This window comes from Sphingomonas sp. PP-CE-1A-559 (assembly GCF_004340965.1).
In the GTDB taxonomy this organism is placed as follows: Bacteria; Pseudomonadota; Alphaproteobacteria; order Sphingomonadales; family Sphingomonadaceae; genus Sphingomonas.
In genome coordinates, this window is the sequence record NZ_SLYA01000011.1 from 1 (window position 1) to 53639 (window position 53639).

Genomic DNA, 53639 nt, shown 5'->3' on the forward strand with positions numbered 1-53639 from the left:
CTCCGGCTCCGCTTCGCTCCACCTACGCCCGGCAATGGCGGCGGAGGCGACGATGCACTAACTATCTACCCGGACCACCCGGTGGGGGCTGCTCACCAGCGAGTCCTCCGATCGCTTACAGAGCGACCGCGAACTGGCGGGGGGGGCGTGAGAGTGCTTAGCCCCGCAGCCGTACGAACCGAGGGGTAGCCGTTGCCAACTCGCTATCCCGCTCTGCCTCAGGCCCCGACCTCTTGCCCGTCTTCGTCCGGATGAAGCACGTGAGCCAAGCTACGACTGAGCTAGCGCACAAAAAAGGGCGGCCGAAGCCGCCCGAAGGTGCGCTGTCGAAAGTGGGCTAACGACATGCAGATAATAGGTTAGGTTTGCTGTCCAATCAAGGCCCCATCGCTAGGTCTCAAACCCGGATTTCTTCGTCTGGGTAAAAGGCGTGCAGGTCGTAGTCGATGTGCCGCCCGCATCTGTCGGGGAGGGGCCGCTTTGGACCATCAGAAATCGGGTTAGTGTCGGTAACCCGCTCCAAACCGGATCGGGATACAGGCCCCGTTCTCGTTCATCATCTGCAGGACCGCGATCGATCGACGCTGGGTTAATCGTGACCCATGAACCAAATGCGTATCCGGCGACTGGTCTTCACCCCAAGAAACGAGATGGCGAAAATCAGGAGGGACGCCGCCCAACACGCAAGGCCGCCGAAGATTACCATGTGCACACAAAACGCCTTAGCCGCTCGACCTCAGCGGCGGTGAAGCCGATTTGGTGTTCGCCTGACAAGTGGCAATGTCAGCCCAACGGCTGGAGAGCGGGCAAACCAGGCGATCAGCGCTATAGCTGATCAGCCGGGGTTTTTGGTCACGCAGCGAACGGGCGGGTCGATTCAACGATAGTGGTGACGCACTTTATGGTCGCGACCTTCAGATGATCCGCATCCTCAATAAGCACCGAGAGGTGGATCGTGTTGTTCTCGCTTTGTAGTTCTTCGGCCATGATTTAGCTGATTACCTTTCGTGCGTGCTGAGACGCTGCCTGAAGGTTCGAGAGATCACGCCCTTCCTTGTCCGTAGTCGTGCTAACGTCATTCAAGACGTTAAAAAAGAATTTGGCCATCCGGCATACTGGCAAAAATGTCGTTCTCGCTCGACAACATCCATCAAGAATCGATCGGGTCATGCACGTCGATAGATTTCACGGCACCTGTGGGACCTACCGCGGACGGGGTCCAAGCGGTCCACTGGTTCGCGCGACAGGGTGTGATATCCTGTCACTCCCCTGCCCCATTGCCTAATCTTCAGGCTATCCCGGAGAAAGTGCTCGAAAGCGGTTGGTTTAGAACTGCCGATCGTAGCCGCGCTTGTGGCTGATGCTCCAGCTGCGATGCCCGATGATGATCTGTAGGTCGCAGCGGGCTTTCGTCCCCTCCGCGGCGTCCGAATGCCTGCGTTACGTCAAGTCTTCTTATGGGACAGATGTAAGGAAGCAATCCTCGCCGGACGTGATGTGAAGCCTATACGCGGTACGGAATCTGCTGATTTGGGGCGTTGCATGTTTGAGTTCCTGGCGATCGTTCCTGCGGTGGCGGCAATGTCGATCGGCACACGGTCAATTCTAAAATCGCGCACACGTCGACAAAGGTCCGAACGTCGCCAGCAGCGCCACAAGCGAGAAGCAGGGATTTGGTGGGCAACGATGTGGCTGTCCAGGGACAAGCGGCAGAAAAAGCTCACATATCGGCAGGACTGAAGACTGGGGTGGCAACGCGATGAAAATATTGTGTGCGCTTATTGGCCATCGCCGGCGGAAGGCCAAAATCTGGCACGACACAGCGGATTGGCGAGCTGAGTGCTCAAGGTGCGGCATCGCAATGATACGGGATCGCCGCACTAGAAAATGGCGTTCGTTTCGGCCGAGCGATGCGTCTCCCAACCGCAAGGGTGCTCCTCTCTCGGGCACCGGGCGTAACGGGCATCGACCCAAATAGTGCGGGCGATATGAACCGGGCGACATTATTGACGGATGCGTGTACCTGACCTTCTATCGGTATTGATTAGCCGATTTACAGGCGCATAGGCGCCGCTTTCAAGGGTCGAGAAACATGTTCAAAAAGATCATTCTTGGAGCGGCGATCGCTAGCCAGGCGTTTATCGGTGCAGCCTATGCAGCTCCAGCACGTCCACAAGCCGTCAGCTTTGACAGCGTAAAGATGGTTGGTGCTGCGGGATCGCCGGCGCGCATTGGGGCTTCGGTGAAACGGAAGAACGACATTGCCGGTGCGCCATTCCTTCTGCCGCTGCTTGGCGTTGTTGCCCTGGTGGCAGTGGTTGCGGTCGTTGCTAGCGGTGGCGACGACGACTCCAGCCCTAACTGATTGGCTGACCCGTCCTCGTTTCGTGCGAGGCTGGCAAATTGAAAGGCGAGACATTCGAACGAGTGCTTCGCCTTTGTCGTATGCTATCGGCGATCGACCTCGGCAGTTGCTACGATGGCGCCCGTTTCGGCAGAGTGATGCGTCGTCATCCGCACAGGTGCATCGCTCTCAGGCGCAGGGCGAACGGGATACCGCTCTGGTTCGTGACTGTGACAGGTTCAGCAGTCGGGTAGCTGCAATGTTGTCCAAGCGTCTATCCACAGCTACGTGACGTGGCGTCGGCTATCATGTCACAACCGGTGCAAGAAGCTTCGTAGGGTGCGCGTCAGGTCGCCGCGCGTCCTTCAGTAACTCAACGAGCCCTTGGCCCTCGAAGGTGAACGGTGGAACGTGCCGATCCGGCATAAAGACCCGCACCCCATTCAACGCACTGGCCCGGAGCGTTTGCAGTCCAGCGACCAGCGCTGCCAGCGTCCCCTCACCGATGATGACGGACTCGCCGTCGCGGCGTTCAACGGCGACCGCGTTCTCGTTCCACAACGGCATGATGTCGCCTCCCCGCCCTGATTCTTTGGCCTTGCTCAAGGGGTAATCGAAACGGGGCCGGTATGGTTTTAATTCGTATTGATCTGCCGCACGATGACCTGTCGCTCAGCGATCCCTCGTCGTGCATCAAACGGGTCGCACCATGTTGAGGTGGCGTCGTGCCGGTTACACCGCTTCTATGTCGCGGTACCCGGGTCGGGCTTGTGGGGTCAGGGACAGAAGGGCTAGCCGCATGGCTTTCACGGCGTCCCGCTTGCCCGCGCTGGTTGATCGGGCCTCGTTGACCTTGCCCAACTCGCCTGCCGTTAGTGGACGCCCAAGCTGCCGTTCGTAATGCGAGATGAACCTGCCGGGTTTCATGTCGCGATCATAGGTGAGGTCACCGGCATCACCTAATGTTAGAACCTGCCGTCTTACGTTCCACAGAAAAGGGCTACTGCTGCGTTTCGTCTGACGCGACCGCACCCATCGTCATTGCCAGCAGCGATGCGCCACGTTGTTCGTGATCGAGTTTCAGCAGGCGAACCCAGTGCGCGATGTGTTTGCCCGCCGCCTCGACGCCTTTGCGCTGTAGCAGCGGGGTGGTCAGGTTCGTATCGTTCTGGATTACCGATGCGATCGACAGGGCAAAAAAGTCGATGATGTCGTCGGCGATCAACGCTTGATCGGCGGAGTTTGCCGCGAGGTACTGCATGACGATCGGCATGACCTCCTGAAACAGGTCAATCTTGGCCTGGTCGTCTACCTTCATGATGTCTGCGGGCATACTGGCGTCCTCCGTTCCTGGCATGTATTGCGGGAGGCTACGAAGCGGAAGGCAGTGCCGACCATTCTCGCAGTATCGGAGCCATCATGAATCATCCGCGTGAATGGTTTCAGCCCAAGGTCGTAGGGATTGGCTGGTCCCCTCGAACCTGGGAAGGCTGGGCGATCATTGGCTCGGTCATCGCGATCGGCGCGCTTGTCGGTCGGGTGAACCTCTAATGTGTAATCGAGCAAGGTTCGACGGCGAGCCCGAGACCATCACTGAACGATTTGGTGCGCAATGGCTTGCCGACAAGCCGATGGATAACCGGTTCGATCCAAAGGAACTGCGCCCGTTCGGTCGAGCCTATGTCGTGCGGAACGAACGTGGGCGCCGCGGGCTCGACGTGATGGAATGGGACGTCTTGGCAGGGCAGGCGAAGCAGGCGGGACGTAAGGTCGCGCAGACGAACGTGCGCACCCTACACCTACCCCAATGGCGATCTCTCGTCAGCGATCCGGTCAATCGGTGCCTGATCCCGCTAACAGAGTTTTGCGAATGGGCCCGCGAACCAACCGACCTCGGCGACGGCAAGAAGCCTATCAAGGGGGAGATGTGGTTTGGCGTGATCGATCAGCCCGTGTTCGCGATCGCCGGCTTCTGGCGACAAGTCGGCGACCAGCGCTACTTCGCGATGGTCACGTGTGACGCGAACACACTGGTCGCGCCGATACACCCGAAGGCAATGATCACGATCCTGCGACCGGACGATCACGAGCGGTGGTTGACCGGCAGCTATGACGACGTGCTGGCGCTACAGCGTCCATATCCGGCGGACCAGATGACCCTGAGGGGGCCAGTATTCCCGACGCGAAATATATCTTTGGTTGACGGGATGGGTCTCCACCAGCTTGCGTAGTCGCTTTTCGTCCACACCCGACGTTCGGACTGGCGAGCCGGTCTCCCAATAATGGCCCTTCGTTCACTGCAATCTTTCCCGGCTTCGGACTCTTACTTATGCCCATGACGGTCGGCTAACCGATTGTCTTCTATGGATTCCCTTCAAATATTACCGGTAGCTCTGATCGTCGACGTGTCGACGTGTCAGCTGGCGAGATGACGTTTATCACTCGAAGCGTCAGCCTGCGGACCGCAATATTGTTCGTCGGCAGCCACAGGTAGCGCCGACATGGTCGGCTCGACCGATCACAAACGGCTAGCGGTTTGTGAGGCTGACGGGGTTTTCCGTGTAATAGCACGAACTCTCGTGTGGTGATTGTCTGGCTCATGACACAGCTCAGCGTTTTCCCGGTCAAAGCACGATGATTCCGTCCTGATCTCTACGGTATTGCACCAGAATCACGGTGCCGCCCCAGGATCGGCTGTCCAAACGCGGCAGGCCTCGGACTAGCCAGCTAATGTTCGTGCTATCACACGGAAAACCCCCTTTCCGTTGGACAAGGATGAGGCAGCGACACAGATTGATCGCTGATAAAGGCGAGTTTGGGATCATGGGTGACGTTTCGGTTTTTCAGGGTGACCTGTTTTCGGTGCACAGCCCGCTATACGGCGATGTCCAGGGCGAGCGGACCGTGGCTGAGTTTCCGTTTTTCGCCCTGTCGAAAAAGGCCCATATGACCCCGATGGTCTTTGAATCGGGAGAAGCCCGGATCGAGATCAATCCGAGCAAGACCGGTGTCGCGACGATCTATGACAAGGAAATCCTGCTTTATATCGCCAGTCTGATGGCGGAGCGGGCCGAAAAAGGCGAAAAAGCCGACCGGATCATGACGTTTACCGCCAATGATCTCTTCCGCGTTACCGGTACGAACTCGTCCGCGCGGTCTTACACGTCGCTCAAGGCTTCCTTGAACAGGCTGCAGGGCACGCAGATCGTCACAAATATTGAGACTGGTGGCGAAGGATCAGACAGCTCGTTCTCCTGGCTGCTCAAAGCTGATATCAAGTACATCAAGACGTCGACGGGTGAGCGCCGTGTAAAATGGGTCGAAGTCATGGTGTGTGACTGGTTGTATCGCGCGATCCTGACGGATCAGCGGATCGCTGCATACCATCATGACTTCTTTAAGCTTGGCCCCATCGAACGGCGTCTCTACGAACTTGCCAAATTCAACTGCAAGGACGACGGTTTTACACTTGATATTGGTGAACTGGCGGCGCGCGTCGGCTGCGCTTCGGACCGACGTGGCCTCGAATATTTTAAGAAGCAGCTCCGCGACGTATCTGAACAGGATAGTCTGCCTGAGTATACGCTCGACGTGGTCGAAACAAAAATCCCGTCGGGACGCGGTGGTCGGCCGCGGTTGCATACGACCATCAGCTTTCGACCCAAAAGAGATCTCGAAATCCTTGAAGACGGCACCGACGCGTAATCGGCTTGCAGGCTCGCACGGGGTTTTCCGTGTAATAGCACGAACTCAGATTCGGTACTCTTGGTCCTGACCGGCTAAGCGACCGGGCCCCGGCAAGGGGTTTTCCGTGTGATAGCACGAACATTTCCCGAGTTTTCCGTGCGAAAGCACGAACCTTGGCGCTTTGCCCTGCCCCGATAAACCGCAAGGATGATGGAACGGCGGTCGTCGTTCGTCGAATTCGGTTTTTTCCAAATCCGACGAGCGAGGGCGTGGTCGTAACGATCATCGGCAAGGGGGGGTAAGTGTCGGGTTTCTGAGCCGCATCGTGCGCAGCGTTTACGCCAGCGCAGGATGCATACGCTGCTCAGGTCGCCACCTGCCCCATCAAGCCCATGACATCGATAACAAAGGAATGGCTGTGAGCGGATAAAAGGAAACCCGGCACGAAGGCCGGGCATCCAAAAGCACATACTAGGTTCGTGCCGGCAAGCACAAACGATCGTCTCACAACGATCCCTAAATATGCGCTTTTCAGATTGAATTCAAGGATGCGCGTTTCGCGCCACGGCTGACTTTTGCCTGTTTCCGCCACCCTCAGGAGGGAACGGATGATGGGGACTATTACGATAGGCGATGCCGCGCTGAAGGCGTTCGGCTTGCTGACGCGCGAGCGTGCGCCCGCGCGATCGGGCGCGCTGCACCGGACAGGCGCACCTGTGCTACGCGACAGCCTGGAGGCTGGTACCTTCGAAGAAGTCTTCTGGACGCCACCCGGCAAGGGCGAAACCGACCGTTTGCTGCATGTTGCGCGCAAAACCCTCGATGCTGCACGGCGGTTGCGGCGCGATGCGCGCTCGGGAGAACGGACGCTGACGGTCGTCGAGCGAGGTATCGCTCAGCTTACCGGCAGCGCCGTGCGGGTCTTCGAAGAGCTTCTCACGCTTGCTCGGTTAAACCGTGGCCGTGTGTACCCCTCCTACGACTATCTGGCAGAGGCGACCGGGCTTGGTCGTGCAACCGTCGGTCGGGCGCTCCGCATTCTCGAGGCGATCGGGTTCCTCGTGCGCCAGCGACGCTTCAACCGTGTGAAGAGTGACGGCCCCGGGCCGCGGTACGTACAGACATCCAACGCTTACCGACCTTTGCTGCCTGGCAGCGTGCGGTCCTATCTTCCGCGCTGGATGCGTCCTGCGCCGTTGCCCGACGACGTTGCTCAGCATCACGCCGACCATGCGCTGGAAACCAATGCGATGCTGAAGACGCTGTCCTGCCGGGAACTCGCACAGATTACCGTCGGTGGTCCGCTCGGCAAGATTCTTGCTAAGCTCGGCGAGACGATCGATCGCACGGAGCGCGAGGCTCAAATCGATCCACAACCGCTAACTGATTCTATAAATATGGGAAATGCAGTGTTGGCCTAGACGGCCAACGCGATGCGTGAGTGGGGAAAACCGAAAGGTCCTGACCCGAAATACCGGAATAATACACGGAAAACCCTGGACGCAGCGACGATGTCGCCGCGAATGCTCCCTAGTGGGATCAAGCGGTTTCTGAAGCGTTCGATTATCGGACCGCATTCGAAGTAGACACGTCGTACCATGCGTTATGGAAATCATGTTTGTTATCAGCATGTTGGGCTATGGCGCGCGTTAGAAAGCGTCCGCATTCAAGAAAGCGAACGGCAATCAAGATTCCCGCGATGCAGGACCGGCAACCCGGCATTTTGTCCCTACCGCGTCATGACGCTTGCGTATTGGCGCTGGTATGCCTAACCGCTGCGCCGTCGGGGAGTGGCGCAGGCTGGTAGCGCACCTGGTTTGGGACCAGGGGGTCGCAGGTTCGAATCCTGTCTCCCCGACCATAGACCGTAAGGTTTATTCTCGCATCCTCGATGCTGGCGGGTGCCTTCGTCATTGTATCCCGCCTCAAGGCAGCGATCGAACGTAAAACCGACGGACTCTGCTCCAGGATAACCAGTTGCGGAAGTCTTGCGATTTATGGGTCGGTTCGAGCAATTTGCGGGATCTGGCCAAATCCGCAAAGGCTGTGGGAAACCAGGACGCTGCAATACCGCGGCGTCGCCCATATCATTGAGGGTATTGCGTGACACCGACCGTCATTACTCCAAGCGGCCCAGGTGCGATGGAAGCAGGCCTTGTGCTCGACGAAGAGGGCCAGCGCTTTGTCGTGCTGACGTTCAAGGAACCGGCGGGCGAGCCCCTATTGGTCACATTTACGGTTCCCATCTTCCAGAACTATGTCGAGCACCTTGTCCGTACGGCAAAGGCAGCCAACGAAGAAGCCAACTGGGGCATTCCCGGCTGACCAGGATAGCTCGTCTTGACGGTGAATTTTTCCGCCTCGAGCGATGGCCTTGCGCTGAGCAGAAAATGGCAATGGGCCTGAGTATCCCTGAACCAGCCGATGTTCGACAAGCGGCTGGACCAAAAATGCAGCGTCATCGCCCGATATGCGTTGCGCGCTGATCCAGAACGATATTGAGAGCCCCTTTGGGGGTCAGGCCAGCTACGGTTGCCCGACCAGTAAAGCCCGTCGCATCGTACGTCCCCGTGCGACTGATACGTATCCAGTCGCCCTTCTTTTGCGGGCAGCTCAGGTTCTGCGCATATCTGCCGTCGGCGACGCGCTGGCTGTCGATCCGGCATCGTGCTTTCGGGTCAGGCGTCAGGAGCGTCTCGATCCCCTGCCCGCTCGACAGATGCTTGCGTTCGGCCTTTGATTTGCCTTTCATCATTCGGAGAAGGAACCCGGGAACACCCGGTACGGTCAGGTCTACGACCTTCGAGGTGATGTCCCAATCTCCTGGCTGCATGACCTGCGCGGTAGCGGTAGTCGAAAGGCCAACTAGCATAAGCATGAGGTATTTCATCATACCTCAATCACTTACCGGATTGCGCGTCGTACACAACTGACTGCCCTCCCGCAGCAGACGGTCCTGCTCCCTAGAGCGACGGGACCTAACAATTTACCCCAGCTTGCGCGATGACCGGTTACATCACGGTATGGGCGCCCTCCCCAGCGCGTCCATCCTGCGCGTTCTGCGCGTGTGCATTGCGCGACCAGCGGGACCATGATGAGAACGGTAAAGATGCGGAACCGCTCGAGTACACTGGTGTGCGCCACGTTATTGCCCGTGCCGGTCTTGCTAACCTCTCAGATAAGACGGGCTGACAATGTGCGTTGCCAGATCGGCACATGCTTCTGCCCATGCTGGCCGGGAAAACGAGCGATCCCGAAGGCGTGCGCCAGGAATCTCATTGCAATTCAAGGGCAGGGTTGGCCGTCACAGTCGAATTGCTTATCGACTCTAGCTGCCCGGCTGTGACGCGTCCGCACTACGCTTGGGCGCAGGCCGGCAAGGCCAATCGGAACGTGATGCCGCGATCAGTCCCCGATCGGGCTTTCGCCATGCTTGCGCAGCACGTCGTTGAATGCCTCGGCCATCAGCGCCTGAAGGCTTCTGCCTTGGCGACGTGCCAACGTGTGCATGGCGAACGACATCTCGGGTGTGAAAAAACCTGCGATCTGTTTGCGACCCTGCCGGCTGGCAGGACCCGATGTAGCCCCCTGCCCGCCCGCCAGGTTTTGCGTCTGTGCAACAGGCTGTGAAGCCACTGGTGTTGCGACGACGGATTCCGGCAAGGTGCGATCACGCAGGTTTGCGAAGGACGGCTTGCGGCTCATGCTACAGTTTTTCCGTTTTCTTTTAAGAGTTTGGATGATGGCTTCTTTGGCGCCTTGATCGGTATACCAAGCTGTAGACATGTCCACTTGTAGATGTGTCGAATATCTTCTGCCGCTTTGCCGTTGGGTTCGTATTCCATGACGGTGCGGCCTTCCGCGCTCGCGTGACGAAAGGCGGCGCGGTCGGCGATCTGGATCGGACAGGCTGGCGTACCAAAGCCTTCAACGAGTTCGCCAGCCTCCTGATACATGCGTGGCGCATTGGGGGATCCTGCGGCGAACACCACAAAGGCTGGCTTACGGAGCAACTGCACGAGTTTGACCGTCGTCTGGATCGCCGCCAGGTCGAAGGCGCTGGGACGGCATGGGATCAGGACGAGATCGGCAACCTCGACTGCGGCACGCGCGGCGCTGTCGGCATGAGGCGGAGTATCGATGACGATGAAATCGGCCCCCTGCCCTCTCGCCTGCGCGATCTTGGCAGAGAGTCGTGGCGGTGGGCTGTCGATCACTTCAGGCGGTGCGTCTTGGCGCCAGGCTGCCCATTGGCTGGCAGTCGCTTGGGGGTCTGTATCTATGACGAGCGCAACGCGCCCCGCGTCATGGGCCGCAGCGGCAAGGTGAAGCGCCAGCGTCGTCTTGCCCGCGCCTCCCTTCTGGCTGATTATTGCAATAGTAGGCATGTCTGCTCCCCTACATGTCTACATCGCGACAATGCAACTGCTGACGGGGATCAGTGTATTGGCTGCAATGCCTGCACCTCGCGCCCCTACAGCCACGTACGGGCAACTATCTGGCACCGCGGTGCCGGATAGCTGCCCGTTCGCAATGGCCGCTCGCCAGTCAGCGCGATGCTACAAACCCTGTCGCTTTGTCTCAGTAGGTGAAAACCAGATTTTTGAAGGTTTTCCGTCATTGCCGAGCGTTAGCGCTTAATTGGGTCCATTCTATGTACCGCCCCTTCCAAACGGTCGGCGAAAGCACGAAGCCGAACCTGCCAATCTCGAAACGGACGGCGAAAGCACGAACTTTCGCACTCGATTACCGCAGTGCTCAAGCCTATCATCGTCCTCAACGCCCAATCTTCGTGCTTTCGCCGACCGATTGCCCGGTGTCAGGGAGCGAGGCATGAGCCTAGCAAGACCACAAGGCGACCTGTTCTCGCTCGATAGCCCTCTCCTCACCGAGGTCCGGGGCGAACAATCCCTAATGGCATTTCCGTTCTTTGCCCTCAGCAAGGGCAAGTGGACGAAGCCACTCGCCTATCGGAATGAATCCGTCTCGATCGAAATCGTTGCCACCTCAAAAGGCGTTGCCACGATCTACGACAAGGAAGTGCTTCTCTACATCGCCAGTCTGATGGTGGCGAAGCTCGAGGCTGGCGTGGACGTGTCGCAAGAATTCTATTTCACCGCCCATGACCTCTTTCGGATCACCGGTATCAGTGGCTCCGCCCGGTCCTATTCGCGACTGTCAGACGCGTTGGAGCGCCTACAGGGGACGCAGATCAAGACAAACATCGAAGCTGGCGGTGAAGGCCAGGCCGGTTTCTTCTCGTGGTTGTCTGAAGCCCAGCTTCATTATTCCAAGACAAAGACCGGTGTTAAACGGCTGAAGGCTGTCAAAGTGCGGCTTTGCGACTGGCTCTACCGCGCCATTCTTCGTGATCGTCGTGTCCTCGACTACGCGCCCAGCTATTTTCAGCTCGGGCCGGTCGAACGACGCCTGTATGAAGTGGCGCGTTCCGCCTGTATCACAGGTCCGATCGACGTCGACCTCGATGAGCTTCGCTTGCAGCTCGGCTACCAAAGCTCCCTCAAGCATTTTCGCTTCGAGTTGAAACGTATCGCCGACGAAGATGTCATTCCCGGCTACGCATTTAACCTCGTCGACGCACCGCTAATATCGGCCAGCGGCCGTGCACGACGCAATGCTGGTGCTGCTCGCGTCAAGATCACCCCACGCGCACTGCTCACAGCCGCTTAACACCCTTTTCATAGCTGCTGCGAATCGAGTTCCGAGTCCATTTCGATCGGGCGGCGACAGCACGAACTTGGGTCGGCGAAAGCACGAATCTCGGTCGCCGAAAACACGAACCTCTCCAATAACGGTCGGCGAAAGCACGAACTTTTTCGCACCTCGGTCGGCAAAAGCACGAACTCTAGCTGTTTCGCAGACGCGTCGTTTTCGCCACAATCAAACTTTTCGCCACAATCAAACTTGGACTGGTTGCACGACGTGACCGGCAAAAAGGGTGCGGCTGTGACCACATAAAGGAAAGCCCGGCGCAAAGGCCGGGCATCCCAAAAGTCTAAATGTGAGAGCCTTGCAGGGCTTCCACGGGTCAATATAACGATCCTCACATAGCGACTTTCGAGCTTCGGTTCAAGGATGCGCGCTTTGCGCCACGGGATCTCTTTGCCCCGGTCCCAGCCCCAAAAGGGGATGGAAGATGCCAGCCGTATCAGTCGCACGCGCGAGATTCATGGCGCTCGAGCGCATAACGATAACCCAGACCGACGCGCGATCAGGCGGGCCTAACCGCACATGCGCCAAGGTCCACCCGAACAGCCGGCTCGCCGGCACGTTCGAAGACGATTTCTTCTACAGCTACGCAAAGGGCGAGACCGATCGGATCTACGCACGCGCGGCAGAGCTCGAGGACCAGAAGAACGCAATCCGACGAAGCGCCAAGGCAGAAGGGCGCGCCCTCACCCCGGACGAGCGACGCATAATGCTGCTAACCCCAGGGGCGCTGAAGATCCTAAAGGTGCTACTCGAACTGGCCCGGACCTGTGCCGGCAAGGTGTTCCCGACGTGGGAGTGGATCGAGAAGAAAAGCGGGCGATCGCGTGCAACAGTCCACCGAGCCCTTAGGAGCCTCGCCGCGGTCGGCTTGCTGGATAAGCAGCGCCGGTGTGTCCCGATCGAGCCAGCAGCCGACCGGCCGAAGGCCAAGAACGAGCAGACGTCGAACGTCTACCGTATGCGGTTTCCGAATTGTCTCGTCAGGTTTCTGCCGCACAGGATGCGACCTATTCCGCTCCCCGACGACGTCGTTCAAGGCGAGGTCGACCGGATTGAGGCAATCGCCGCCATGCGGCTTTGGCGATCCCCGCGGCAAGTCGCGGCCGAGGATTTCGCAGACGACGGCCTACGCCGCATCATGCTCAGTCTTGCGACGGCTGTAGAGAAACAAGAGTCTCAAAAAAATGGTCAACCGCTAACAGATTCATCTATTCTACCGCTAAACGGAGTTGGCCTGGACGGCCAACGCTTCAACGCCTGACGGCGTCGGTGTGGATAATCAGACCGAACCATTCCCCAGAAAGCCACCCACCTAGAATAACATCCAGACGCTGCGCTTCGCTTCGCGGTGCACCCGACGGGCGCATGCGTTTTCCGTTGGGTTCAAATACCCATCGTCGCGCGTGCTGACCTGCTTTTGGTCTGCTCTTTTCCCAAAAGTCGGCTTCAAATCAGGCGGCGAAAAGTTCGATAAAATAGGGCTGTCATTTTTGACCGATATCGCAATAATGACGAAATGCCGGCCCGATCTCAAAATCTGGACGATCTTGTAGCGCCTAAAAAGCGCCGGTGCTTTGCGCCAGGCAGAACGGCACCGCTCCGGTGAGAGCGCGCGCGATCCTGGGCGGTGCTGCGATCCTCGGAGGGATCGTCCTGTGGCAACGCCCCTCGCTTGACCACGACATTGCAGGCTCAAATCCGTTCGGCTGCGCCTCGACGAACGACGGCTCGGTGTGCGATGCCGTCGCCGGTATCTCAAAGGTGATCCACTCGCCCCTGATCCCTGCGAGCCTAGCCGCGCTTCTTCCACCGCCCGAAACACTGGGGGCGGTCGACCCCGCCATCACCCTGGCCAACATCGACGAGACGATCTGTCGCCCGGGCTACGCCCGGTCGGCACGACCCGCCTATTCGATCACCGGGCTGCTGAAACGCCGCATGATGGATGCGCAGCATCCCGGCGAGCGCATGGTCGATTACGAGCTGGACCATCTGATCCCGATTTCGATTGGAGGCGCGCCGCTCGATATGCACGACCTCTGGCTTCAACCGCGCCAGGGCCAGGCTCATGCCGGCGACAAGAACGTCCTGGCCTATGTCCTGTGGCGGCTCGTCTGCACCCATCATGTGCCACTGCAAACCGCACAGCGCGACATCAGTCACGACTGGACGCAAGCGTACCAACTTTACGCGACGCCCGAGAACATCGCGAAATACCATTTCCGACATCCCGAGCAGAAGCGTGAATAGCGTTTATCAACCGGGCGGTTTCAGCATTCCACTTCAGCCAAGGAGAGTATGATGCCTCAGAATATCGCAGAGTTTCGGATCATCGGTCGGATTGGCAAGATTACGTCGCGTGAGAAAGTGAAGTACGTCAGCGTTGCGGCCAATTATAACCGGCGCGACGGCGAGGAGTGGAAGACGGATACGCATTGGAACAGCGTGGTGTGCTTCTCGAATGTCGCTTCCCAGGTCGACAATGCTGGTAAGGGCGACCTTGTTCACATCACCGGCCGCGTGCGTGAAAGCCAGCATGGCGAAGCGAACGACACGACCTACCGGACCGAGTTGATCGCAGATACATTTTCGGTCCTGACTAAGGCTGATACCGAGGACTTGGATAGCTGATGGGACGCGGGGGCGCCTTTGGCACAGCTCTATCGGCGCTGCGCCCCGACCGAGCCCGCACACGGTGTCGGCCCTGTCGGGTAACGATCCTCGCCTGGCCGGGAGGGCGCGCTTTGCGCGCCCTCCCGGCCCTCGCACCAAATTCAACCGCACGATGACGCACTACACGCGACCTGAATTGCTCCTCGCGGCACTGCTCGTCGTCATCGTCCTGGCCGCGATCGCCGAGGTAATCCCGCGCACGCCGCAAGTACGCGCCAAGGCGATGCTCACCGAACGCGAGCGCGCCGCCCGAGGCATCATCAAGCGCATCCTTTCCCATGCCCGCGTGCACGTGCAGGTCTCGATGGGCGCGCTCCTACAGCCTAAGGCCGGCTTCGGTCGCAAAGAGGCGATGCGTACCCGCACTAGGTTTTTCCAGAAGATCGTCGACGTCGTACTCGGAGATCGCGCATTCGGTGCATCTTCGCGTTGGTCGAGCTGGACGATCGCAGCCATGATGCCTTGCGCGATCGGAAGCGTGACGCGATGACCGCTTCGGCCGGCTACCGCACCATCCGCCTTCCTGCGGGAAGACTCTCCATGACCGATATCGCAACGCAGCTTCTGCCCCTCCAATCAAACAACGCCGGTACGTTCGTCAGTGCGACGCGGAGCGGCGCATGACCGATCAAATGAACAGGACAAGGTCCGCGCTGGACGGCGATTTTCTCCTTTCGTTCTCGTGGCGCATGATTCAGAATCGGTGCCATGCCGATCCGTCCGGAACATCGCTGGCTCTACCCGATCGACTGGCCGGAGATCAGTCGGATCGTGCGCTTCACGCGCGCAAACGGGCGCTGCGAGCATTGCCAGCGCCCCCACGGACGCCGCGCCACGCTGCTGCGGGGCACCGATGGCGTCTGGTGGGATACCGAGATCCACGCCTGGCGCGATGGTCGCGGCCGCCAGCTTCGCCGCCAGCCCGGCTTCGTGCCGCTCGAGGCGATCGGGATGACGCGCACGCCGGTCTACCTCGCGACCGCCCATCTCAACCACGACCCGACCTTCAGCGGCCCGCGCTGGCGCAACCTCGCAGCGCTCTGCCAGCGCTGCCACATGATCCACGACGCGGCCGAACATCGTCGGCGCCGCTGGTGGAACGCCTTTCGCCGACGCGCGATCGGCGACCTGTTCTCGGGTCGTTACAGCTAAACCCCTTTCGCGACCATGCGGACGCGGGCGGCCATCGCCGCCTCAGAGGGGAGGATGCCGGTTGCTCTTCGGTTCAATGTCTCCGGAGGCACCCATGACCGAAATCCATCAAACCCACAGGACGATCGCCATGGCCCGTCTCCCGCTAGACGCTGAGGTCCGCGCCAAGGATATCGTCGAGAAGCTCGGCGGAATCTGGCGCGGCACGCGCGGCGAATGCCGTTGTCCAGCGCATGACGACGGCTCTCCGAGCCTGTCTGTCCGCCTGGGGGACACGGCAATCCTGTTCCACTGCTTCGCCGGTTGCACGACGATCGAAGTCCTGAAAGCTCTGCAGCGCCGCAAGCTCCACGATCGCGCAGCCGTGTCGATGCCCGAAGCGAGCCCCAAGCGCGACATGAGCGCGCTCGCGCGCCGGCTCTGGAAAGCCAGTCAGCCGATCGCCGGCACGCTCGCCGAGGAGTATCTCCTCGCACGCGGCCTCTCCGGCCCGTTCCCCAAGTCGCTGCGGTTCAACCCCGCGACCATCCACGGCTCCGGGCCGTCCAAGCGGACGATGCCCGCCATGATCGCGGCCGTCGAAAACGATATGGGCGTCGTCGCGGTGCAACGCACGTTCCTCGATCCCGACAACGTGCTGCACAAGCCGATGCCCAAGCCCAAGGTCTCGCTGGGCCTGCTCGGCACCGCGGCGATCCGGCTGGCGCCGGCGACGGACGAACTGGGCTTCGCCGAAGGCATCGAGGACGCCCTGTCGGCGATGGAATGGTTCGGTACGCCAACCTGGGCCCTGGGCGGCGTCGAGCGCCTCGCCTTCGTCGCCATACCTGCGAGCGTGCGCCGCATCATCGTCTATGGCGATCGCGGACGGGCGGCCGATCGACTGCTCGGCAAGGCTCGCAACTATCTCACCGCGAACGGCCGCGAGCTGGTCAGCCGCGTGCCTGCGCATCACGACGATTGGAACGACGCCTGGAAGGCGTATCAAGCATCGGCCAAAGTGGACCCACGGTCATAACCGGCACGACCCTGCTTCAAGCCCCATTAATGGGTGCACAATAAATCTGTGTCGCCTATTTTATGGGTGTACGAAATCACGATGGAAATCGGGTTCGATCCCGCCAAGGAAGGCTGGGAATATCGCCGAGCACGGCGTGTCCTTGCAAGCTACGGAAGGATTTGATTGGGACACGGCATTCGAGCGCGAGGACGATCGCTTCGATTACGGAGAGGTCCGCTTTGTCGCCTTGGGGATGATCGGTGGTCGCCTGCATGTGCTGGCTTTTACCGAAGGCTCCCATGACGACGCGGTTCGCGCCATTAGCCTGCGCCCGGCAGAAAAACACGAAGTGAGATTCTATCATGGCCAAGTTTGACCCGGAGATTCACGGCGACAATCCGCCGATGGACACAGCGTTCATGGCCGGAATGAAGCCGTCCTCGCGCGGGCGACCGAAACTGGAAAACCCCAAGGTGGAAGTCAAAATCCGTCTCGATGCCAAGACGGTCGCGTATTTGCGGGGTAGCGGCCCCGGGTGGCAGACCCGTGTGAATGCCTTGTTGGAAAAAATGGTGACGGCCGGACAAATTTGAGGGCGTGGTCGCCGCGCCCTCTGGCCCGGTACGGTACGGAGTTTATCGTCCATGACAGGGCGAACCTGCGCATGAGCGCAGGCAGAGGAGAGGGAGCCTTCGGCTTGTTGATCCGGTGATGAGCACCGGGCGATAAAACCGGAGGCCCTCGATGCACACTTCAGCCGCAGTTCTCGAACTCGATTTCACCGAACCGTCGATCACGGCCGCCAAGGTGGTCGCCGACACCATCGCTGGACAAGGATCGCTGCAACGCGACACGCTGCTGTGGGTCATGGAGCAAGCCTATGGCGGATCTTCGGCCGACGGTCGCTGGTCGCTTCGCGACGCTTACGACATGCTCGAACTCGCCGAGGTCATGTACCTGGCGAAGGCCGACCTGCCATCCACTCCGGGCGATTGCCTTGCCGCACTGACCGCGCTGGTCGCCGGCCTGCCTACGCATACCGCCCGCAGCCAGGAGCAAATCGAGCTTCAGCAATTCTCGACCCCCGCCCCGATCGCCTACCTCGCTGCGCTCGCTGGCAGAATCGCCACCACGGATCTGGTTTTGGAACCGTCTGCCGGCACCGGCCTGCTCGCCGCCTTCGCGCACCGCGCCGGTGCCCGCCTGGTTCTTAATGAGATCGATCCGGCCCGCGCCGAAATGCTTGCGGCCGCCTTCCCGGGCGTCGCTGTCACGCGCCACGACGGCGAGCTGATCCACGATCTACTCGAACCAACGATCCGGCCCACGGCCGTCCTCATCAATCCTCCCTTCTCGCGCAGCATCGGTCGCCACGCCGGGATCGCCGCGCTGGAGCTGATCGCGCGCGACCTGAAGATGCAGGGGCTCTACGTCTCGCGCGCGCTGAGCTTCGTCGGCGTCGAATACGATATCCTCGAACACAAGCTGACCGCCGACCAGATCGAGGTCTATGACGCCTATGCCGATGCGTGGGCGATCATCCACAGCAACCTGCGCGCGGCGCTGGACGCGACCCGCGTGACGGACAGCTTCTCGAACGACACCTATAACAGCGGCGCCAAGGCGGCCGCACTGTCGATCTTCGAATCCACCAAACAGCGGTTCTTCTGCCAACTCCTGATCGGCATGAAGCTGCCCTCGCTGGTGCCTGCTATCCGCGCCGATCTCGCGCGTGGCGAGAGCGTCGTGATCCAACTCATCTCGACGTCCGAGGCGATGCTCAACCGGGCACTCGCCGCGCTGACGGTCGAGGAGCGCGCCAATCTCGACATCGAACTTTCGCCGAGGGAGTTTCTCATGTCGTACCTCACGGCCGCCTTCCCGGTCCGGCAGATGAAAACCTTTGTCGACGAGACCGGCAAGACCCGCTCCGAACCGATGTCCGACGAGGACGGCCGCCCCGTCTTCGCCCGAGAGGCGCTGGAGATGCGCGACAATCTCCTCGAGCAGCTCTGCGCGCTGCCCGTCGTCGGATCCGCGCTCGATCATATCATCGGGCATTTCGGCACCGACGCGGTTGCCGAGGTGACGGGGCGAAGCCGGCGCGTCATCATGGACGTGGCAGGCCGCCAGCGCGTCGAAAGCCGCTCGCCCCGCACCAACTTGGCAGAGACCGACGCCTTCATGCGGGGGCAGAAGAAGATCCTGATCTTCTCCGACGCTGGCGGCACCGGCCGCAGCTATCATGCGAGCCTGACGTGCGAAAACCAGTCGCGCCGCAATCATTACCTCCTCGAGCCGGGCTGGCGAGCTGACGCCGCCATCCAGGGGCTCGGACGCACGCACCGCACGCATCAGGCGACCGCCCCGCTGTTCCGGCCGGTGTCGACCGACTGCCGGGGCGAACGCCGCTTCATCTCGACGATCGCACGCCGGCTCGACAGTCTGGGCGCGCTTACCCGAGGCCAGCGCCAAACCGGCGGTCAGGGCCTGTTCGACCCGCGCGACAATCTCGAAAGCGACTATGCTAAGGAATCGCTCGAACAGTGGTTTCGCCTGCTCGCCAATGGCAAGCTGCGCTCGACCACGCTGGACGAGTTCCAGAAGCTGACCGGCCTCGAGCTGGAGGGCGAAGGTGGCGGGCTCAAGGAGGAGATGCCCCCGATCCAGCGCTGGCTCAATCGCATCCTCGCGCTGCGCATCGCCATGCAGAACGCGATCTTCGACGAGTATCTCGGCTTGATCGAAGCGCGCATCGAAGCAGCGAAGGAAGCCGGCACGCTCGATCTTGGGGTCGAGAGCATCAACGCCGAGCGTATCACGATCCTCGATCGCACGGTGATCCGGCGCGACCAGACCAGCGGCGCCGAGACCGAGATCCTCCGATTAGAGACCGAAGAACGCTACAAGCCGCTCGCGCTGGATCGCGCTTTGCGGACCCTCGGCGACGACGCCCGCCCGATCGTCAACCGCAAGTCGGGCAAGGCGGCTATCCGGTGCAGCACCTACTCGCTCACCGACGACGACGGCGAGATCGTGCGCCGTTACGAGCTTGTCCGCCCCACACGCACCGAGCGGATGCGGCAGGATCTTCTCCTCGAGACGATGTGGGAAGATGCGAGCGAGGCAGAGTTTTCCGCGCTCTGGCAGGCCGAGGTCGAGGAGATGTCGGGCAAGACCCGCACCAACACGCTCTACCTCGTCACCGGCCTGCTCCTGCCGGTCTGGGACCGCCTGCCCGACGATCACGTCCAGGTCTGGCGTCTGAATACCGATGACGGCCAGTCCTTCCTTGGCCGCATCGTCCCCGCCCCGCTCGTGACCAAGCTCGCGGACGCCTTCGGCATCGCGGCCACCATCACCGTGTCGGGTGCCGAGACCGCCAAGCACGTCATGGGGACGGCTGAGATCACCGCGCTCGGTGCGTACCGGCTGAAGCGCAGCCTGGTCGCAGGCCAACAGCGCCTCGAATTGCTCGACTGGCCGCACACGCGGTTGGCCGAGCTGAAGGCGGCCGGATGCTTCACCGAGATCATCCAGCACAAGACGCGGATGTTCATTCCCGTCGCGACGGCCGCGACCGTAATCGACCGCATCACTGCCTGACCCGAACAGAACTCTCTCTCCACTCACCAAAGGGAGGGGAGGGAGCCTTCGGCTTTGTGAGCTTGGAGGACCAGGCTCGCGTGACCGCGCGACGCGGCGCGCTATTTGCAAACGGAGACGACCGATGATCCAGTCCGTGAAGGTCAAGAACCTGTCGCTGTCGAAGGACAATGTCCGCAAATCCAATCGTGACGCAGGGATCGACATCCTCGCCGCCAACATCGCTGCCCAGGGGCTGTTGCAGAACCTGATCGTCACTCCGCTCAAGAAGGCGGGTACGTTTACCGTGAAGGCGGGCGGTCGCCGCTTGCGCGCTCTCCAGCTCCTCATCGAGCAGGGCATCGCCATCAACACACAATACGCCGTCATCACCGCCGAAGATCACGACAGCTCGGTCGTCGTCGTGAATGAATACGACCCATTCGCCTGACCAGATGGGGGCCGAAAGGCCCCCACGCCTTCGACAGGCGCAAAGTCTCAGGGGCAAGGACGGGCATCGAGCCCGTCATGACCCCCGCGCTGGTCGCGCGGCCGCGGCACCGTTCAGAGAATTGCTCATTTGTCCTTTGACACCAAACCCCACCGCTAGCAGCCGGGGCACCCCGTGGCGGGTCATCATTGTGTGACAGGATTTTTCACCATAACGCCGCATTTTGACACTGCTTGGTCTTTGCCCCTCGCGCGCTGCGCCTGCTTTCTCGAAAAGGATGCGGTTTTAGGAAAATAGCGAGGCGCTGGTCGTTGTCGTTACGGACCTGTAGACGGGGGGTCCCGATGCATTCGCCATATCGCCCGATACAACGACACAAGCCCGAACCATCGACGCCTCTCGAATCCGTGTTGCGAAGGTCTGCCGATCTAAACGCATGGACAGCGGCCGCTTGGATCACTGCTGTATGGGCATGTCTAATCGTCTTGGACGGCGTGACGGGGCCACATTTTTCGCTGAATCCGCTCTACCTCTTGCCGTTATGCCTAACAACCTGGTGCTTCGGCAGGGTGGCAGGGTTGACCGAGGGCTTGATCACCGTTGTCATTACTCTGTACTTAAACGGCTTCGGTGATGGCCTTTCGGCTCAAGCTTCGTCCGTTCCGACCACGACCGCTGCGTGGAATGCCGGAATGAGAACGTTCAGCGTTGTTTTCATCATTTTGCTTGTCAGCGCCTTCCGTCGTACGTTCGACCGAGAGCGCGCGAACGCGCTGGTCGACCCCCTTACGGGATTGGGTAATCGCAGGTCGTTTCAGCGCGAGTGCAAACGCCTCGAATTGTCAGCCCTACGTGATAATCGCATACTATTGTGCGGCATAATCGACCTCGACGACTTCAAAGCGGTGAATGATCAACACGGGCATGCTGCAGGCGACGAGGTGCTTCGCGTCGTAGCTCAGGCGCTCATCTCGGCTGTTCGACCTTATGACGTCACCGCTCGCTTGGGCGGCGATGAATTCGCATTCTGCATGGCGGTACGTGACGAAGCATCGGCGGAACGGAAAGCGGGTAGCATCCACCGATCGCTAATTGCTGCGATGAACGCCTCCGAATGGAGAGCAACATGTAGTTTAGGTGCCGCAACAGGAATTAGCGTCGAACACATCTTAGACTTCGCCGACAAAACTATGTATATGGCAAAGAGTACGGGAAAGAGCTCCTGGAAATTCTTAACGACGTAAACCTGTTTTACGGAAAATCAATTTTCATGCGCTAGCACTGACGGCACGGGGGCTTCGCCCCTGTTTGCTCATCGCCTGCAAGTGACGACGATCAACTCCACGCTGTCCTGACGGGCGGCAGCTCTTCGAACGCTTCGAGCAGCCTGTGCTCACGCAGCATTGTGGTCCACTGTCCGCCATAGGTTCGTGACGCCAGATAGAAGGTCGAGCCGTAGCACTCGACCATCCGGCAGCGCTCCAGCTTGTCGACCAGCGAGTAGTTCGCGCCGTGGCGAGCAACGACATCTTCCATCTCGACGCGCATCAACGTCCCGCATTGGCAGCAGCGCGAGCGAACCAGCGCCTTCATCCGCAACATCGTGCCGACGTTCTCCATCCAGCGAGGCCAGAGAGCGACGATGTCGGCAGACGTTTCCATGGCTGCGACGATAATCCCCCGGCCCGGCATCGTCCACCGGTTTGGGATCGGCCGGTCTCTCACTCGCCGCCACCCGAGGGGCCTTTCGGGCTCCCACGTCCTCGCCGAGGCGCTTTCACGCGCAAGTCCGCAAGCGGACTTCTCCACGGCGTTTCGACCCTGCGGGTGCGCGAGCCAGCTATGCCTCGGCGGTCCTGTCGCCTGTCGAAGGCCCCGATTGGCGGGTCAGACAAGGAGACCGACATGGCCGACCAGACCTCCAATTCCGAACGGCCCAAGGGTGGGCCTACCGAGATCGCGCGGCTCAACGACTGGCTTCGCCAACATATCACGGCCCCAGGCAACAACCGCGTGGTGATGACCTGCGGTATCGCCGACCTGATCGGCGACGTCAGCCTCTTGCGTGGTTTCCGCAGACGTGCCGAGTTGACCCGCGCCGTGCGCGACTACGACAGGTTCGATGACGCGATCGACCCGCACGGCGAGCGCGACATGGGCCGGTTCGAGTTCGAGGGGACCGCCTGCTACTGGAAGATCGATTACTACGATCTCGACCTCACCGGGGGGGCGGAGGATCCGGCCGATCCTTGTCTGACGACGCGCGTCCTCACCATCATGCGCGTCGACGAACGATGACGCAGACCGCCCCGGCGCACTGGCGTCGGGGCTCGTCCCTATCTCGCGAGAGGATCCCAGCATGACCGTCGAAGCGATCAACCCGATCAGCGCAATCGAGCGCACCCGTCGTCACCATGAGGTGGACTTCGCACGCGGCAGCGTCCGTCACGAAGGCGGCATCCTCTCCGACCAGATCGAGCAGCGGAATGCCCGCTACATCGCCGGTGAAATCGACAGCGACGCGCTGACCGCCGCGATCCTGGCATCTCAGAGCGTCCAGTTGCCGTGATGATGCGGAGGCAGAAGGAAGTGCGCTGTGTGGCGGCCTCCCCTGCCCCACCAACGTCGGAAAGGCTCTGTCGTCGACGCCCCTTCATCGTGACGACCGGGCGGGGCCGGCGTCAAGGATGCGCGGTGCCCCCAATTTTGACGCGGCCTGCGTTTTTGCTGCGCTTCACTACGACCACGACAAAATCGGCACCCCCACGCCCCGCTTCGCGGCCGCTTCGCGGTCCTGTGACCCCGACCCCGCCCGATCGTCAGCCCGCCTCTGTCTCAAGCGAACAGAAGGAGGATCAGATGAACATTCAAACCGCACGCACCCAGGCATGGCTCGCGGAGCTGGCCAGCATCCAAGCGGAGATCGCGGTACACGGGATGCCCCCAGCACCCCGGCCCGCTCACAGGCGGACCCGCAAGCTCAAGCCGCTCTGGGGAGAGTGAGCGCAAGACGGGGTGGCGCTGCCGCCCCGCTCTCGTCATGTCTCACGCAGACCGAACCGCACGCACATCACATTGTTCAAGGCTCTGGAAGTCCGTTAGTGTATCGGACGATCAGGCCACCGAGGTTGTAGAGGCATTTTGAGGAGCATCTGTCGGTGAAGATCAAGGAAGCGAACGCACGGCTGGAAGCGCAGATGAAGGACCTTGAAGCCCAGCAGAAGGCGCAGACATGGCTCATCGGGACGCTCGGTTCCGTGATCGCGATCGGGGTGCTGCTCTCGGCACTGTCACCGATCATCACCAAGATGATCCGCTGAAGCAAAAGGAGGCGCTTCGGCCTCTCCCTTTTTTTGTCTCGCTCTGCTCCGACCTAGCGGACGATCGGGATCTCCGCCAAGCGTGTCGTTCATACCGGGCTTTTTTGGCTTCCGCTTCGTATCGAACGCGCGCGCGCCGAACCCCCGGCGCGGCGTTCCAACGGTCCCACGCCCGAACCGATCGTTGTGCCTATCCATAGCGGCCAGCAACCCGCGCGCGCACGAATCCTGGACGGCAAAGATGTCCCCCTGCCCCGCGGCTTGCGGCAGCAGTTCCTCGAGCAGAACGCCGCACTTCGTATAGACGCCCCCGGGCTGAAACATCGCCTCCATCGTCTTGGCTGCAAGGCCGACGATGATGCGCGGATCGTTACTGAGCGGCGACATCCGGGTCTGGCGGCTCGCCGAGGGCATATGGGGCCGGTAGCGCCGTGCGCAAACACGATCGGCCACGTCGCTACCAGCTCTTGGTGACGGATCTTCTCGGCCGCGCGGGTCGCGCGCCGCACCATCGCCTCGCGAAGCGCGTCGAGGCCCGTCACCGGCACGCCAAACTCGCGCCTCACCGCCGTCGCCTTGAGGCTTCCGGCTCCGGCCTGAAGCCGTCGCACTCGACGCCGTTCAACTCGCGAACCAGGCGCTCGAGAACGACGGTCCCCACATCACGCGCGGACGCCGGTGCCATCGCCACCAGATCGGCCGTCGTGCGGATCCCGAACGGATGCAGTCGCGCCGCCAGCGCCGACCCTATAGCGGCCGCGCAGCGCGCGGGCGCGCGGTTCGGGCGGCCACCGAGCATCGACGATGCACATTGGGCTAAAGCCAAGGAATATCGGGAAGCCGACCCCCCCCCTGCCCGGATCAACGACATCGCCGTTTTGATCGGCGTCAGCCGGCAAGCAATCTAGCGGCGCTTAGAGAGTGACAAGGCTCCCGCGGCTTCCTGGCGAACATGTTCACGAAATGAGCATGTAACGCAAATTGTACATGCGCCCCATGTGATCATTCTCCCGACGCGGAACGAGTACCGCGCGTGAGCGTGCGCCACACGCGCATCATGTGGAACACGCGGCACCTGCGCGCGTGTGGAACGTGTGTAACATGTGAACATACGCAACGCGTATAACACGCGTTCAACGTCAAATCTTCACAACGTGCGGTACTTGTGTAACATGTGAACACGTACCACACGTGTAACAGGCGTCACACGTGGCTCTTGTACAACGCCGATACGCGTCTGACATTTGGATACAAATTACGTGTGTAACACGTGGCACACGTGGCACACGTGGCACACGTGGCATACGTGGCCAACGTATAACGTGCGCAACGTGCGCAACGTGCGCAACGTGCGCAACGTGCGCAACCGTGCGCAACCGTGCGCAACGTGCGAAACGTGTGTAACATGTGAACACGGGCTACGCGTGAAACACGCGGCACACGTAGCGTTTGTACGACGTGCGGGACATGTGTAACCTGCGAAACAACGTACACATGTGCAGCTGTCGTCAGCGCACACCACCGGAGCCATTATGCCCGTAATCACCATGCTATCGCCAAAGGGCGGTGTCGGAAAAACGACGACAGCCCTGATCCTGGCGACAGAGATCGCCGCGCAGGGATCGAGCGTCGTCATGATCGATGCCGACCCGAATTTTCCGCTTGCCCGATGGGCGAAGAAGGATGGGAAGCCCGACACTATCGAGGTCTTGCCCGAGATCGATGAAGACGAGATAATCGGCACAATCGACGCAGCTCGGAAGCGGGCGGACTTCGTGATCGTCGATCTGGAGGGAAAGGCAAGCGCACGCGCGACCAGTGCGCTCCTGATGTCCAATCTTGCGCTCATTCCCATCCAGGGATCGGAATTAGACGCCGTGGAGGCAGCGCGGGCATTTAAGGTCGTCCGCAACGCCGGGACTGCCCGCGAGCGTCCGTTGCCTTTCGCGGCGGTCCTTACGAGGACGCCTGCTTCGCTTCGGCTTTGGACGCGCGACCTGAAAGCAGTCGTCGCGAATCTGCAAAAAGCCGGCATACCTATGATCCCAACTGCACTCGCGGAACGCGGTGCATTCCGCGGTCTCTTCAGCATAGGCGGTACGCTTGCTGAGATGACAAACGCGGACGTGGGTTCGCTAGATAGCGCACGAATTAACGCAGCCGCTTTTCGCGATGACGTTCTGGCGCTGCTCGAGGAAGGGGCTGCTGCATGACCGATAAGGCCGTACCGGGTTCACGCCGATCCATCGCCAGCTTCGCGGCCGATGATGACATTCCAGTCCCGACGCCCGAGCAAATCGTGGCCGCAAAGGCGGGCGGGGAGGGGCTTGGCTTTCGTTCAGAGAAAGCGACGCCATCAGCGCCCGCCCGGCCTACGCCGAAGCCCAGACAGGCGACATTTACTGACGCGATCCATGTTCGTGCACGCCCCGAGGATAGACAAAGGTTCGAGGATTTCGCGTACCGGCAGCGTCTCTCGAAGGGTGACGCGATGACCCGGCTTCTCGACTTCGCTGAGAAGGAAGAAGAGCGCTTGGCCGCCCCGAGCGACAAGTAGAGACGCGACGGCGCGCGACGATGATACCCGAACGACGCGCCCAAACAGGTTCAGTGAACCGCCAACGGCCAACGGGACCGTTCGGCAATAGCTGAACGAAAACGAGTCGGGCACGATCGCTGGCGCAGGACATAGAGGAGGTGGTCGACGCACATAAGCAGGCGTCGCAGCACCGATAACAGGGCTAGCCCCGCGTCCGATCGCTGCCCATTAAGGTAGAGGAATGACGAGGCCCAGACCGTCGCAACGAACGGGGAGGCTTGCGTGGGTCGGTGGCGAAGAGTGCCCGGTACGCAAGCGACGGGTTTTATCAGCTGCGCGCGACCGATGCGCACAGATGCCTCAATGCGTTTCTTCAGGCCTGGCGAAACGTAAAGATGCCCCGAACCACGGACTGTGGATATGACCGAACGGCTGCCGATTGGGTCTGAGACCTAGCCAGAAGCGGGGAAGCGGTGAGATAGGCGCGCAACACCCAGCGACGCCAATTCAACGGGGCCGAGCAGCTCCAGTTTTAGTTCGTGAGCAATCCCACGAAGCGCGGCAGAGGCGTTCTGATGCGCACCTATCAATCGATGTGGCTCGGCTTACGTTTCGAATTAAGGATACGCCCAGAGATACAATAAGCGCCATCGTTCGACATGTCCGGCTAGGGATTGGAGGGTTTTGACGACGGTCGTTCCGGTCTGGGGCCTGATGAAATACGCTCTGCCGCGACCCCAAGATTACGAAGGGCGTCAACACGCTTCGTGGAGCCGTGCGGGCCCGTTTTGCGGGGGGAGTTGTAGCGCAGCGAGAGTCAGGACGTAGAAATCGTGGCAAGGTGTTGAGCGACAGCCGCAGCGCCGTGGGTTGAGATGGCTGTAGCGATGGAGCGAGCGTCTGTCTTTTCCATCGACGGGATTTTGACGCGATCGAGAGCGGCAAGCAGGGCAGGGCGGCCGGCATCGCGTGCAGCAAGTTCGGCGACCTTTTTCTGTTCAGCAAGTGCGGCGAGTTCTTCACGGAGAGCCTTTTCCCGCGCTTCGATGGTGGTGATGTCGACTGTCTTGGAGGAGGTTCGGGCCATGAAATGTCTCCGAGTTTTAAGCGGGATCGATCGCATAATGTCCGAGGATGGCTCAGATTGCTAGACTGATCGATTGGACCGGGATCGCTTCAAAACCAAAAACAAAGAGCGCGCGCCGAAGGTGCACCTTTTGCCCTTTGATCGACAGCAGACAGAAATGCGTTTGCCAGATTTGTAGGGCTGAAGCAGCACAGTTGCCCCGCCTCCGCGTTCGTGACATGCTGTAGTGCTTAGGGAAGGAGCCGAAGGTCTGTGGGGGATTGGTTTAAGGTATGGCAGGATATGGCTCATGGCACCAATGTCGGACATTGGCGTATGAGTCTCCGCTGCTCGGGGCTTTCAAGATGAAGGTTACGGTCCGGCTTAGCGACGTTCTCACGGCCGAGATCGATCGTATCGCCGTGGCGTCTGGACAGACGCGCAGCAGCTGGATCACAGCCGCGTTGACGCAAGCAGCGCTTACACCAGAAAGCCGCAGCGTGCCGGTCATGCCGCTGCAGGGCAGGGGCCATCCCGACGATTACATTCGGGTTACCGTCCGTCTGAACCGGAGTGAGATCGAAGCGATCGACACCGTTGCGGCGCCGATGCGGCTGACCCGCAACGAGTGGATCAAACGCACGATCCGCTGGCAGCTTTGGGACAGGGCCGCGCTGCTGCGTCTCGCACCGGCAACGCAAACGGAGATCGGCAAAGTCCGCAAGCAGGTCCTCGCGATCGGACGAAACATCAACCAGGCGGTCCACGCAATGAACGCGGCGAACCAACCGGAAAGCTCGCTCGACATCGCGCGTATCGCGGGCTCCTTCATGGAAACATGCGCCGAGTTACGCACCCTTCTGATTGAGGCCCGGCGCACGCTGGCATCCTCGATCGGTGGTGAAATCGGGTACTGGACCCGCAAGGATAAGGCACCGGGCGAGTGAGTTTGCGGCTATCCTCCGGCACGATGGATTCGATGGCAGGCGTCTTTGCGCCTCCCAAAAAGTACCGCATGGGATCGGGGGGCGGCAGCGCCAAAGGCCCGAAGACCGGGGGCACGATCCTCGGCATGGCCGTCGCATCGATGTTTCCGAAACCGGCATCATCGTCGGCTGGATCGCGCCCGAGCGCGCAGGCAAAACATGCGTTTGGAGGCGGATCGCAGGCCCGCATGAATACCCGCGCCGTGATGACGGCCGACCGTACTTCACGTCGCGCGCCAGAGGCCGTTGTGCGGATCACCGGGCGTCAACATGGCGGCGGCCATGTGCTCGCGAACTTCTCCTACATCAGCCGCCTGGGCCACGGCGATGAGAGCGAACTGGGTCTGGAAACGAGCGAAGGCGAGGTGCTGCGCGACGGGCGTGACATGCAGTTGCTCGCCCAAGAATGGCACGGCTGGGAGATGGATGGTGACGCTCGGAGGAAAGGGGCGACGTCGATTTCCATGATCCTTTCGATGCCGACCGGCACCGATCCGGATCGCTTGAAGGACGCCGCGCTCGACTTTGCGAGGCAAGAATTTGCCAATCGATCATGGGTCGCGTCGCTCCACGTCGACCGCGAACATCCGCACGTTCACCTCACGATCGCGCGCCGCGATCACGATGGCCGACGCTTCCATCCGGACCGCGAAGATCTCTTCCGGTATCGCCAGCGGTTTGCCGAAAAGCTGCGGACCCGCGGCATCGAGGCAAACGCCACGCCCGCCAGGGCGCGTGGCATTGACCCTATGCACGAGCCAATTGCCGCGGTGAAAATGCGTGAAAAGGGGCAGGTGCCTGAGATCGACAAGAGCCGTATCGCGCGTGCTGAACGTCTTCGTGCGGAGGGTCGCGAAGACCCCGTCATAGCGATGCTGGCCAGCCGGCAGGCAATCGTTCGCGCTACCTACTCACGCTCGATTGCGGAACTCTCGACGTCGCCTTCAGCCGTCGATCAACACGTCGCTCGGAGCCTCGAGCGGTTCGCCGCCACGATGCCGGAGCCCGAACCAAACTCGGTCAGGGCAATGCGCCTGGCGAGCGAGAAGGTCGCCGAGCCGATCGTCGCTGCACCTGTCCGACCGCCTGTTCGTATCCCCGACGCCTCGGTGTCGCCCGCCGATACCGGCCTCGACATCCTCAAGGCGCTTCATCACAAAATCGCTGCGCCGGAGGTTCAACCCAAGGCGCGTCCCGGCGATACGATGCCGACGCCAGCCCAGTCCGAGGACAGGGCAAATCGTATTCGCGATCTGAACAAAAAGAGCCGAGCCGAAGCGGGGAAGGATGACGATCCAGATCGCGCCGGCACGCTCAGCGATCGTCTCCGAGCGATCACCGAGAAGATCGGCGAGCCCAGTCAGCCGATCGATGTGTCACGCCACGACGAGATCGTGAGGAAGGCCGAGGAGCAGAATCGCGAGCGGCTCGATCGTGACCGTTCAAAGGATAGGGGTGGGCCCAGCCGATGACTTCAGACGCATCAACCGTCGCGATCGCCGCGCTCATGGACGCCGTCTCCCTGCTCCGGGGCGAAGTGGCGGCACTGGCGAGAAGCAACGCGCGTATCGAAGAGTCCCAGGAGCAGCTACGTCGCCGCATCGATGTCATCGACACCGGCATCGCGCCACTTTGCGACGTCGTGCCGTACCAAGAGGCTATCCTCGCAAAGACGGTCGACGGTCACGCTGACACGCATGCGTGGCTCAAAGCTCTGGCCCCGGTTCTACACAATCTCATCGAGCGGTCCGACGCCGATCGCGTGACGACACGCTCGCTGCATCAGGACATCATCCGGACTCAGGAAATCGCTGGCGCCGGTGAGAAGGGGACCGCTGATATCGCCCTTGGCCTCGAGGTGATCGCAGGCCGATTGGATGTGGCCGCAAGTGCTAACCGGAAGGACCGCAGGGCAGGGGTCGCAAAAACCCTGGAATTGATCGGTTTCACCCGCGCAGCTGTGTTGGGGCAACGCGGCCCGCTGCCGATCGATGTGGAAGACGACCCCTTGATGGAACGGTTCATCCTCGCTCAACCGGCCGACCTCTCATCCAACGAACGCGCCCTGGTCGACTGGCGAAAGGCAATCGCCGGCACCAGCGCGGAGGATCTCATCACGCTTCTTGAAAAGCAGCAGACCCCTTCACCGACGGACACCCCAGAATCACGCCTCCTTCGGTATCGCCTCGCCGCCATCACACGCGCGAAGATCGAAGAGCGCGGAGCAGTACCGCCACCACGGCCGACGACGACCCGGGCGACGGATCGATCAGCCGGCAGTGGCTTCTTGCGATCCCAGGAACTCGCTGAGCTATGGCGTCAGGGTGAAAGCACAGAACTTTACGCCGAGTCCGAACTGGCGGGCGCGATCGATCTGTTCGATGCTCTTGAGGAGAAGCTCGAACCTACATCGGGGGACGTCGTACAGCCAGAGCTGACCGCGCTTCACCGCGACCTGGCCAAACGTATCGAACTCGGCGAACGGCCATCGCTCGGTGAGAGCCGCTCCACGACGCAACACGAACCCACCATCACGGTGGAGCCGGTTAAAGACCGTTAGGGTCGCTGCTGCGCTGACCGGCCGCCACTGGTAGCGAAAGGCGGAACGGTCAATTGAAACGCGCGACGATCAAACGCGTGTCGAGCGTTCCAGCAACCGATCGATATCAGCCATGCTCGCATCAAGGGCGGCCGTAGCAAGGGCCAGCGGCCCATCGCCCAGAATAGCGGGTTGCTCGACGATAAGCTGACGTTGCGTCGGCTGGATACGACCGCCAGCTACAAGGGTAACAAGGCCGGCACGGGCGAGCGCGTGCGCCTGGATATCGGCCCCGGCTCGAGACAGACCCAGCGCCCGTGCAAGCTGGATCCGCCGCAGCGGGCCAACCGCCACGATGAGCGCCCACGCCTCGCGCGCACGGGCGTTGCGGGATAGGCCGGCAAGCGCCTCGATACCGCGAACGCAGCGCCGGTTGATGAGCGTGAGGCGGTCGAAGCCACCGCGCGCGGTGTGTTCGCAGTGCTTGACGAGGGCCTCGGCGCGCTCCTGGACGGTTAAATCGAGGCGGAAGACGGCCCGCGGAAGCTGACCTGCAAGCCCAGGCACGACACCCGCATTGTGGCTCAGCAATGCCAGGTTGAGCGCCCAACACCCTGACGGTGGTGCCGCGACATGGCGGTGCAGCGGTCCACCCGGCAGGTCCAGCATGGCGTCATGGCCCTGATGCTCGGCAAAATTGGGATGGTCAAACAGTATGTCGACAGCGCCAACAGCTGGCGCGATCGACTGCAAAGAATGATCGGCATCAAGCCCGGCGAGTTCGAGCGCGATAGCAAGTGGGCCGGTTGTCGACGCTGCGAGCAGAGCGATCTGCGCGGTATCGAGCAGCGCGAGCTCATCGGAGGCGAAACGCCGGGTCGCATCGACCATGCGCGCCAGCGTGGTGGCGGGTGCTGCGATCGCGGGCACGCCATGATCAGCAAGCCATAAGAGCACGGCGTCACGACGCGGGTCGTCAGTGAAAAGAACTGTGTCGGCGTCGATGCTCTCCTGATGGGCAAGACCGACATCGCCGACGCCCGCATCGCGTCGGTACGCGCGCCATGCCTCAGCAACAGTCGCGAGACCGCCGAGCCGGTTGCATTCGGCCGTGGCAAATCGCGTTGCGCCGGTCAGGCACCCCAACGCGTGCGCCAACAGGACGAAATCGTGACGTACCATGGATTGTTGGATAATCTAGTGATCGACGATTTACTAGGCACTGCTATTCGCATATTTCAGGCACTATCCATAATCGATGCTTATGGTAACTACGGCGATATGCTACACAGGCGGAATGCAGGTAAATCGGACCAGCTGGAAGGTGCCGCATGAGCGAGATCGTCGTCCATCGCACCGACGGGGAGGGGCTTCCGGTCCGGGCGCGGCGTGGGATCGTCGAGCCGATCGATGCCCGCGTTACCCGGTTGCTGGGTCTTGCGCTGCCCGCTGATGCTGGCCCTGTCAGCGAGATCGGCTTCGCCGCACAGCTTGGCGCTATGGCAGCAGCGAGCAAGGCGGCACTAGCGTCGGACCTGGCCTGCTATCTGCGTTGGTGTGAGGACACCCGTGTCGCCCCGCTGCCGGCCGAGCCCGAAAACCTGGTCCGCTACATCGCCATGCTCGAGACGCGGGGCGCCAAGCCGGCGACGGTCGCCCGGCGGGTTGCCAGTCTTGCCACCGCACACGGTCTGTCAGGCCTGCAGGAGAGGGGGCATGCGCCCACGAGCCACGTGATGGTCCGTGCGGCGCTCAAGGGCCTGCGCCGGCGTCGCGGCGCTGCGCAGCGCCAGGCGGCCCCGTTGCGCTTCGGGGCCTCGCTCGATCCCCATACCAAGGGGTTCACGCTGACCGCGCTGCTCGGCGCCTGTGGCGGCGATCTGCAAGGGTTGCGCGATGCCGCCCTGCTGTCGCTCGGTTACGACGCTGGATTGCGCGTCAGCGAGCTCGTCGCGGTCACCGTCGCCCATATCGACCCGCACAGCGATGGTTCGGCGCTCCTGTTCATTCCGTCGTCCAAGACCGATCAGGAAGGGCAGGGGGCCTGGGGTTGGCTGTCTGCGGACACGATGCGCCGGGTCGGCGCCTGGCTGGTAGCGAGTGCCATCACCGAGGGGCCGGTCTTCCGCCGCGTTGGGGTTGATCGGCGCCGTCTGCGCGCCGCGGTTCCGCCGATGGCGTACGAGGCGATCCCGGGGCACACGCGGCACTGGCAGGAGAAGCTGAAGGGCAAGAAGGCCGAACCGGCGCGGACGGTGTATACCGTTGGTACCGCGTCGCTAAGCCGGCAGGGCGTCAACGGCATTTATCGGCGGGTGGCGCTGAGTGCGTTCGATCAGGGGCTGGTAGAGATGCCGATCGCGAAGGCTGAGGAGGCCGCGCGCGCTTTGTCGAGCCACTCGCTGCGTGTCGGCCTCACGCAGGATCTGTTTGCGGCCGGGGAGGACGGCGTTGGCATTGCACAGGCGCTGCGCTGGTCGTCGCCGTCGACGGCACTGCGCTATGGGCGGAAGCTTGCCGCCAGGAGCAATGTTGCGGCGCGTGTACTCTCTCGCATTAGGAGCTGAAGGCGAGGAACCGACGGCCCCATCGGCTTGGCAACGTAGTAACGCGATTGAACGCCTATCGTCGATCACATCAGCAAGGGGTTTGAATATCGACTATGTAATCATCAATCGAGTTCTCGTCGGATTTTCGGATCAAATTCCGGAAAACTTAAACAACATTCAAAATGGATGTTTTAATATGCCAGTTTTATTGAAGCTTTAAAGGAATATAAAGCTGCGTTGTGATAGTCTCTGTTTCCATGGGACTTTCTGAAACCGATCCATATCATGGAGGCGATGATACAGTAACCGTACTGATTCATCTTCAGAACGCCATTTTGAAAATGATTGCCAAGGGTGCGGGGCTCGCACCAACGTGTACCACGCTGTGTGTACAAGTAGAGCGGATACTCCCGGAGGTAATCTGTTCGGTTTTAACAGTCGATGTAGCAGGCCTGCTACATCCGCTGGCCGGGCCAAGCCTACCGGAAGCATATTCCCAAGCGTTGGATGGCCTGTCCGTCGGCCCGTTAGCCGGCTCCTGCGGTACTGCTGCCTATCTGAAAACAGATGTTACGGTCGTTGATATCGAGACCGACGTCCGCTGGGCGCAGTTCAAACACCTTGCACGTCCGCACGGGCTGCGCGCCTGCTGGTCCAGTCCGATATGTGATGCAGACGGTCGCGCGATCGCGACATTTGCTTTTTACTATCGCAGCGCCCGAGGACCCACGGCCTTCGAACGCGAGGTAGTAGCTAGCTGCGTTCACCTCACGCAAATCGCTATCGAGCGACATGAGCGTGTTCTCGAGCACCAGCGCCGGGCCTTTACCGACGCCTTGACGGGTTGCCCCAATCGGGCTGCGTATCATGCCGCACTTTCCAAACTTGAAGGCGCTGCGGTCGGCAGTTGGGCGCTGTTCGTGCTGGATCTCGATAATCTCAAGGTCGTGAACGACACGTTCGGGCATCATGCGGGTGACGAGCTTCTTCAGATTGCCAGCGACAGGATCTCAGCAGCAGTCACCCCCGGACGAACGTTTCGCGTCGGGGGCGACGAGTTTGCTGTCATTCTCCAGGCTACCGATGCCCTTCGTGACCTGGAGAAGATCGCGGATGAGGTTCTAAGCGCGCTCTCGGTTGCTGCCGACTGCGGCGGGCATAGCATCGTCCCTCGCGCTACCATCGGAGGCGCTACGTTCTCATCGGACGACGCCGGGGTTGGAAGTGTTCGGCAGAATGCCGACTTTGCCCTCTACCACGCCAAGGAAACCGGTCGTGGTGGTTTTGTGCGATACTGGGCAGGGCTCCGCTCGAACATGACGCGGCGCATGGGCGCAATCAGGGACCTGAGCGCGGCTTTGCGAGAGGACCGGATCGAGGCCCATTATCAACCGATCTTCCGACTAGACACGCGCGAGATCGTCGGCCTGGAAGCGCTTTGCCGCATGCGCATCGGCGACAATCTGGTCTCGGCTGCCTCTTTTCATGAGGCGACTGCCGACGCCCAGGTTGCGACCTCGCTCACTGCCAGGATGATGGCTCTTGTCGCGGCTGACCTACGCCGTTGGCTGGATTTGGGTATTCCGTTCCAACACGTCGGTATCAACGTCTCGTCGGCGGATTTGAGTGGCGGTGCCGTAGGACAGGTTCTAGCCGCAGCGCTCGAGTGCGAACGGGTCCCTCTCACTCACGTCATCCTCGAGGTAACCGAGACGGTGTACATGGGCCGCGGGGACCAAGCGATACAGCAAGCGATCAGGGCACTTCGCGCTGACGGCATACGGGTCGCACTGGACGATTTCGGAACGGGTTTCGCATCGCTGACGCACCTGCTCACCGTTCCCGTCGATGTCATCAAGATCGACAAACTGTTCGTTGACCACCTGGAACCCGACGGTGTTAGCGTGACCATTGTCGAAGGCCTGATCCGTACCGCGAAAAAGATGGGCATCAGGATCGTCGCCGAGGGGATAGAAACTGAAGAACAAGTCGAACAGCTTCGCGCGATCGGCTGTGCGTTAGGGCAGGGGTACATCTTCTCGCCCGCGGTCAATCGCGATACGACGACCGCCCTTCTCCTTGAGCATGCGCAGGGCATCGCGCGACCGCCGATTGAGACGCGATCTGGCGTAGGCTGATTGACGATCCAGCGCTGAAAGGACTGGAGCACTCAGCAGCAGGGTCGGATCGATGAATTGCCGCAGCGGCGTGTTGCCGCGGATCGTCGGCGGATGATCACCGCGTTTATCAGGCCTTACGGAACAGACAGCGGTCCCGGTAACTGCCGAGGGAACCACGTCAGGAGGGCGTCCGACAGCGCTGTAGCGACAACTGAGGGATCGCCAGTTCGTGTGCCGCTAGCGCGCACCGTGGTCGCCTGCCCCGTCCATACGACGTGATTGTCGCGGCGCAGCGATACCGTCACCTTGAGACGGGTTACGATCAGCCCGCGCAATTGATCCTTCCCCGACGGCAAAGTCAGCGACAGGCCTCCAAGGCCCGCTGCCATGCCCGGCCGGTCTGATCGATCGTTGCCGGACCTGACGACGCCGCGCTGTGTCTGCGATACCTCAACCTTGGCAATGTAAAGGCTGTGGTTCGGGTCGGGCAGGGGCAGGAATGGTGTTCGAAGAAGGGTTCGCTGAACGGCGTCCGTGAACGTTCTCGTGATAGCGGAAGACGTAGTCGAACTATCAGCAGCCACGATCGCTATCGTGCCGGGCCTCACCGCGGTGGTGGCAACCGGCGATTGCATCATGGCTGCTGCCGCAGCGAGAGGAAGTACGTACATCCAACAAGGTCCGATGCTTTAAGAGGCCTTTTGATATAGCTCGGCACGTCGGAGGCATGTGATTTCCCGTCCCAGTCGCGGTCTTTCGCCTCGGTTCGATTACAGAAGATCTTCGATCCTAAACGGCATCTCGCGAAGCCGCTTGCCCGTCGCATGATGAATGGCATTGGCAATGGCGCCGGCACAGCCCGTCATGGCAACTTCGCCAAGCCCCTTTGCGCCAAGGGCATTGATCAGAGGATCTGGTCGATCGATAAAGCCGACGTCTATCGACCCAATGTCGGCATTCACAGGCACGACATAGTCGGCAAGATCGTTGTTCAGCCACCCGCCATAGCGCGGATCGACTTCGGTCGCTTCGCGGAGCGCCGCGCCAATGCCCCAGATCACGCCGCCCCGAACCTGACTCTCGGCCGTTCGCGGCGAGATCACCCGCCCGCAATCGGCAATGCTGACGACGCGTGGCACGCGGACGCGGCGCGTACCCGGTTCGACATGAACTTCAACGAAGTGGGCAATGTAGCTGTAGGTCGTGAAGGTCGAGTAGTCCGGCCCAACCAACGCCATGCCGCCCTTGCGCAGTGTCGCCAGATCCTTCGGACCCTGGTCGACCGCAACATGCTCGACCTCAACCTGAAGCGAGGGACGCCGCACGGTCGCAAGCTGTCGGTGAAGATTGCCCGCCACCTGACGCCCGGCTAACAGCTCCGCCATGGCAGCGTTCAACTTGGCAGCCGTCTCTGCCGCTGCCGGCACGACACTCGCGGTACCCCAGGATCCCGCCGTCGTATGCTGTGGCGCTACGCTGGTGTCGCCGATCGCGATCTCCAGTTTCAAAGGATCGATCGCCAGTTCGCGTACGAGAACCTGTTCGATGGTCGAGCGGATGCCCTGGCCCATCTCATGCCCCGCAGCCGCAAACCGGGTCGTGCCGTCTGCGTTCACGCGTAGCGTCACGATGTTGGGATGGGCGGAGCCCGGATAGGCGCCCGATGCCACGCCCCAGCCGACCTGCGTGCCGTCGGGCAGCGTCATCGATCCCGGCTGGAGACTACGCCGTTCCCACCCAAAACGACGAGCGCCCTCCGTCAGGCATTCCGACAGATAGCAGGACGAGAGTTTCTGGCCGTGGATCGGATCGGTCGTGGCGCGGTGGCGCAGTCGGAAGGCGACCGGATCGATTCCGAGCTTGAGGGCAAGTTCGTCCACCGCGCTTTCGAAGGCAAAGCACGACGGGTGCGGCGTCGGCGATCGCATGTAGCCTGGCGCCTGCGTATCGATCCGCAGATTGGCGGCAGTCCCGTGGTAATTCTCGATGCCGTACAGCATGGGGACGGACTCGTGGTAGTCGGGCGGGAACTGGCCTTCGCGCGATTGCTGCTGGTCGGCATCGTAGCGCACCGCGATCATCTTGCCGCTGGCATCCGCACCGATCTCGATCCGGTGACGGTTCTTTGGCCGGAAGGTCGCGTTATGGAAAATCTGCCCGCGCGGCAGGACAAGTTTGACCGGTCGGCCGAGCAGCATCGCGGCGCGGGCGACAAGGGCGGTCTGGCGCTGTGCCCCGCCACGCTGGCCGAAGCCCCCGCCGATTTGTGGGCTCTTTACCGTCACCTGCTCGGGCGTAAGGCGCATGTTGCGCATTACGGCACCCTTAGTGTTGCTGCTGCTCTGTGTGCTTTCGTAGATGGTGAGTTGCCCATTCTCCCATACGGCGGTCGTCGACAGCATCTCGATCGGGTTATGGTGCTGTGGCGGTGAGACATAGTCCGCCTTGTGCCGGGTTACCGCGCGCGCCATCGCCTGCGTCGCATCGCCCGCTGTCACCGGTTTGACGGCTTCGCGCACCATCCCCGGCTGCTCGATGAGCGAGGTGAACGCGGGCGCTGTTGTGTAGGTCGGACGAATGGCCTCGGCGCCCTCGATCGCGGCCTCGAGCGTCTCGGCAACGACAAGTGCGACCGGCTGGCCACGATAGGCAATGTCGGCCGTGAGCGTCGCAGGCGGGGGCGGTGCGCCAGGGGTCGCAGGAGGGGGCGGCAGAAAGTCGGTCGCGGTCAGCACGCGAACAACGCCCGGCACCTGCATCGCTGCATCGACCGACAGCGATGCAATCCGCCCCTTCGCAATGGTTGCCGGGACCTGCATGGCGTACAGCAGCCCAGCGACCTGATGGTCGGCTCCATAGCGCGCAGCGCCCATCACCTTCTCACGGGCATCGGCACGGGGACGGTTGGGGAAGGGGGCGGTCATGACCGGTTCCTCGCTGCGGCGATAGTCAGGGCATCGGCAACGGTCCGCGCGCCGAGTTCGATCTTGAAGCCGTTCTGCTTGCCAGCTTTGGCATCGGCAAACGCGGCGTGGCCTGCAGCCAGTGCAGTCGCCGGGGTCAGGGGCTTGCCAGCCAGCAGCGCCTCTGCCGCGGTCGCCCGCCATGGTTTGGTCGCCACGCCGCCAAGTGCGATCCGGGCGCGCGTCACGGTGTCACCATCCATGTCCAACGCGACCGCTGCCGAGGCGAGCGCGAAGGCGTAGCTCTCCCGGTCACGGATCTTGTGATACGTCGAATGCCGGCCTGCCTTCGTCTTTGGCACGACGATCGCCGTGATCATCTCGCCTGGCTGCAGCGTGAACTCCAGGTTCGGCGTGCTGCCCGGTAGACGATAGAGTTCGGCAATCGGGATCGCGCGGCTACCGCTGGCGCCCAGCACTTCGACATAGGCGTCGAGCGCGACGAGCGCGACGGGCCAGTCGCCAGGGGAGACGGCGGTGCACGACGGACTCTGGCCCAGCACGGCCTGGCCGCGGTCGAGTCCACCGATTGCCGCGCAACCCGAGCCCGGCTCCCGCTTGTTGCAGGGGTAGGTGTTGCCGACCGACGTTCCGCCCGCACCGTTTCGGAAATAGAGACAGCGGGTCCGCTGGAGCAGGTTACCGCCGACCGTCGCCATGTTGCGCAACTGCTGCGAGGCAGCCTTCCACAACGCCTCGGCAAGGACGGGATAGTCGCGCAGCACGACCTTGTCGGTCGCGACCGTGCTCATCGGTGCGAGCGCCTCGAAGCGTAGCCGCTCACCGTCCGTTTCGATTCCATCGAGCCCTCGGATCGTGGTGACGTCAATCAGGTGCTGAGGCTTCTCGATGTCGAGCTTCATCAGGTCATAGAGCGAGGTGCCGCCTGCGATGTAGTGGGCACCGGCTCCCGCGGCTGTGAAGGCCTGGACTGCCGCTACGGCGCTTTCGGGTCGTGCATAGGTGAAGGGGCGCATCAGGCTTTCTCCCTTCCCGCAACCTGCTCGATCGCCGCGACGATGCCGACATAGGCGCCGCAGCGGCAGATGTTGCCGCTCATATATTCGCGAATGCGGTCCTTTGACGTGGCGTTGCCTTCGCGCACGCACGCCACTGCCGCCATGATCTGTCCCGGTGTGCAATAGCCGCATTGCAGCGCGTCGTGGTCGATGAAGGCCTGCTGCATCGGGTGCAGCGTCTCGCCATCGGCAAGCCCTTCGATCGTTGTCACGGCACGTCCGTCGACCTTGGCTGCTAGCGTGAGGCAGGATGCTACGCGCCGACCGTCGACGTGAACGGTACATGCGCCGCACTGGCCATGGTCGCAGCCCTTCTTGGCGCCAGTCAGATGCAGTTGCTCACGCAGGAGATCGAGCAGCGATGTCCGCACATCGATCTCTACCGGTACCGCCTTGCCGTTGACCGTCGTCCGGATCGCCAATCGGACGCCCACAGGCTTGGCGAGCTGTGCTGCGACCGCCGGATCGCTCTCAGCAATAAGGCTAGACGCTGTAAGCGCGGCGGTACCACCCAGTGCGGTGCGCCGCGTCAGCGGCACGCCCAGGAAGTGATCCATATCAGCCATCAACATCTCTCCGGACGGGCGCCTGCCTCGCCAGGCATTCGTAGCCGAAACAGATGCTTAGCTAAAGCGTTCAGATGGGTCAGGCAGTCGTTGCTGCCATCGACGCTTGCGGCAGCTAAAGGGGCCAGCTCCGGAAGCTTCGCTTACATTCTCGGAGGAGTCTGACCTCGTCGATAGGCGACGCAGTTGTGAGAAGGGTACAACCCTGCGGGGTGCCTAAACTATTTCAGTTGGCTGTCCTTGCTCCCACGTCGGTTCATGCCGGTCGCCACGGGGCGGTCCCGGCCGCTCTGACAGGCTACGCAGGTGTGTACGCCCGGTAGCGCGCGTCGGCGCCCTTCGGGAATGTCGTCCCCGCACAAGGTGCAGGTAAGTCGGCTTTCACCCACCGGCATCTGGGCGCGGGCCGTCAGAACGGCATCGGTAATGGTATCATCAATCTGGTCCTGCACCGCGCCGTCGCGGCTCCATCCACCGGCCACTTATCTTCTCCTGCTGTTGTCCCTCACCATGTAGGAACGGTTCGTACCCACGCCATGAATTCGCATGCCAGCCGAGGCACAAACTGCCCTCGGATTAGGAAGTTATGCGTCCAGCGACGATCCCAGAACGTTTCAAGTGAATGAGCAAAACCCAACCTCCGCTTCGACCCGAGTTTCGAAAACGTGCCGGATGACGAGGTGGAGACGCAGCGCGGCCTTACCGAGGCGATGCTGGCGATCCAGCGCAAGACGCAGGCAGATACAGGTTATGCTCACCGGGCCGTACACGCCAAAGCTCACGGCTATCTTAAAGCCAAGTTCGAGGTGCTCCCCGATCTTCCGACATCTCTTGCGCAGGGACTGTTCGAGAGCCCCGCTACATACGATACCATTCTGCGTTTCAGCACGACACCAGGCGACGTGCTCGACGACAATGTTTCGACCCCGCGCGGGGTGGCGCTGAAGGTGTTAGGGGTAAGCGGAGCACGTTTGCCCGGAAGCGAAAGCGATACGACGCAGAACTACGTTCTTGGTAATTCGCCATCGTTTCAAGTGGCAACTGCTGCCGGCTTTCTAAAGCAATTGAAGATATTGGCCGCCACGACGGGGCATGCCGAGCCAGTCAAAGAAGCGCTCTCTGTTCTCTCTCGTACGACAAATGCTGGCCTGGAGAAGGTTGGGCTGAAGTCGGCAACATTGACCACGCTTGCCGGCCAAGCAATCACCGAATTACTCGGCGACAGCTTCTATTCGCAGGCAGCGATCCTCCACGGTGACTATTTTGCCAAGGTGGTTCTGGCACCCGTAGCGACCGAGCTGGTCGCGTTATCTGGCAAGATGTGTCCGGCCATCCCGACGCGATCCGCGAGTCAGTCCAGCGTTACTTTGCCGCGCTTCCAGCAGTATGGGAGTTAAGGGTTCAGTTGGCGACGGACATCGAGGCAATGCCTGTCGAAGACTCCGCTACCGAGTGGCCCGAGGACGAAAGTCCTTACGTCGCGGTAGCCCGCGTTAATGCCAACCCGCAGCAGTCATGGTCAGAAGAGCTGTGGGCCGAGGTCGAAAGCGGGTTAGCGTTCAGCCCCTGGATCGGTTTGGCCGCGCATCGGCCGCTGGGATCGATCATGCGTGCTCGGAGACCAGCCTACGCTGCAGCGCGAGAATATCGTGGGCAAACGAATGGCATCAAGATCGAAGAACCTTCTATTTTATAGGTGTTTTGCCCAGCTAGCTGGCAGGCTGGAGTGATGGTCACTCTGGTCATGCTTCGGTGAACGATTTGGCTTCTCAAGCGGTTGGAAGGTCAAGGAGATTTATCAATGCGCGACGCTGACGGGACTTACGCAATCACGGGCGGTTGCCGCTGCGGGGGCATCCGATACCGCATCACGAAGGCGCCGCTATTCGTGATGGCTTGCCACTGCACGGACTGCCAGGAGCAGACGTCGGGTGCCTTCTCGCTGGGCATGCCTGTAGACAAGGCCGGCTTTTCCCACACGGGTGAACCAGTCGTCATCACCAAGACGGCCGAAAGCGGAAATGAGAGCCGCGCATATCGGTGTCCTACGTGCGCGGTTTGGACGCACACCACGACGGACGGAACTCCGGACACAGTCGTAGTGCGTCCCTCAACCCTTGACGACGCAGAGTGGGTCAAACCCGTCGCTCAGATCTTCGTCCGAAGTGCGATGCCTTGGGCTAAGCTCAACGTACCGCACAGCTACGAGAAGGAATTCGATGATCCGACTGAGATCGTAGAGACTTTCCGTTCGTCGGGCATACTCGACAAGGTGGCATGATCTGCCGCACGAGATAAACTTCCGTACCGCCAAAGGCTAAACTCATCGCGACACAGGACCATCACGTCCCCGCCGAAGTGAGCATTGGCGCTGCGAGCGTAGCTGAAGCGCTTAGTCGGTCGTCCTGCGATCGCTTTGTTCGGAGCACGCGGCGTCAACGTGCTCCAGTCAAGGACCGGCCCTTTCGTCGTGCAGGGGGTAGTCGTTAGAAGTCGACGAGCAGGTCATTGGTGGCTTCGAACTGCCACCAATGTCAGCGTGCTCTCGAACTTTCTACTTTGGCAATGCATACGCGATGACGTGATCGCCGAGCTTCGTGCCAAGCGAACCATGGCCGCCGGCCACAACGACAACAAACTGTCGACCGCTCGCGGTAGAGCGATACGACATCGGCGTTGCCTGTCCGCCTGCTGGTAAACGAGCGCGCCACAAGACCTTACCCGTCCGGGTGTCGTAAGCTCGGACATAGTTGTCGATTGCCGCAGCCATGAACGCGACACCACTTGCAGTCGTGATTGGCCCGCCGAGCGATGGCACGCCCATCTTGAACGGCAGCGGCAGGATCGTCTCGTCGCGGATCGTACCGTTCTTATGCTCCCAGACCTTCTTGCCGGTGGTCAGATCGATGCCGGCGACATAGCCCCAGGGCGGCGCCTGACAGGGCAGACCGGCAAAGGACAGGAACGGGTTCATGTCGACCGCGAACGGTGCGCCTGTGTTGGGATTGTAGCCCTGCTCTTGCGATCCGCGCCGATCCGATCCGCCGGACGGCCCGCGTTCGTTGGGGCCACCACTATCGTCGCGACGTGGCACCAGTCGGTCGACGAACGCCACGTAGTTGGGATGCGCGAAGATAACTTGCCGCACCGGGTCGATCGAGATGCCGCCCCAGTCCATGACACCGAAGTTTCCTGGGAAGACCAAAGAACCTTTCAGCGAAGGTGGCGTGAACGGCCCGCGATAATCGAGCGACTTGAAACGGATCCGACACCAGAGCTGGTCCAGCATCGTCGTGCCCCACATGTCCGTCTCACGCGCCGGCGCTGGCATCAGCGACACCGAAGAGAAGGGTTGGGTCGGCGACGTGTGGTCGCCGGGTGCGGCACCGGCTGGCACTGCGCGTTCGGGCGCTGGAAAGATCGGCTTACCAGTGCGGCGATCAAGCACGAACAGATTGCCGGTCTTGGTCGACTGGACCAGCGCCGGCACTCTGCCGCGTCCAGGCAGTGTCAGGTCAACCAGCGCTGGCTGCGCTGGCACGTCCATGTCCCACAGATCGTGATGGACGGTCTGATAGATCCAGCGCGGTCGGCCAGTCGCGATGTCGAGCGCGAGGACCGAGGTTGCAAATCGCTCGGTGGTAGCAGGACGGTTGCCGCCCCACTGATCGACCGCCCCCATGCCCATCGGCAGATAGACAAGCCCGAGCGCTTCATCGGCTGCCGGCGTGCTCCAGCTGTTGGGTGACGATGGCGTGTACTGTTTGCCGGTACCCAATGGTGCGGTGTCGTTGGGGTTGCCCGGATCGAAGTTCCAGACGAGCCGGCCGGTTGCCGCATCGTAGCCTCGGATGACGCCGGACGGTACCTTGGTGGCGATATTGTCGAACACTGCGCCGCCAGTGATGATGAGCCCCTTTGCAACCAGTGGCGCTGACGTGACCTGATACCAGCCCTGATTGTAGTGCGGCTGACCTGGCAGCAGGCTGACGGTACCGTTCTGACCAAAGCTGCGACACAATGCACCCGTTCGCGGATCGAGCGCGATGAGCCGGCTGTCATTCGTGGCTAGGATGATGCGCTGTGGGCAGTCGCCGACGCTTTTAGCGCTAGGTACGCTCGCCTTCGCACTATCCCAGTAGGAGACACCGCGGCAGGTTAGGTGCTGCATGTTCTTCTGCGATGTCGCGATCTTCGGATCGAAGCGCCAGCGTTCCTTGCCGGTCTCGGCATCGACCGCGATGACCCAGTTGTGCGGGGTACACAGATACACCGTATCCCCAACCTTGATCGGCGTCATCTCGTACGTCGTCTCACCGGGATCGGTGTCGCGTTTCATGTCACCGGTGCGCAGTTGCCAAGCGACTTTCAAATTGCTGACATTGGCTGGCGTGATCTGCGTAAGCGGCGAGAACTTATCGCCGTACCAGCTGCGCGCATAGGCCTGCCAATCGTCATCGGGCACACCGTGCAGGTTCGCGGCAAGCGCGTGGCGTGGCCCCGGCAGGCTGCCGTCGAGATTGTGCACATCGCGCGTCAGTGAGACAGCGCCGAACACTATGGCTATGCCCAGTGCGAGGGTCAGCGGACCGGCACCGCGCGTCCATGATACGCCTGGTGTCAGGCGCTTAACCGTCCAAGGCAGGGCCAGCAACGCACCGAAGATGAAGATCAGGTCGCCGCGTGGCACAAGCGGCCACCAATCGGCGCCGATCTCCGCCCATGCCCAGATCACCGTGCCGAGCACCAGCGCGGCAAACACGTGCAAAGCGAGTACACGTCTGCGCCAGAGCAACACCGCCGTCGCCAGCATGGCAAGCCCAGCGAAGACGTAGAACAGGCTGCCCCCCAACGTTGCGAGCCACCCACCGCCAACAAGGTTGAGAAGCCCCACGACGCCAATGATGACGGCCAGTATATGGGGCCATCGGGCAGGGTGGCGAACGTGGGTCATTAGCGGCTCCGCGCATCATGCCTGCCCCATGACAACGGTATTTAGGGAGGAGGTGCAAAAGGCACCGTAAACCGGTCGCGCCAGACAAATCGAGACGTCCGGATGAAACTTTTGTCACATTGGCTGTGATACCCGTAGGGATTACGGCCCGCCCTTGGCGAAATCCCCGAGCGAGCCGACCGAAACACATTTGGGGGTTGTCCCGGCTCATCATATACAACCGGAAAGTTGAATAGTTTCGCAGTCGCTTCTGATGTGTTGCGGACGCTAGGCATTGGGTGGGGCGAGACGAGACCGTATTCTCGGCGCTGGCTATCTTTCCTCGAAAAGCACTCAGATCGTTGAGATAATGGGAAACTAGCCCCGCTTGAAAGGTTTTAGAGCGAGCATAGGAGATCGACATGGCGACCGAACAGCCGAGCGTTGCACCTAACGACGTGAAGCCTGAGCCGCACGACGCGGATAGCGCTGCGACCGTTTTAGACGATGCGCACATGACCAAAACGCCGGGCGGCGGGGGGCTAGGCGGTGCCGATGCCGCGGATGGCTTGAGCGGATCGGGAAAGCTTAGCGGTGGTGCAACGCCGAACAGCCCTATCGACGTCCCGGTTCCGCACGGCGGTAGTGGAAACCCAACCCGCGAGGCGCAGGTGAGATCGTTGAACGATGGCCCCAAGGAACCGCATACCAATCCGAACTGATCATAGCTGCAGCGATCTCGAGGAACATCGTGCTGTCTCGGGTGGACACCTCGGCGCCTCCGGGACGTTGAATGTCTGTGCATGATGATAGGACAGTTCGTCTAACGCGCCTGCGTTGTCTTCCCGTAGGTGTAAACGCAGCCGCCTTGAGGATCATCCGATGAGAGCTGATCGTAACCTGGCCGGGCGGCGTGTCGTGATAACCGGTGCATCAAGCGGTATCGGCGCGGCAACGGCGGTGGCTTTCGCCAAAGCGGGAGCGCGGCTTGTCCTGGGGTCTCGTGGCAAGGACGGGCTGGACGACGTCGCGCAGCGCTGCGTCGAAGCTGGCGGCAGCGCGATCGTCCGTCCAGTCGACTGCACCGATGCAGGCGCAGTGGCCGTGTTCGCTGCCGAGGCGCGCGATCTGCTCGGTGGCATTGATCTGTGGTTCAGCTGCGAAGGCGTTGGTGTGCTTGGCCGGTACGAAGACGTCCCGATTGCGGATCATGCCCGCGTCGTCGATGTGAACCTCGTCGCCCACATGAACGACGTCCATGCAGTACTGCCGATCTTCCTAGCGCAGGATCACGGCACTTGGGTAAACATGATTTCGGCGGGAGGTTTTGTCGCCACGCCTTATGCTGCGGCCTATTCGGCGAGTAAGTTCGGGTTGCGCGGGTTCAGTTCGGCGTTGCGCGGTGAGGTATCGAAGCGCCCGCATATTCACATATGCGACGTCTGCCCGACCTTCGTCGATACGCCCGGCGTGGACCATGCCGGCAACTATACTGGCGCACGGCTTTCGTTACCCCCGGGTTCGCTCGCACCGGAGACGGTTGCTAAGGCTGTCGTGCGGCTAGCCACGCACCCCCGTAACCTCACTGCGGTAGGCGCGCCGGCAATCGCATTCAAACTCAGCGAGTTCGCGGCGCCGAACCTGCTGGCGGCGATCATGAGTGGCTTCCTCGACACCTGGTCGGCCCGCGCGCCCAACGGCGACGACAGCGATGGGGTGTTGTTCGAACCTGGCGTCTCCGCCGGTCCGGATGGTGGCCGGCGCGATCCACACCGGGGGCGCAAGCTGGCAGCCGCGGCTGGCGGTATGGCGGTTCTTGGCCTTGCGGGGGCCGGTGTCTGGCTCGGCCGTCGCCGGTGATCGAGGACAATCGCTATCTCGCGGTGCGCCCCTGGATACGGTTCCCAACGGACGCTGTGGTCGCGGATACTGGCGGCTTGGCATCGGAGGGGCTTATCGCATGACCGAAGCGATCGAATTGGGACTGCCGGCGCGGGCCTTCGACCGTCAGGATGATGGCGACGACCTTGGCTTCTACGCACCCCCGCGTTTAGTCACGCACATCGACGAGGCAGCTGTCTGCGCACTGACCAGCCTGTACCGCGATGCGATCCCCGCTGGCGGGCGGGTGCTCGACCTCATGTCGAGCTGGGTCAGCCACCTGCCGGACGACGTCACCTATGCCGAGGTCGTCGGCCACGGCATGAACGCAGAGGAACTCGCGGCCAACCCGCGCCTCGATCGCTGGTTCGTCCAGAACCTGAACGATGTGCCTGACCTGTCCGAAGAGGACGCGCGCTACGATGCCGTACTGATCTGTGTCGGGGTTCAATATCTGCAAAACCCCCTGGCGGTACTGCGCGAGGTTCGTCGTGTGCTGAAGCCGGGAGGCCGCGTCATCATAAGCTTCTCGAACCGGTGCTTTCCGACCAAGGCCGTGGCGGTCTGGCGCGCTCTCGATACGCAGGGCCACGCCTCGCTTGTCCGCCTCTATTTGGAGACGGCAGGGTTCCGCGATGCCACGGCTTCCCTACTAGCAGACGGTCGCCTGGGCGATCCATTGGTCGCGATAACCGGTCGCAGTTGAGGCTGTAGGGATCACACCAGCAATGGGGGCGCTGACTTCCCGGTTTAGTACCGTTGCGCCTGTTACAGGTATGTATCAGGCGCAACGGCAAGCCCGCGGTCAGGCTTCGACGCTGGCGGTCAAGGGTGGTGTCTGCTGATGTTGGACGACCAGCCAATCGTCGTGTCCCCGCATCCGCAAGGTCGAGGTGCAATGCGCCTCGTACTTCTCGTCGCCGCTCGCACATCGCGCGGTGTACGCAACGACGATGAGGCCCTCTTGAGGGCGTGACACTCGTCGATCCGATAGCTCGACCGTATCCCAATCGGGCGTAGCCTTGACCGCATCCTTCGCTTCCTGCCCCTGGAAGACATAAGGCGGACGGGGCAAGACCATGACGATCTCCTCGTCGATCCGGTCCTGGTAATGCTCGTCGCTGGCATCCCATAGGCTCCCTTCGAATTCCCACACGCGCTGGTCGTCCATGCCGTCTCTCCTTCATGGCTCAAGCGCGAGAGGATGGGGGAGGGTTCCGGTGTCTCGGCACCATCGCGTCAATATCTACCGACGGATAAGACGTTTTGGCGCCCGTACGCCCGTACGCCCGTACGCCCGAACTTCCCGACTAACATTGCGCAAACAGCGGATGCCTACCCATCCATGGTCCAAGCGCGATCGAAGGGGACCGGACCTATAGGTCGCAGCATCTGTTGGTACCCGTCACAACAAGGAAGCTGCCATGAATCTCAATGACCTCCTCCCAGATGGTGGCATCGATGCACTCGCCGCCCAACTAGGCATACCGCGTGAGCAAGCTCAACGCGGCGCAGAGGCGCTGCTGCCGTCGGTTCTGGGCGGCATGGGGAATAACACGACGCAGTTAGACGCCCATGTAAACACCCTCGGCGGCCCAGACCTTGCTTCGAACGTGTTAGGCAACGAGCCGACGCAGATCGATCGCGGTAATCAGATCCTCGGCGGTATCTTCGGGTCGAAGGATGGCAGTCGGGAGGTCGCCGACAACGCGGCGCAAAGCAGCGGCCTGACGCCCGAGCTTCTGAAGCAGATGCTGCCGATCCTGGTCATGCTGGTGGCCGGCCATCTGACCGGGCGCTCGGGCGGGCAGCAAGGTGGCCTTGGCGGGATCCTTGGATCTGTACTCGGCAGCCTGGGTGGCGCTGGAGTCGCAGGCGCTGCGCCCGGGGGCGGTCTTGGCGGCGGACTGGGGGGCATTCTTGGTTCGGTCTTTGGTGAGCGGCAATAGAGCCGTCCGGACATAAAACCGTCGTGTTCGATCAAACCGGTGGACTTGAGGTCCACGAACACCTCGTCGCCACGTGGCTACGGCACGGCGATACCATCGACGGCATGACTGGGGAGCACATGAGATGCGGAGACGGGGAAACAAGCGAGCCGGTCCAGTGGCAATTGTCATCTTCGTGATGATCGTAGCACTCGTCGTGACGATCTGCTGGCTCGCCGCGCGTGGCTTTCAGAAAGAGCCGAATGGACCGCCGCGCGGTAGTCAGACGCTGCCAGCTCAGGCTGCGCAGGGCACCGTAGCTGCGACGCCTCCGAACGCTACCCCTGCTCGATAGTCATGACGACAGTTTCGCTGGCGGCCTGAGGCCGGATGGGACCGCGTAGGGTGCGGTCCCATCCGGATCGGCTGGTTTAGTTGCGCAGGCTGTCTGGAACGATACCGCCGTTATCGGCAAGCTTCTGCATCACAGCCTTGTGAAGGGCGATGTTCTGCTCGGCCGAGCCGTCGGCTGCAGCATGGACATTCAGCTCGGCAGCAAGTTCCTTGCGAGCTGTCAGGCTGGAGTCCAAGTCCAACAGCTTCAGAAGATCGACGATCGAGCTCTGGTAGTTGCCCCCGCCATCTTTCATCGATGCCATCTCGCTGAGGACCGCACCGACGTCGACGGACTGCTGCGGCGCTGCGGGGGAGGGCTGAGCGGTAACGGTCGGCGCGGCTTGCGGTGCAGCCTGCGGCGCCGCGGCTGGAGCTTGAGCCGGTGCAGCGGCTGGTGCGGCTTTGTGGTGAAAAACCTTGTTCATGATCGTGCTGAAGATGCTCATAGCCGTGTCCCGATAAGGCCGGCAGCTGTGCCGGCAGACGGCTAGAACGAACTCGCTTCAGGATCGGTCCGGGGTTCGTTGCTCGTGCGGAACGGTCCTCAGGAGGCACGCGTTGAGCAGGCAGCAGTAGTATGCGAGCAGATGGAGAGTATGATGAACTTCAAGACCCTAGCATTGGTGTCAGTAGCGGCCCTGTCATTAGCCGCATGCGGCAAAAAGGCCGACGATACGACCGCCGTCGATAACAGCACCTACGCCAACACGACCGCCACGGACGTGAATGCAGCCGGTTCCAATGATGCGATGGCAGCACCCGCCTCAGGTGGGCAGGCCTTCGTCAACATGGCGGCTGCAAGCGATGCGTTCGAGATCGAGACCTCGAAGCTTGCTGTGACCAACGGCGCATCTGCGGCGGTGAAAAAGTTCGCTGGCCAGATGATCACCGCCCATGAGGGTTCGACTGCGAAGTTAAAAGCACTGACGGCAACGCTGTCGCCAGCTTTGACGCCCAACCCGGCGCTGAGTGCTGAGCAGCAGCAGAAGCTTGCTGATCTGAAGACCAAGCAGGGCGCTGATTTCGACACCGCGTACGCCGCTGCCCAGGTCGCCGGGCATCAGCAGACGCTCGATACGCTCAAGGGATATGCCGCAACCGGCGACGTGCCGCAGTTGAAGACGTTCGCGTCGGGATTGGCACCGACGGTTGCGGCGCATCTCAACATGGCAAAAGCGCTTAAGTCCTGAGGTCGGGTCTCAAACGATCAAGTATGAGTCGAGAGGTGCACCGAGTGTACTTCTCGGCTTTCTAGGAACATCACATTGCAGATCGGCGTGGGAGGCTCGGTTTGAAGATATCGGCCAGATCGAGCCGAGCGTTGTCGGCAAGCCCCGCTATGGACGTCTCGACCGTGGCATGGCGTTCAACCGCGTGATTACCACGAGTAGGACCCGCTTCATTTTGTCCTTAGTCTACATCCTCCTATCATCGTCGCTGCAATGCGGGCCCCCAAGGAGATAGGACCGACTTGGCTCCTAAGCGGTTGCCGCATCGTCCGATTGAAGGAACGAGACGAACAGATCGGTCGACGATCTTAAATGCCGCGCGCTGGCTGCCAGATCGCTGGCGCTGCCCCGTACCGACGCCGACAAGAGCGCGGCAGACCCCGCCGCTTCCGCCACGCCGTCAATCCGGGTGCCGATCTCGTCCGCCGCGCCGACCGCGCGCGCTGCACCCGCATCTACCTCCTGTGCCGTGAAGCGCTGCTCGCCGACTGCGGTCGCGATCCCCGATGCCGCAACCGAAACCTGACCGATCGCAGTATTGACGCTACGCAGTTTCTCGCCCGTGTCCGCGACGCCCTCGCGGATGCCGGCAAGCAGTGTGCTGATCCGGTCGCTCGCCCGCTTGGTATCCCCAGACAGGACCTTCACTTCGCCAGCGACCACTGCGAACCCGCGCCCTGCATCGCCCGCCCGCGCTGCCTCGATTGTAGCGTTCAGGGCGAGCAGATTGGTCTTGTTCGCCAGGTCACGGATGTCGTCTAGAAAGACTTCGATCTGGACGGCATGATCCTCAAGCATCGCCACCGTCTGCACGCTGCGTTGCGCTTCCAGGCTTGCCACCACGGTCAACTCCGATTGCCGGTCGGCCGCGATCGCGATCGTCCGGATCGATTCGGACAGGTCGCGGATCGACGACGCGACATGCGCTATGTCGCGTGCTGCTCGGCCTGCGCCCGATGCCGCCTCAACCGCATCCTGGGTCGCGCCACCGGTGACATCTTCGAGCCGCACTGCTGCATGCTCCAGTCGTTCGGTCGCCTGGCCGATGCTTTTCACCACGGACGTCACCGAATGATCGAACTCGTTCGCCAGGACCACCAGCTCGCCGCGCCGCTCGCTCGCGATCCGCGCCGCCTGCTCCTCGCGCTGTTGGCGTTCGCGCGCCGCCACTGCCTCCGCTGCACGCGCCTGAAGCATTGCCTCCTCGGTTCGCCGCTGGCCGTCCTCTGCCATCTCGGTCAACTCGCGAGACCGCCGCAATGCTGCACTCTGCGACTGGAACAGCCGCTCGAGCTGGATCGTCAGCACGGTCAATGCGCCGAATTGCAAGCCGACCGCCACGACATGAAAGATCACCCGACCGAGATTGCCCGTGCCGGTAAAGACGAATTCCGGGGCCCACCATTCGAGGGCAAGATGATGGATTGCGGTCAGCACCGTCGCTAGCGCAATCGGCCGCCAATCCGCCAACATTACCAGCGCCGCCATCCCGACGAAGAAGTACATGTGTGCATCCATCTGCCACGGATGCCCCTTGAACAGGAAGACAAGCATCGCCGGTATCACCGCCGCAAGCGATCCCATCAGCGTCCGAGCCTCTATATCGTAGCGACCGCGGAGCGCCATCACGGTCGGTCCCGCCGTGATGATGGTGCCGATTACCAGCAGCGGAACGCCTGCGCCCGCATCCAGTACGGCGTTACCTATCAGCAGCCCCCCCAACGAGGACCAGCCGATCAACGCCCACGCTTGGACAGCGCGACGCCGCAGCCGGTCAAGCGGGTTGAGTCCGGCATCATCCCCGATTTTTCCGGTAGCTCCAAGCTTTACTCCGAAACCCAACCGAGAAAACGCTGGCTCCAGCAGCGAGATGGTTCGGTTCATGCTCGCTTTCCAGCACCGCCATCAACGCCGCACCCCGCGGGCGGAGCGGCCATGATGACGACATTCCACGCGACCCGGGGGGCGATGCGGGCACGATCGCCAACGACGACCAGCGATCCCGGAAATGGCCCGGTCCCAAGCAATGCCGCACCGCCCGCCAGCGCACCCTGCATTGCTGCTCCGCCATCTTGACCGAGTGGCACCACCAGCATCGAACCCGATGCTGGTGGCCACATCGTCAACACCGCGAGCCCAAACGTCGCAGCAGCGATCTGAGCAGGGATCAACATCCAGCTTGGCAGGAATTTCATACGCTTACCTACGCACTGCCTGGTTAATGCAAAGTAAGTTCGCCACCCATGATCGCCCCCGATCTGGCTTCGACAAGATCCAAAGTGGTGGCCCAAGCAGGGGGTATCGCAGAGGATCGCCCTGTTGGATCCGAGACTAACAGCGGACGGGTTGGTTTGCCGTCGGACAGTTTCAGCTAACAATGATACCGCGTGGATTTGAGCCTTGGCGGGGTTTTAGATTTCCCGGTGTCGGTTAAGGGTTTCGTATGAACCTTTCACAGACCGAGGCATACCGTAGCGCTGCAGCCCACGAACGTTCGGAAGCGGAGCGGTCCGTACTTCCCCTTGTTCGAGAACGTCATTTGCGATCGGCAGAAGCTTGGGATGCGATGGCCAGTCAGGGTGAAATGACTGAGCGTCTGGCGCAGGCGAATGCCGAGAACCGGATCAAACAACCCTATCAGCGACGGTCGTCAGCTGAGAGTACATAGGCCAGGCTTGACGGATCTTCACCGGCGCGGTTCTCTGCATGCGCGCCGCTGCGTTATCAGCTAAGCAACAGTGGACGCCGGACTACGTACTTTGATCCCCACGACGACCGACCGGACGTGAAGGCACGGGACCTGGTCGTCTATCCAAAGTGTCTAGAAGTCTTTCACCCCCTAAGTGAGAGCTGACTGCCGTTTCGGGGCATTCTGGCCCTCGGTGTGAGCTGCCCCCTTCTGAGCGGTCCATCGACTATGAGAGTCTGGATCAAGGAAGGGACGACGAATGCCTGCGAAAAAGCACAAGCCGGAAGAGAT

54 protein-coding genes, 1 tRNA gene and 2 pseudogenes are annotated in these 53639 nt (G+C 61.4%); 37 read left to right on the plus strand and 20 right to left on the minus strand.

Translation table 11 applies throughout. From position 1 onward, the window contains the following. Nucleotides 1-852: 852 nt before the first annotated feature. A complete protein-coding gene (locus C8J42_RS20665; RefSeq protein ID WP_279388765.1) occupies nucleotides 853-987 on the minus strand; it encodes a hypothetical protein in 135 nt (44 codons plus the stop codon). 1105 nt (nucleotides 988-2092) lie between these two features. Here C8J42_RS20665 and C8J42_RS17885 point away from each other — a divergent pair. Beyond that, nucleotides 2093-2365, plus strand: a complete 273-nt coding sequence (locus C8J42_RS17885; protein WP_133021189.1) for a hypothetical protein — start codon at nucleotides 2093-2095, stop codon at nucleotides 2363-2365. Between the two features lie 285 nt (nucleotides 2366-2650). On the opposite strand, the gene C8J42_RS17890 is transcribed toward C8J42_RS17885, so the two are convergent. Continuing rightward, nucleotides 2651-2950, minus strand: a complete 300-nt coding sequence (locus C8J42_RS17890; RefSeq protein ID WP_165895550.1) for a hypothetical protein — start codon at nucleotides 2948-2950, stop codon at nucleotides 2651-2653. Between the two features lie 394 nt (nucleotides 2951-3344). Beyond that, nucleotides 3345-3677: a hypothetical protein gene (locus tag C8J42_RS17895; protein WP_133021191.1), complete on the minus strand. Its 333-nt coding sequence runs from the start codon at nucleotides 3675-3677 to the stop codon at nucleotides 3345-3347. 86 nt (nucleotides 3678-3763) lie between these two features. On the opposite strand from C8J42_RS17895, the gene C8J42_RS20670 reads away from it, so the two are divergent. From C8J42_RS20670 to C8J42_RS17920, 6 genes are all read left to right on the plus strand, one after another. Beyond that, the gene (locus C8J42_RS20670) at nucleotides 3764-3895 is read left to right on the plus strand and encodes a hypothetical protein (protein WP_279388766.1); all 132 of its coding nucleotides are present in this window, start codon (nucleotides 3764-3766) and stop codon (nucleotides 3893-3895) included. Then, nucleotides 3895-4575 (plus strand): SOS response-associated peptidase family protein, encoded by a 681-nt coding sequence (locus C8J42_RS17900; RefSeq protein WP_133021192.1) that lies wholly within the window; start codon nucleotides 3895-3897, stop codon nucleotides 4573-4575. The genes C8J42_RS20670 and C8J42_RS17900 overlap by 1 nt, the downstream gene beginning before the upstream one ends. A 562-nt stretch (nucleotides 4576-5137) precedes the next feature. Continuing rightward, nucleotides 5138-6049: a replication initiator protein A gene (locus tag C8J42_RS17905; protein WP_243644584.1), complete on the plus strand. Its 912-nt coding sequence runs from the start codon at nucleotides 5138-5140 to the stop codon at nucleotides 6047-6049. Between the two features lie 590 nt (nucleotides 6050-6639). Beyond that, nucleotides 6640-7452 (plus strand): helix-turn-helix domain-containing protein, encoded by an 813-nt coding sequence (locus C8J42_RS17910; protein WP_243644585.1) that lies wholly within the window; start codon nucleotides 6640-6642, stop codon nucleotides 7450-7452. 363 nt (nucleotides 7453-7815) lie between these two features. Beyond that, nucleotides 7816-7892: transfer RNA gene (locus C8J42_RS17915), tRNA-Pro, on the plus strand. Nucleotides 7893-8134: 242 nt separating this feature from the next. Further along, nucleotides 8135-8356, plus strand: coding sequence for a hypothetical protein (locus C8J42_RS17920; RefSeq protein ID WP_133021194.1), 222 nt, complete (start codon nucleotides 8135-8137; stop codon nucleotides 8354-8356). Between the two features lie 133 nt (nucleotides 8357-8489). Here C8J42_RS17920 and C8J42_RS17925 read toward each other — a convergent pair whose 3' ends face one another. The 3 genes from C8J42_RS17925 to parA form a co-directional block, all read right to left on the minus strand. Further along, nucleotides 8490-8924, minus strand: a complete 435-nt coding sequence (locus C8J42_RS17925; protein WP_133021195.1) for a DUF3617 family protein — start codon at nucleotides 8922-8924, stop codon at nucleotides 8490-8492. Nucleotides 8925-9436: 512 nt separating this feature from the next. Continuing rightward, nucleotides 9437-9736, minus strand: coding sequence for a ribbon-helix-helix domain-containing protein (locus C8J42_RS17930; RefSeq protein ID WP_133021196.1), 300 nt, complete (start codon nucleotides 9734-9736; stop codon nucleotides 9437-9439). After that, entirely contained in the window at nucleotides 9733-10419 is a 687-nt protein-coding gene (gene parA, locus C8J42_RS17935; protein WP_133021197.1) for a ParA family partition ATPase, read from the minus strand. Before parA ends, C8J42_RS17930 begins: the two co-directional genes overlap by 4 nt. A 445-nt stretch (nucleotides 10420-10864) precedes the next feature. On the opposite strand from parA, the gene C8J42_RS17940 reads away from it, so the two are divergent. The 12 genes and pseudogenes from C8J42_RS17940 to C8J42_RS17995 all read left to right on the plus strand — a co-directional run bounded on the left by C8J42_RS17940 (nucleotide 10865) and on the right by C8J42_RS17995 (nucleotide 21869). Further along, nucleotides 10865-11722: a replication initiator protein A gene (locus tag C8J42_RS17940; RefSeq protein ID WP_133021198.1), complete on the plus strand. Its 858-nt coding sequence runs from the start codon at nucleotides 10865-10867 to the stop codon at nucleotides 11720-11722. 499 nt (nucleotides 11723-12221) lie between these two features. Then, nucleotides 12222-13025 (plus strand): helix-turn-helix domain-containing protein, encoded by an 804-nt coding sequence (locus C8J42_RS17945; RefSeq protein WP_243644586.1) that lies wholly within the window; start codon nucleotides 12222-12224, stop codon nucleotides 13023-13025. Nucleotides 13026-13366: 341 nt separating this feature from the next. Further along, nucleotides 13367-14014 (plus strand): hypothetical protein, encoded by a 648-nt coding sequence (locus tag C8J42_RS17950; protein ID WP_243644587.1) that lies wholly within the window; start codon nucleotides 13367-13369, stop codon nucleotides 14012-14014. A gap of 51 nt (nucleotides 14015-14065) precedes the next feature. Beyond that, entirely contained in the window at nucleotides 14066-14395 is a 330-nt protein-coding gene (locus C8J42_RS17955) for a single-stranded DNA-binding protein (protein ID WP_165895551.1), read from the plus strand. A 154-nt stretch (nucleotides 14396-14549) separates the two neighbouring features. Further along, complete coding sequence (locus C8J42_RS17960) at nucleotides 14550-14927, plus strand: DUF2726 domain-containing protein (RefSeq protein WP_133021201.1); 378 nt, start codon at nucleotides 14550-14552, stop codon at nucleotides 14925-14927. 218 nt (nucleotides 14928-15145) lie between these two features. Beyond that, the gene (locus C8J42_RS17965; protein ID WP_133021202.1) at nucleotides 15146-15589 is read left to right on the plus strand and encodes a hypothetical protein; all 444 of its coding nucleotides are present in this window, start codon (nucleotides 15146-15148) and stop codon (nucleotides 15587-15589) included. 130 nt (nucleotides 15590-15719) lie between these two features. After that, nucleotides 15720-16607 carry a toprim domain-containing protein gene (locus tag C8J42_RS17970; RefSeq protein ID WP_165895552.1) on the plus strand — a complete coding sequence of 296 codons (888 nt, stop codon included), beginning with the start codon at nucleotides 15720-15722 and terminating at the stop codon, nucleotides 16605-16607. A 136-nt stretch (nucleotides 16608-16743) separates the two neighbouring features. Further along, complete coding sequence (locus C8J42_RS17975) at nucleotides 16744-16965, plus strand: BrnT family toxin (protein ID WP_243644588.1); 222 nt, start codon at nucleotides 16744-16746, stop codon at nucleotides 16963-16965. Further along, nucleotides 16952-17182 (plus strand): BrnA antitoxin family protein, encoded by a 231-nt coding sequence (locus C8J42_RS17980; protein ID WP_133021204.1) that lies wholly within the window; start codon nucleotides 16952-16954, stop codon nucleotides 17180-17182. Before C8J42_RS17975 ends, C8J42_RS17980 begins: the two co-directional genes overlap by 14 nt. A gap of 151 nt (nucleotides 17183-17333) precedes the next feature. Further along, nucleotides 17334-20195 carry a strawberry notch C-terminal domain-containing protein gene (locus C8J42_RS17985; protein WP_133021205.1) on the plus strand — a complete coding sequence of 954 codons (2862 nt, stop codon included), beginning with the start codon at nucleotides 17334-17336 and terminating at the stop codon, nucleotides 20193-20195. 124 nt (nucleotides 20196-20319) lie between these two features. Next, nucleotides 20320-20577, plus strand: a pseudogene (locus C8J42_RS17990) (ParB/Srx family N-terminal domain-containing protein); the annotation flags it as partial. Nucleotides 20578-21215: 638 nt separating this feature from the next. After that, nucleotides 21216-21869, plus strand: coding sequence for a GGDEF domain-containing protein (locus C8J42_RS17995; RefSeq protein ID WP_165895553.1), 654 nt, complete (start codon nucleotides 21216-21218; stop codon nucleotides 21867-21869). 91 nt (nucleotides 21870-21960) lie between these two features. On the opposite strand, the gene C8J42_RS18000 is transcribed toward C8J42_RS17995, so the two are convergent. Then, nucleotides 21961-22287: a hypothetical protein gene (locus tag C8J42_RS18000; RefSeq protein WP_133021208.1), complete on the minus strand. Its 327-nt coding sequence runs from the start codon at nucleotides 22285-22287 to the stop codon at nucleotides 21961-21963. Nucleotides 22288-22530: 243 nt separating this feature from the next. On the opposite strand from C8J42_RS18000, the gene C8J42_RS18005 reads away from it, so the two are divergent. From C8J42_RS18005 to C8J42_RS20540, 3 genes are all read left to right on the plus strand, one after another. Continuing rightward, nucleotides 22531-22923 carry a DUF3768 domain-containing protein gene (locus C8J42_RS18005; protein WP_133021209.1) on the plus strand — a complete coding sequence of 131 codons (393 nt, stop codon included), beginning with the start codon at nucleotides 22531-22533 and terminating at the stop codon, nucleotides 22921-22923. A gap of 61 nt (nucleotides 22924-22984) precedes the next feature. After that, nucleotides 22985-23194, plus strand: a complete 210-nt coding sequence (locus tag C8J42_RS18010; protein ID WP_133021210.1) for an antitoxin VbhA family protein — start codon at nucleotides 22985-22987, stop codon at nucleotides 23192-23194. Between the two features lie 589 nt (nucleotides 23195-23783). Continuing rightward, complete coding sequence (locus tag C8J42_RS20540; protein WP_243644589.1) at nucleotides 23784-23945, plus strand: hypothetical protein; 162 nt, start codon at nucleotides 23784-23786, stop codon at nucleotides 23943-23945. Nucleotides 23946-24034: 89 nt separating this feature from the next. On the opposite strand, the pseudogene C8J42_RS20370 reads toward C8J42_RS20540, so the two are convergent. Continuing rightward, a pseudogene (locus C8J42_RS20370) lies at nucleotides 24035-24696 on the minus strand (type VI secretion protein ImpB); the annotation flags it as partial. Between the two features lie 781 nt (nucleotides 24697-25477). Here C8J42_RS20370 and C8J42_RS18025 point away from each other — a divergent pair. Together C8J42_RS18025 and C8J42_RS18030 are read left to right on the plus strand one after the other, a co-directional pair. After that, a complete protein-coding gene (locus tag C8J42_RS18025; RefSeq protein ID WP_107955753.1) occupies nucleotides 25478-26158 on the plus strand; it encodes a ParA family protein in 681 nt (226 codons plus the stop codon). Then, on the plus strand, nucleotides 26155-26502 hold the full coding sequence (locus C8J42_RS18030) for a hypothetical protein (RefSeq protein ID WP_133021211.1): 348 nt from the start codon (nucleotides 26155-26157) through the stop codon (nucleotides 26500-26502). Before C8J42_RS18025 ends, C8J42_RS18030 begins: the two co-directional genes overlap by 4 nt. 799 nt (nucleotides 26503-27301) lie before the next feature. On the opposite strand, the gene C8J42_RS18035 is transcribed toward C8J42_RS18030, so the two are convergent. Further along, nucleotides 27302-27571: a hypothetical protein gene (locus C8J42_RS18035; RefSeq protein WP_133021212.1), complete on the minus strand. Its 270-nt coding sequence runs from the start codon at nucleotides 27569-27571 to the stop codon at nucleotides 27302-27304. A gap of 344 nt (nucleotides 27572-27915) precedes the next feature. On the opposite strand from C8J42_RS18035, the gene C8J42_RS18040 reads away from it, so the two are divergent. The 3 genes from C8J42_RS18040 to C8J42_RS18050 are packed head-to-tail and all read left to right on the plus strand — an operon-like array spanning nucleotide 27916 to nucleotide 31096. Further along, nucleotides 27916-28497: a hypothetical protein gene (locus tag C8J42_RS18040; RefSeq protein WP_133021213.1), complete on the plus strand. Its 582-nt coding sequence runs from the start codon at nucleotides 27916-27918 to the stop codon at nucleotides 28495-28497. A gap of 23 nt (nucleotides 28498-28520) precedes the next feature. Next, a complete protein-coding gene (locus C8J42_RS18045; protein WP_243644590.1) occupies nucleotides 28521-30008 on the plus strand; it encodes a relaxase/mobilization nuclease domain-containing protein in 1488 nt (495 codons plus the stop codon). Next, nucleotides 30005-31096 (plus strand): hypothetical protein, encoded by a 1092-nt coding sequence (locus C8J42_RS18050; RefSeq protein WP_133021214.1) that lies wholly within the window; start codon nucleotides 30005-30007, stop codon nucleotides 31094-31096. Before C8J42_RS18045 ends, C8J42_RS18050 begins: the two co-directional genes overlap by 4 nt. A gap of 69 nt (nucleotides 31097-31165) precedes the next feature. On the opposite strand, the gene C8J42_RS18055 is transcribed toward C8J42_RS18050, so the two are convergent. Continuing rightward, nucleotides 31166-32257, minus strand: coding sequence for a hypothetical protein (locus C8J42_RS18055; protein ID WP_165895555.1), 1092 nt, complete (start codon nucleotides 32255-32257; stop codon nucleotides 31166-31168). 149 nt (nucleotides 32258-32406) lie between these two features. Between C8J42_RS18055 and C8J42_RS18060 the strand changes: the two genes are divergently transcribed. Together C8J42_RS18060 and C8J42_RS18065 are read left to right on the plus strand one after the other, a co-directional pair. Next, nucleotides 32407-33642 (plus strand): integrase, encoded by a 1236-nt coding sequence (locus tag C8J42_RS18060; RefSeq protein WP_133021216.1) that lies wholly within the window; start codon nucleotides 32407-32409, stop codon nucleotides 33640-33642. A 239-nt stretch (nucleotides 33643-33881) separates the two neighbouring features. Next, nucleotides 33882-35762 carry an EAL domain-containing protein gene (locus C8J42_RS18065; protein WP_133021217.1) on the plus strand — a complete coding sequence of 627 codons (1881 nt, stop codon included), beginning with the start codon at nucleotides 33882-33884 and terminating at the stop codon, nucleotides 35760-35762. A gap of 116 nt (nucleotides 35763-35878) precedes the next feature. On the opposite strand, the gene C8J42_RS20235 is transcribed toward C8J42_RS18065, so the two are convergent. The 5 genes from C8J42_RS20235 to C8J42_RS18090 all read right to left on the minus strand — a co-directional run bounded on the left by C8J42_RS20235 (nucleotide 35879) and on the right by C8J42_RS18090 (nucleotide 40774). After that, nucleotides 35879-36415 (minus strand): hypothetical protein, encoded by a 537-nt coding sequence (locus tag C8J42_RS20235; RefSeq protein WP_165895556.1) that lies wholly within the window; start codon nucleotides 36413-36415, stop codon nucleotides 35879-35881. Between the two features lie 99 nt (nucleotides 36416-36514). Then, nucleotides 36515-38668 carry a xanthine dehydrogenase family protein molybdopterin-binding subunit gene (locus C8J42_RS18075; RefSeq protein ID WP_133021219.1) on the minus strand — a complete coding sequence of 718 codons (2154 nt, stop codon included), beginning with the start codon at nucleotides 38666-38668 and terminating at the stop codon, nucleotides 36515-36517. Beyond that, on the minus strand, nucleotides 38665-39684 hold the full coding sequence (locus C8J42_RS18080; RefSeq protein WP_133021220.1) for a xanthine dehydrogenase family protein subunit M: 1020 nt from the start codon (nucleotides 39682-39684) through the stop codon (nucleotides 38665-38667). Before C8J42_RS18080 ends, C8J42_RS18075 begins: the two co-directional genes overlap by 4 nt. Beyond that, a complete protein-coding gene (locus C8J42_RS18085; RefSeq protein WP_207897168.1) occupies nucleotides 39684-40298 on the minus strand; it encodes a (2Fe-2S)-binding protein in 615 nt (204 codons plus the stop codon). Before C8J42_RS18085 ends, C8J42_RS18080 begins: the two co-directional genes overlap by 1 nt. Nucleotides 40299-40513: 215 nt before the next feature. Next, nucleotides 40514-40774 (minus strand): DksA/TraR family C4-type zinc finger protein, encoded by a 261-nt coding sequence (locus C8J42_RS18090; RefSeq protein WP_133021222.1) that lies wholly within the window; start codon nucleotides 40772-40774, stop codon nucleotides 40514-40516. 198 nt (nucleotides 40775-40972) lie between these two features. Between C8J42_RS18090 and C8J42_RS18095 the strand changes: the two genes are divergently transcribed. The 3 genes from C8J42_RS18095 to C8J42_RS18100 all read left to right on the plus strand — a co-directional run bounded on the left by C8J42_RS18095 (nucleotide 40973) and on the right by C8J42_RS18100 (nucleotide 42573). Continuing rightward, complete coding sequence (locus tag C8J42_RS18095) at nucleotides 40973-41689, plus strand: hypothetical protein (RefSeq protein WP_207897169.1); 717 nt, start codon at nucleotides 40973-40975, stop codon at nucleotides 41687-41689. 8 nt (nucleotides 41690-41697) lie between these two features. After that, complete coding sequence (locus C8J42_RS20375; RefSeq protein WP_207897170.1) at nucleotides 41698-41988, plus strand: hypothetical protein; 291 nt, start codon at nucleotides 41698-41700, stop codon at nucleotides 41986-41988. Between the two features lie 195 nt (nucleotides 41989-42183). Beyond that, entirely contained in the window at nucleotides 42184-42573 is a 390-nt protein-coding gene (locus C8J42_RS18100) for a GFA family protein (protein ID WP_279388767.1), read from the plus strand. Between the two features lie 273 nt (nucleotides 42574-42846). Here C8J42_RS18100 and C8J42_RS18105 read toward each other — a convergent pair whose 3' ends face one another. Beyond that, the gene (locus C8J42_RS18105; RefSeq protein ID WP_133021224.1) at nucleotides 42847-45246 is read right to left on the minus strand and encodes a glucose/quinate/shikimate family membrane-bound PQQ-dependent dehydrogenase; all 2400 of its coding nucleotides are present in this window, start codon (nucleotides 45244-45246) and stop codon (nucleotides 42847-42849) included. A gap of 401 nt (nucleotides 45247-45647) precedes the next feature. On the opposite strand from C8J42_RS18105, the gene C8J42_RS18110 reads away from it, so the two are divergent. The 3 genes from C8J42_RS18110 to C8J42_RS18120 all read left to right on the plus strand — a co-directional run bounded on the left by C8J42_RS18110 (nucleotide 45648) and on the right by C8J42_RS18120 (nucleotide 47812). Further along, nucleotides 45648-45947, plus strand: coding sequence for a hypothetical protein (locus C8J42_RS18110; protein WP_133021225.1), 300 nt, complete (start codon nucleotides 45648-45650; stop codon nucleotides 45945-45947). Between the two features lie 160 nt (nucleotides 45948-46107). Further along, nucleotides 46108-47085, plus strand: a complete 978-nt coding sequence (locus C8J42_RS18115) for an SDR family oxidoreductase (protein ID WP_133021226.1) — start codon at nucleotides 46108-46110, stop codon at nucleotides 47083-47085. Between the two features lie 100 nt (nucleotides 47086-47185). Continuing rightward, complete coding sequence (locus tag C8J42_RS18120) at nucleotides 47186-47812, plus strand: class I SAM-dependent methyltransferase (protein ID WP_133021227.1); 627 nt, start codon at nucleotides 47186-47188, stop codon at nucleotides 47810-47812. Nucleotides 47813-47911: 99 nt separating this feature from the next. On the opposite strand, the gene C8J42_RS18125 is transcribed toward C8J42_RS18120, so the two are convergent. Then, nucleotides 47912-48277 (minus strand): DUF4440 domain-containing protein, encoded by a 366-nt coding sequence (locus C8J42_RS18125; RefSeq protein WP_133021228.1) that lies wholly within the window; start codon nucleotides 48275-48277, stop codon nucleotides 47912-47914. Nucleotides 48278-48530: 253 nt separating this feature from the next. On the opposite strand from C8J42_RS18125, the gene C8J42_RS18130 reads away from it, so the two are divergent. Continuing rightward, complete coding sequence (locus C8J42_RS18130) at nucleotides 48531-49055, plus strand: DUF937 domain-containing protein (RefSeq protein WP_133021229.1); 525 nt, start codon at nucleotides 48531-48533, stop codon at nucleotides 49053-49055. Between the two features lie 410 nt (nucleotides 49056-49465). Here the strand turns inward: C8J42_RS18130 and C8J42_RS18135 are convergent, their stop codons facing one another. Continuing rightward, nucleotides 49466-49876, minus strand: a complete 411-nt coding sequence (locus C8J42_RS18135; protein ID WP_133021230.1) for a DUF3597 domain-containing protein — start codon at nucleotides 49874-49876, stop codon at nucleotides 49466-49468. Between the two features lie 153 nt (nucleotides 49877-50029). Between C8J42_RS18135 and C8J42_RS18140 the strand changes: the two genes are divergently transcribed. Next, entirely contained in the window at nucleotides 50030-50620 is a 591-nt protein-coding gene (locus tag C8J42_RS18140; RefSeq protein ID WP_133021231.1) for a DUF4142 domain-containing protein, read from the plus strand. A gap of 288 nt (nucleotides 50621-50908) precedes the next feature. Here the strand turns inward: C8J42_RS18140 and C8J42_RS18145 are convergent, their stop codons facing one another. Both C8J42_RS18145 and C8J42_RS18150 read right to left on the minus strand, forming a co-directional pair. After that, nucleotides 50909-52399: a methyl-accepting chemotaxis protein gene (locus C8J42_RS18145; protein WP_243644591.1), complete on the minus strand. Its 1491-nt coding sequence runs from the start codon at nucleotides 52397-52399 to the stop codon at nucleotides 50909-50911. A 140-nt stretch (nucleotides 52400-52539) separates the two neighbouring features. Beyond that, the gene (locus tag C8J42_RS18150; protein ID WP_243644592.1) at nucleotides 52540-52854 is read right to left on the minus strand and encodes a hypothetical protein; all 315 of its coding nucleotides are present in this window, start codon (nucleotides 52852-52854) and stop codon (nucleotides 52540-52542) included. Between the last annotated feature and the right edge of the window lie 785 nt (nucleotides 52855-53639).

Bases quoted from the DNA above. Each gene is read 5' to 3' on its own strand.
- C8J42_RS20665 (WP_279388765.1), bottom strand. From the start codon at position 987: ATGGCCGAAGAACTACAAAGCGAGAACAACACGATCCACCTCTCGGTG.
- C8J42_RS17885 (WP_133021189.1), top strand. From the start codon at position 2,093: ATGTTCAAAAAGATCATTCTTGGAGCGGCGATCGCTAGCCAGGCGTTT.
- C8J42_RS17895 (WP_133021191.1), bottom strand. From the start codon at position 3,677: ATGCCCGCAGACATCATGAAGGTAGACGACCAGGCCAAGATTGACCTG.
- C8J42_RS20670 (WP_279388766.1), top strand. From the start codon at position 3,764: ATGAATCATCCGCGTGAATGGTTTCAGCCCAAGGTCGTAGGGATTGGC.
- C8J42_RS17900 (WP_133021192.1), top strand. From the start codon at position 3,895: ATGTGTAATCGAGCAAGGTTCGACGGCGAGCCCGAGACCATCACTGAA.
- C8J42_RS17910 (WP_243644585.1), top strand. From the start codon at position 6,640: ATGATGGGGACTATTACGATAGGCGATGCCGCGCTGAAGGCGTTCGGC.
- C8J42_RS17925 (WP_133021195.1), bottom strand. From the start codon at position 8,924: ATGATGAAATACCTCATGCTTATGCTAGTTGGCCTTTCGACTACCGCT.
- C8J42_RS17930 (WP_133021196.1), bottom strand. From the start codon at position 9,736: ATGAGCCGCAAGCCGTCCTTCGCAAACCTGCGTGATCGCACCTTGCCG.
- parA (WP_133021197.1), bottom strand. From the start codon at position 10,419: ATGCCTACTATTGCAATAATCAGCCAGAAGGGAGGCGCGGGCAAGACG.
- C8J42_RS17940 (WP_133021198.1), top strand. From the start codon at position 10,865: ATGAGCCTAGCAAGACCACAAGGCGACCTGTTCTCGCTCGATAGCCCT.
- C8J42_RS17945 (WP_243644586.1), top strand. From the start codon at position 12,222: ATGGCGCTCGAGCGCATAACGATAACCCAGACCGACGCGCGATCAGGC.
- C8J42_RS17955 (WP_165895551.1), top strand. From the start codon at position 14,066: ATGCCTCAGAATATCGCAGAGTTTCGGATCATCGGTCGGATTGGCAAG.
- C8J42_RS17960 (WP_133021201.1), top strand. From the start codon at position 14,550: ATGACGCACTACACGCGACCTGAATTGCTCCTCGCGGCACTGCTCGTC.
- C8J42_RS17965 (WP_133021202.1), top strand. From the start codon at position 15,146: ATGCCGATCCGTCCGGAACATCGCTGGCTCTACCCGATCGACTGGCCG.
- C8J42_RS17970 (WP_165895552.1), top strand. From the start codon at position 15,720: ATGGCCCGTCTCCCGCTAGACGCTGAGGTCCGCGCCAAGGATATCGTC.
- C8J42_RS17980 (WP_133021204.1), top strand. From the start codon at position 16,952: ATGGCCAAGTTTGACCCGGAGATTCACGGCGACAATCCGCCGATGGAC.
- C8J42_RS17985 (WP_133021205.1), top strand. From the start codon at position 17,334: ATGCACACTTCAGCCGCAGTTCTCGAACTCGATTTCACCGAACCGTCG.
- C8J42_RS18000 (WP_133021208.1), bottom strand. From the start codon at position 22,287: ATGGAAACGTCTGCCGACATCGTCGCTCTCTGGCCTCGCTGGATGGAG.
- C8J42_RS18005 (WP_133021209.1), top strand. From the start codon at position 22,531: ATGGCCGACCAGACCTCCAATTCCGAACGGCCCAAGGGTGGGCCTACC.
- C8J42_RS18010 (WP_133021210.1), top strand. From the start codon at position 22,985: ATGACCGTCGAAGCGATCAACCCGATCAGCGCAATCGAGCGCACCCGT.
- C8J42_RS18025 (WP_107955753.1), top strand. From the start codon at position 25,478: ATGCCCGTAATCACCATGCTATCGCCAAAGGGCGGTGTCGGAAAAACG.
- C8J42_RS18030 (WP_133021211.1), top strand. From the start codon at position 26,155: ATGACCGATAAGGCCGTACCGGGTTCACGCCGATCCATCGCCAGCTTC.
- C8J42_RS18035 (WP_133021212.1), bottom strand. From the start codon at position 27,571: ATGGCCCGAACCTCCTCCAAGACAGTCGACATCACCACCATCGAAGCG.
- C8J42_RS18040 (WP_133021213.1), top strand. From the start codon at position 27,916: ATGAAGGTTACGGTCCGGCTTAGCGACGTTCTCACGGCCGAGATCGAT.
- C8J42_RS18045 (WP_243644590.1), top strand. From the start codon at position 28,521: ATGGATTCGATGGCAGGCGTCTTTGCGCCTCCCAAAAAGTACCGCATG.
- C8J42_RS18050 (WP_133021214.1), top strand. From the start codon at position 30,005: ATGACTTCAGACGCATCAACCGTCGCGATCGCCGCGCTCATGGACGCC.
- C8J42_RS18055 (WP_165895555.1), bottom strand. From the start codon at position 32,257: ATGGTACGTCACGATTTCGTCCTGTTGGCGCACGCGTTGGGGTGCCTG.
- C8J42_RS18060 (WP_133021216.1), top strand. From the start codon at position 32,407: ATGAGCGAGATCGTCGTCCATCGCACCGACGGGGAGGGGCTTCCGGTC.
- C8J42_RS18065 (WP_133021217.1), top strand. From the start codon at position 33,882: ATGGGACTTTCTGAAACCGATCCATATCATGGAGGCGATGATACAGTA.
- C8J42_RS20235 (WP_165895556.1), bottom strand. From the start codon at position 36,415: ATGTACGTACTTCCTCTCGCTGCGGCAGCAGCCATGATGCAATCGCCG.
- C8J42_RS18075 (WP_133021219.1), bottom strand. From the start codon at position 38,668: ATGACCGCCCCCTTCCCCAACCGTCCCCGTGCCGATGCCCGTGAGAAG.
- C8J42_RS18080 (WP_133021220.1), bottom strand. From the start codon at position 39,684: ATGCGCCCCTTCACCTATGCACGACCCGAAAGCGCCGTAGCGGCAGTC.
- C8J42_RS18085 (WP_207897168.1), bottom strand. From the start codon at position 40,298: ATGTTGATGGCTGATATGGATCACTTCCTGGGCGTGCCGCTGACGCGG.
- C8J42_RS18100 (WP_279388767.1), top strand. From the start codon at position 42,184: ATGGCTTGCCACTGCACGGACTGCCAGGAGCAGACGTCGGGTGCCTTC.
- C8J42_RS18105 (WP_133021224.1), bottom strand. From the start codon at position 45,246: ATGACCCACGTTCGCCACCCTGCCCGATGGCCCCATATACTGGCCGTC.
- C8J42_RS18110 (WP_133021225.1), top strand. From the start codon at position 45,648: ATGGCGACCGAACAGCCGAGCGTTGCACCTAACGACGTGAAGCCTGAG.
- C8J42_RS18115 (WP_133021226.1), top strand. From the start codon at position 46,108: ATGAGAGCTGATCGTAACCTGGCCGGGCGGCGTGTCGTGATAACCGGT.
- C8J42_RS18120 (WP_133021227.1), top strand. From the start codon at position 47,186: ATGACCGAAGCGATCGAATTGGGACTGCCGGCGCGGGCCTTCGACCGT.
- C8J42_RS18125 (WP_133021228.1), bottom strand. From the start codon at position 48,277: ATGGACGACCAGCGCGTGTGGGAATTCGAAGGGAGCCTATGGGATGCC.
- C8J42_RS18130 (WP_133021229.1), top strand. From the start codon at position 48,531: ATGAATCTCAATGACCTCCTCCCAGATGGTGGCATCGATGCACTCGCC.
- C8J42_RS18135 (WP_133021230.1), bottom strand. From the start codon at position 49,876: ATGAGCATCTTCAGCACGATCATGAACAAGGTTTTTCACCACAAAGCC.
- C8J42_RS18140 (WP_133021231.1), top strand. From the start codon at position 50,030: ATGAACTTCAAGACCCTAGCATTGGTGTCAGTAGCGGCCCTGTCATTA.
- C8J42_RS18150 (WP_243644592.1), bottom strand. From the start codon at position 52,854: ATGAAATTCCTGCCAAGCTGGATGTTGATCCCTGCTCAGATCGCTGCT.